51 protein-coding genes, 2 pseudogenes and 2 riboswitches (1 of these 55 running past the window's edge) are annotated in these 57,671 nt (G+C 38.9%); of the genes and pseudogenes, 32 read left to right on the forward strand and 21 right to left on the reverse strand.

The features are described from left to right. Positions 1-793, forward strand: partial view of an MBL fold metallo-hydrolase gene (locus AC623_RS09330; RefSeq protein ID WP_049662181.1) — the 3' portion only. 44 nt of this gene lie to the left of the window's left edge; the window shows 793 of its 837 coding nt (coding positions 45-837); its start codon lies beyond the left edge, outside the window; its stop codon occupies positions 791-793. Between the two features lie 129 nt (positions 794-922). On the opposite strand, the gene AC623_RS09335 is transcribed toward AC623_RS09330, so the two are convergent. Further along, entirely contained in the window at positions 923-3,331 is a 2,409-nt protein-coding gene (locus tag AC623_RS09335; protein ID WP_231603434.1) for a M14 family zinc carboxypeptidase, read from the reverse strand. 490 nt (positions 3,332-3,821) lie between these two features. Here AC623_RS09335 and AC623_RS21920 point away from each other — a divergent pair, with 490 nt between their 5' ends. Together AC623_RS21920 and AC623_RS09340 are read left to right on the forward strand one after the other, a co-directional pair. Continuing rightward, the gene (locus tag AC623_RS21920) at positions 3,822-4,157 is read left to right on the forward strand and encodes a hypothetical protein (RefSeq protein WP_231603437.1); all 336 of its coding nucleotides are present in this window, start codon (positions 3,822-3,824) and stop codon (positions 4,155-4,157) included. 95 nt (positions 4,158-4,252) lie between these two features. Next, on the forward strand, positions 4,253-5,758 hold the full coding sequence (locus AC623_RS09340) for an FUSC family protein (RefSeq protein ID WP_231603439.1): 1,506 nt from the start codon (positions 4,253-4,255) through the stop codon (positions 5,756-5,758). Positions 5,759-5,852: 94 nt separating this feature from the next. On the opposite strand, the gene AC623_RS09345 is transcribed toward AC623_RS09340, so the two are convergent. Together AC623_RS09345 and AC623_RS09350 are read right to left on the reverse strand one after the other, a co-directional pair. Beyond that, positions 5,853-6,188 (reverse strand): ArsR/SmtB family transcription factor, encoded by a 336-nt coding sequence (locus AC623_RS09345; protein WP_049662182.1) that lies wholly within the window; start codon positions 6,186-6,188, stop codon positions 5,853-5,855. 1 nt (position 6,189) lies between these two features. Further along, on the reverse strand, positions 6,190-6,597 hold the full coding sequence (locus AC623_RS09350; RefSeq protein WP_049662183.1) for an SRPBCC family protein: 408 nt from the start codon (positions 6,595-6,597) through the stop codon (positions 6,190-6,192). A gap of 438 nt (positions 6,598-7,035) precedes the next feature. Between AC623_RS09350 and AC623_RS22100 the strand changes: the two genes are divergently transcribed. Beyond that, a complete protein-coding gene (locus AC623_RS22100) occupies positions 7,036-8,439 on the forward strand; it encodes a M28 family peptidase (protein ID WP_049662184.1) in 1,404 nt (467 codons plus the stop codon). Between the two features lie 471 nt (positions 8,440-8,910). Then, complete coding sequence (locus AC623_RS09360; protein ID WP_049662185.1) at positions 8,911-10,119, forward strand: C40 family peptidase; 1,209 nt, start codon at positions 8,911-8,913, stop codon at positions 10,117-10,119. A gap of 45 nt (positions 10,120-10,164) precedes the next feature. On the opposite strand, the gene AC623_RS09365 is transcribed toward AC623_RS09360, so the two are convergent. The 6 genes from AC623_RS09365 to pgsB form a co-directional block, all read right to left on the reverse strand. Beyond that, the gene (locus AC623_RS09365) at positions 10,165-10,869 is read right to left on the reverse strand and encodes a poly-gamma-glutamate hydrolase family protein (protein WP_082174377.1); all 705 of its coding nucleotides are present in this window, start codon (positions 10,867-10,869) and stop codon (positions 10,165-10,167) included. A gap of 73 nt (positions 10,870-10,942) precedes the next feature. Next, on the reverse strand, positions 10,943-11,092 hold the full coding sequence (locus tag AC623_RS21740) for a CapE family protein (RefSeq protein WP_176713691.1): 150 nt from the start codon (positions 11,090-11,092) through the stop codon (positions 10,943-10,945). A gap of 12 nt (positions 11,093-11,104) precedes the next feature. Further along, positions 11,105-12,694, reverse strand: a complete 1,590-nt coding sequence (locus tag AC623_RS09370) for a gamma-glutamyltransferase family protein (protein ID WP_082174378.1) — start codon at positions 12,692-12,694, stop codon at positions 11,105-11,107. A gap of 45 nt (positions 12,695-12,739) precedes the next feature. Continuing rightward, positions 12,740-13,939 carry a CapA family protein gene (locus AC623_RS09375; RefSeq protein ID WP_049662186.1) on the reverse strand — a complete coding sequence of 400 codons (1,200 nt, stop codon included), beginning with the start codon at positions 13,937-13,939 and terminating at the stop codon, positions 12,740-12,742. Positions 13,940-13,949: 10 nt separating this feature from the next. Next, positions 13,950-14,399, reverse strand: a complete 450-nt coding sequence (gene pgsC / locus AC623_RS09380; protein ID WP_049662187.1) for a poly-gamma-glutamate biosynthesis protein PgsC — start codon at positions 14,397-14,399, stop codon at positions 13,950-13,952. A 15-nt stretch (positions 14,400-14,414) separates the two neighbouring features. Next, entirely contained in the window at positions 14,415-15,596 is a 1,182-nt protein-coding gene (gene pgsB, locus AC623_RS09385; protein ID WP_049662188.1) for a poly-gamma-glutamate synthase PgsB, read from the reverse strand. Positions 15,597-16,024: 428 nt separating this feature from the next. Between pgsB and AC623_RS09390 the strand changes: the two genes are divergently transcribed. From AC623_RS09390 to AC623_RS09410, 5 genes are all read left to right on the forward strand, one after another. Next, positions 16,025-17,620 carry an ATP-binding protein gene (locus AC623_RS09390; RefSeq protein ID WP_049662189.1) on the forward strand — a complete coding sequence of 532 codons (1,596 nt, stop codon included), beginning with the start codon at positions 16,025-16,027 and terminating at the stop codon, positions 17,618-17,620. Continuing rightward, a complete protein-coding gene (locus tag AC623_RS09395) occupies positions 17,613-18,302 on the forward strand; it encodes a response regulator (RefSeq protein WP_049662190.1) in 690 nt (229 codons plus the stop codon). The genes AC623_RS09390 and AC623_RS09395 overlap by 8 nt, the downstream gene beginning before the upstream one ends. A gap of 150 nt (positions 18,303-18,452) precedes the next feature. Further along, on the forward strand, positions 18,453-19,001 hold the full coding sequence (locus tag AC623_RS09400) for an isochorismatase family protein (protein ID WP_049662191.1): 549 nt from the start codon (positions 18,453-18,455) through the stop codon (positions 18,999-19,001). Positions 19,002-19,316: 315 nt separating this feature from the next. Continuing rightward, positions 19,317-20,612: a CitMHS family transporter gene (locus AC623_RS09405; RefSeq protein WP_049662192.1), complete on the forward strand. Its 1,296-nt coding sequence runs from the start codon at positions 19,317-19,319 to the stop codon at positions 20,610-20,612. 158 nt (positions 20,613-20,770) lie between these two features. Continuing rightward, complete coding sequence (locus AC623_RS09410; protein ID WP_231603440.1) at positions 20,771-21,691, forward strand: AEC family transporter; 921 nt, start codon at positions 20,771-20,773, stop codon at positions 21,689-21,691. A gap of 136 nt (positions 21,692-21,827) precedes the next feature. On the opposite strand, the gene AC623_RS09415 is transcribed toward AC623_RS09410, so the two are convergent. Beyond that, entirely contained in the window at positions 21,828-23,231 is a 1,404-nt protein-coding gene (locus tag AC623_RS09415) for an amino acid permease (RefSeq protein WP_442853532.1), read from the reverse strand. 630 nt (positions 23,232-23,861) lie between these two features. On the opposite strand from AC623_RS09415, the gene AC623_RS09420 reads away from it, so the two are divergent. The 4 genes from AC623_RS09420 to AC623_RS09435 all read left to right on the forward strand — a co-directional run bounded on the left by AC623_RS09420 (position 23,862) and on the right by AC623_RS09435 (position 29,091). Continuing rightward, a complete protein-coding gene (locus tag AC623_RS09420) occupies positions 23,862-25,244 on the forward strand; it encodes a sigma-54 interaction domain-containing protein (protein ID WP_049662193.1) in 1,383 nt (460 codons plus the stop codon). Positions 25,245-25,618: 374 nt separating this feature from the next. Next, on the forward strand, positions 25,619-26,710 hold the full coding sequence (locus AC623_RS09425) for a sensor domain-containing diguanylate cyclase (protein ID WP_049662194.1): 1,092 nt from the start codon (positions 25,619-25,621) through the stop codon (positions 26,708-26,710). A 319-nt stretch (positions 26,711-27,029) separates the two neighbouring features. After that, on the forward strand, positions 27,030-27,731 hold the full coding sequence (locus AC623_RS09430; RefSeq protein WP_082174535.1) for a response regulator transcription factor: 702 nt from the start codon (positions 27,030-27,032) through the stop codon (positions 27,729-27,731). 4 nt (positions 27,732-27,735) lie between these two features. After that, a complete protein-coding gene (locus tag AC623_RS09435) occupies positions 27,736-29,091 on the forward strand; it encodes a sensor histidine kinase (RefSeq protein ID WP_049662195.1) in 1,356 nt (451 codons plus the stop codon). A gap of 137 nt (positions 29,092-29,228) precedes the next feature. Here the strand turns inward: AC623_RS09435 and AC623_RS09440 are convergent, their stop codons facing one another. Together AC623_RS09440 and AC623_RS21440 are read right to left on the reverse strand one after the other, a co-directional pair. Further along, positions 29,229-29,861, reverse strand: coding sequence for an undecaprenyl-diphosphatase (locus tag AC623_RS09440; protein WP_082174380.1), 633 nt, complete (start codon positions 29,859-29,861; stop codon positions 29,229-29,231). A gap of 89 nt (positions 29,862-29,950) precedes the next feature. After that, positions 29,951-30,118, reverse strand: coding sequence for a hypothetical protein (locus AC623_RS21440; protein ID WP_156187018.1), 168 nt, complete (start codon positions 30,116-30,118; stop codon positions 29,951-29,953). Positions 30,119-30,222: 104 nt separating this feature from the next. Here AC623_RS21440 and AC623_RS09445 point away from each other — a divergent pair, with 104 nt between their 5' ends. The 6 genes from AC623_RS09445 to AC623_RS09470 all read left to right on the forward strand — a co-directional run bounded on the left by AC623_RS09445 (position 30,223) and on the right by AC623_RS09470 (position 34,710). After that, positions 30,223-31,530 carry a VTT domain-containing protein gene (locus AC623_RS09445; protein WP_049662196.1) on the forward strand — a complete coding sequence of 436 codons (1,308 nt, stop codon included), beginning with the start codon at positions 30,223-30,225 and terminating at the stop codon, positions 31,528-31,530. 120 nt (positions 31,531-31,650) lie between these two features. Next, positions 31,651-32,286, forward strand: coding sequence for a phosphatase PAP2 family protein (locus AC623_RS09450; RefSeq protein WP_049662197.1), 636 nt, complete (start codon positions 31,651-31,653; stop codon positions 32,284-32,286). A gap of 306 nt (positions 32,287-32,592) precedes the next feature. Then, positions 32,593-33,069 (forward strand): DUF2975 domain-containing protein, encoded by a 477-nt coding sequence (locus AC623_RS09455; protein ID WP_049662198.1) that lies wholly within the window; start codon positions 32,593-32,595, stop codon positions 33,067-33,069. Between the two features lie 8 nt (positions 33,070-33,077). Then, the gene (locus AC623_RS09460) at positions 33,078-33,293 is read left to right on the forward strand and encodes a helix-turn-helix domain-containing protein (RefSeq protein WP_049662199.1); all 216 of its coding nucleotides are present in this window, start codon (positions 33,078-33,080) and stop codon (positions 33,291-33,293) included. A gap of 74 nt (positions 33,294-33,367) precedes the next feature. After that, complete coding sequence (locus tag AC623_RS09465; protein WP_049662200.1) at positions 33,368-33,910, forward strand: hypothetical protein; 543 nt, start codon at positions 33,368-33,370, stop codon at positions 33,908-33,910. 11 nt (positions 33,911-33,921) lie between these two features. Continuing rightward, a complete protein-coding gene (locus tag AC623_RS09470; protein ID WP_049662201.1) occupies positions 33,922-34,710 on the forward strand; it encodes an SMI1/KNR4 family protein in 789 nt (262 codons plus the stop codon). A gap of 163 nt (positions 34,711-34,873) precedes the next feature. On the opposite strand, the pseudogene AC623_RS22295 reads toward AC623_RS09470, so the two are convergent. The 3 genes and pseudogenes from AC623_RS22295 to AC623_RS09480 form a co-directional block, all read right to left on the reverse strand. Then, positions 34,874-35,206, reverse strand: a pseudogene (locus tag AC623_RS22295) (methyl-accepting chemotaxis protein); the annotation flags it as partial. Between the two features lie 201 nt (positions 35,207-35,407). Further along, positions 35,408-35,782, reverse strand: a pseudogene (locus tag AC623_RS22300) (PAS domain S-box protein); the annotation flags it as partial. Between the two features lie 36 nt (positions 35,783-35,818). Continuing rightward, positions 35,819-37,759 (reverse strand): HD domain-containing phosphohydrolase, encoded by a 1,941-nt coding sequence (locus AC623_RS09480; RefSeq protein WP_231603441.1) that lies wholly within the window; start codon positions 37,757-37,759, stop codon positions 35,819-35,821. A 19-nt stretch (positions 37,760-37,778) separates the two neighbouring features. Further along, a riboswitch (cyclic di-GMP riboswitch) is annotated at positions 37,779-37,863 on the reverse strand. A 223-nt stretch (positions 37,864-38,086) separates the two neighbouring features. Here AC623_RS09480 and AC623_RS09485 point away from each other — a divergent pair. From AC623_RS09485 to AC623_RS09495, 3 genes are all read left to right on the forward strand, one after another. Further along, the gene (locus tag AC623_RS09485) at positions 38,087-38,806 is read left to right on the forward strand and encodes a DUF421 domain-containing protein (RefSeq protein ID WP_049662203.1); all 720 of its coding nucleotides are present in this window, start codon (positions 38,087-38,089) and stop codon (positions 38,804-38,806) included. A gap of 125 nt (positions 38,807-38,931) precedes the next feature. Further along, a riboswitch (cyclic di-AMP (ydaO/yuaA leader) is annotated at positions 38,932-39,072 on the forward strand. 124 nt (positions 39,073-39,196) lie between these two features. Further along, positions 39,197-40,540: a TrkH family potassium uptake protein gene (locus AC623_RS09490; protein ID WP_049662204.1), complete on the forward strand. Its 1,344-nt coding sequence runs from the start codon at positions 39,197-39,199 to the stop codon at positions 40,538-40,540. Next, positions 40,533-40,988, forward strand: coding sequence for a sporulation protein (locus AC623_RS09495; RefSeq protein ID WP_049662205.1), 456 nt, complete (start codon positions 40,533-40,535; stop codon positions 40,986-40,988). Before AC623_RS09490 ends, AC623_RS09495 begins: the two co-directional genes overlap by 8 nt. Before the next feature lie 878 nt (positions 40,989-41,866). Here the strand turns inward: AC623_RS09495 and AC623_RS09500 are convergent. Beyond that, a complete protein-coding gene (locus AC623_RS09500) occupies positions 41,867-42,709 on the reverse strand; it encodes a GIY-YIG nuclease family protein (protein ID WP_049662206.1) in 843 nt (280 codons plus the stop codon). A 417-nt stretch (positions 42,710-43,126) separates the two neighbouring features. After that, entirely contained in the window at positions 43,127-43,693 is a 567-nt protein-coding gene (locus AC623_RS09505) for a hypothetical protein (RefSeq protein WP_049662207.1), read from the reverse strand. A gap of 284 nt (positions 43,694-43,977) precedes the next feature. Between AC623_RS09505 and AC623_RS09510 the strand changes: the two genes are divergently transcribed. Together AC623_RS09510 and AC623_RS09515 are read left to right on the forward strand one after the other, a co-directional pair. Beyond that, positions 43,978-44,415, forward strand: coding sequence for a MarR family winged helix-turn-helix transcriptional regulator (locus AC623_RS09510; protein ID WP_197090959.1), 438 nt, complete (start codon positions 43,978-43,980; stop codon positions 44,413-44,415). 100 nt (positions 44,416-44,515) lie between these two features. Further along, entirely contained in the window at positions 44,516-45,142 is a 627-nt protein-coding gene (locus tag AC623_RS09515) for an FMN-dependent NADH-azoreductase (protein ID WP_082174381.1), read from the forward strand. Positions 45,143-45,217: 75 nt separating this feature from the next. On the opposite strand, the gene AC623_RS09520 is transcribed toward AC623_RS09515, so the two are convergent. Further along, a complete protein-coding gene (locus tag AC623_RS09520) occupies positions 45,218-46,138 on the reverse strand; it encodes an HNH endonuclease (RefSeq protein ID WP_049662209.1) in 921 nt (306 codons plus the stop codon). Positions 46,139-46,789: 651 nt separating this feature from the next. Between AC623_RS09520 and AC623_RS09525 the strand changes: the two genes are divergently transcribed. Next, positions 46,790-47,023, forward strand: a complete 234-nt coding sequence (locus AC623_RS09525) for a hypothetical protein (RefSeq protein WP_049662210.1) — start codon at positions 46,790-46,792, stop codon at positions 47,021-47,023. Between the two features lie 55 nt (positions 47,024-47,078). Here AC623_RS09525 and AC623_RS09530 read toward each other — a convergent pair whose 3' ends face one another. After that, the gene (locus AC623_RS09530) at positions 47,079-48,704 is read right to left on the reverse strand and encodes a thiamine pyrophosphate-binding protein (RefSeq protein ID WP_049662211.1); all 1,626 of its coding nucleotides are present in this window, start codon (positions 48,702-48,704) and stop codon (positions 47,079-47,081) included. 182 nt (positions 48,705-48,886) lie between these two features. Here AC623_RS09530 and AC623_RS09535 point away from each other — a divergent pair, with 182 nt between their 5' ends. Then, positions 48,887-49,711: an aldo/keto reductase gene (locus AC623_RS09535; RefSeq protein ID WP_049662212.1), complete on the forward strand. Its 825-nt coding sequence runs from the start codon at positions 48,887-48,889 to the stop codon at positions 49,709-49,711. Between the two features lie 64 nt (positions 49,712-49,775). Here AC623_RS09535 and AC623_RS09540 read toward each other — a convergent pair whose 3' ends face one another. Together AC623_RS09540 and AC623_RS09545 are read right to left on the reverse strand one after the other, a co-directional pair. Then, positions 49,776-50,546: a metal-dependent hydrolase gene (locus tag AC623_RS09540; protein ID WP_049662213.1), complete on the reverse strand. Its 771-nt coding sequence runs from the start codon at positions 50,544-50,546 to the stop codon at positions 49,776-49,778. A 169-nt stretch (positions 50,547-50,715) separates the two neighbouring features. Continuing rightward, positions 50,716-52,725, reverse strand: a complete 2,010-nt coding sequence (locus AC623_RS09545; protein WP_049662214.1) for an oxidoreductase — start codon at positions 52,723-52,725, stop codon at positions 50,716-50,718. Between the two features lie 295 nt (positions 52,726-53,020). Between AC623_RS09545 and AC623_RS09550 the strand changes: the two genes are divergently transcribed. The 5 genes from AC623_RS09550 to AC623_RS09565 all read left to right on the forward strand — a co-directional run bounded on the left by AC623_RS09550 (position 53,021) and on the right by AC623_RS09565 (position 57,452). Next, entirely contained in the window at positions 53,021-54,775 is a 1,755-nt protein-coding gene (locus AC623_RS09550) for a sigma 54-interacting transcriptional regulator (protein WP_049662215.1), read from the forward strand. A gap of 91 nt (positions 54,776-54,866) precedes the next feature. Beyond that, entirely contained in the window at positions 54,867-55,013 is a 147-nt protein-coding gene (locus AC623_RS21445) for a hypothetical protein (protein WP_156187019.1), read from the forward strand. Next, entirely contained in the window at positions 55,014-56,618 is a 1,605-nt protein-coding gene (locus AC623_RS09555; protein ID WP_049662216.1) for a sodium:solute symporter family protein, read from the forward strand. Between the two features lie 190 nt (positions 56,619-56,808). Next, on the forward strand, positions 56,809-57,084 hold the full coding sequence (locus AC623_RS09560; protein WP_049662217.1) for a ferritin-like domain-containing protein: 276 nt from the start codon (positions 56,809-56,811) through the stop codon (positions 57,082-57,084). 23 nt (positions 57,085-57,107) lie between these two features. Then, complete coding sequence (locus tag AC623_RS09565; protein ID WP_049662218.1) at positions 57,108-57,452, forward strand: spore coat protein; 345 nt, start codon at positions 57,108-57,110, stop codon at positions 57,450-57,452. The last annotated feature ends 219 nt before the right edge of the window (positions 57,453-57,671 follow it).

Below are 57,671 nucleotides of genomic sequence, written 5' to 3' on the forward strand. Positions count from 1 at the left end.
GCCGGATCTTAGACGGTCAGGTCCGGCGCAAGTTCTGTTTATAGACGACATGCCTATCTTAATTGATTGTGGAGAAGGAACAACCAATCAGTTGCTGAAAGCAGGAATTCTGCCGGAAAAGGTTAACTATTTGTGGGTGACACATTTGCATTCCGACCATTTATTCGGCTATAGCCAATTCTTGATTGGCGGGCAGGGAAATGGCAGACATGAGTTAACGGTGGTGGGCCCTGTCGGAACGAAAAAATATCACGAGAGAGTGCTAGAAATGTATGAGGAAGATATTCACTACCGCTTGTCGCTTGGACGTACTCCCAAAGGCTTGATGGATGTGAATATCATTGAAATTGCGGAGCCAGGACAAGTGGAGAGTGGTTTGCCAATAAAGGTGACTGCGGAACGGATGATTCATAATGTACCTACTTTTGGCTACCGATTCGAAGAATGTGAAAAGTCCATTGTAATTTCTGGTGATACTGCTCCAACTGATAAACTCATACCATTCGCTCGCGAGGCGGATATCCTCGTTCTAGATGCTGCGTTGACGACTACGTCTGTTTATACAAAGGGAGAAAACAAGGAATTTGAAAAGGTATTTGTCAATTTACAAAAAGAACATTGTACTCCAGCCCAATGTGGTGAAATAGCTGAGAAAGCAGGCGTGAAAACGTTAGTGTTAACGCACTTTCTTCCAGAAGCTGATGTAGAGGAAGCTTGTCGGGAAGCATCGGAGAGATTCTCAGGCAAGGTAATCGCAGGAGAAGACCTCCAATATATCGAAATAGTCGAATAAAGGGACGCTTACATAAAAGGCTTAAGGCAACAAAAAGACTGTCGAGAAAAATTTCCCGACAGTCTTTTTTCATGTTTTTAAGACGATTTATCGGTTGCTTCTATAGTATTCCGATGAAAGGTACGATACTTATTTGCTGTAAATAGCATTCGATATCAATCTGAACAGATAATCTGTGTGATCCCGGAATCCTGCTTCTAAACCAATAAGAGTAACATCTTTATGATTATCTTTAACAATGACCGGTTGTCCTTCTGCTCCTGTCCGATTTTTCCAGTGACCAGCGACAAAGAAGTCATCAGAGTTTTTATAGGTGGCTGCAACAGTATAATCTGCTGTATTTGTATACCATGCTGGACGATAAACAAATCCGTAATCAGTTGAACGATATCCAGTAGTTAGGGGGGACGGCTGGTAATCTACCATAACGATGCCGTTACTGTCTGATCCACCTGTATTCACTCCTACACTGGCTAAGCCAAGTGTTTTGGTAGCTATGGATGCTCCTGCTCCAACAGCAATATATTTGCCGCCGTTGTTCACGAATGCTTGTACTTTTTCTTTAAACTGCGCTGCTTGGGCACTCGATTCCAATCCAAACTCTTTGTTTGCCCCCGTTAAAACAGAAATCAGGCTTTGTGACCCGCTATAGACAAATACATCGGTATCGCCAAGTCCGTTTATCGCCACGTCCTGTGGTGTTTTCTCCGATACGTTAAAGCCCAGTCGTTCCAAAGCTAATTTCGTTCCTGCATGAGATTGGCCTTTGCTAATACCCCCATCCCGTAAAATAGTTACCTTTAGATTAGTTAATAAAGTCGAATCTTCCGGAACTTTCGCAGTCTCTACTTTTAATCCAGATTCTTTTACGAGCTTTTTCAGAGCAGGGGCAGTGCCGCTGTCAATATGGAAATGACCGCTTGAAGAGCGTTTTACAGTAAAACCGTTTTGTATTAGTGAGTTTGCGAGCTGCACCGCTTTAACGGAGGAATTAGGAACAACGTAAGGGCCTTTGCCAATCAACTCGCCGTCATTGTCAACGTGTTTAACTTCACTTGTATGGACGCTGAAATGGCTCTTGGCAGGCACTTCGACCGCTTCAAATCCCCACAATTCAGGAAGACTCCATGCAGATATATCATACATAGATGGAATGTCAGAAGAGATATCCTCTCCGTCCCAAAGCATGGTGTTTGCCAGTCCTGCTTTTGCTTGATCCATTTCAACAAGGTAGGTTCCTTTCGGATAGGTCTTTCCATTAAAAGAAAATTCCTTCTGCGCCTCGCTTACTACTATATCGTTGGCCATTAAATGCTCAACCGCTTTTTTCGTTGCTGTTGGATCTTGTTGATCCACCGGAAGGATATAGGCTTTCGGGAAGAAGCCTTCTTTATGAAAAGGGTGGTCGAAGTTGATTCCACGCTTGAACATTTCCATTTGATCTTTTACCATATCTACTTTGTTTTCGCTGGAATATTTCAGCGCACCCATCACGGCATCATACATCCATTGGACGCCATCCCAATCATTAGTAGGGGTTTCCAAAGTATATCCGTAGGCTCCATGATACATGGCATACATTGGGGTAAAGATCGGCGGGTAATCATCCCATCCATCTGAACTGTCTCTAAATGGAATTTCCACGCTTGTCATTTTATGATAATCAACACGGGAAACTGCTGTGTTTGTATTTTTATATGTATCTTTGTTGGCGATAATCTCCGCTTCCATGGCTTCCGCTTGGTTCATAGCCCATTTTGTAAACAAATCATATTGATAGTTCGGGTTATGCGGCGGTGTACAAGGTTCGATCAGCCCTTGTTTTGTTCCTCCGCGCTGTTTGACATATCCGTGGAGATCGAGGAATACCATCGGATTCCACTCTGTAATCAAGTCAACCATCTGTTTTGTTTCAGGCTGGGAACGGGTAATGAAGTCACGGTTCAGGTCGATCCCGTTGCTGTTAAACCGAGTAGCGTTTATGCGGCCATCCGGGTTTGCTGTAACATTGAATACGATAATATGATCTTGTAAAATTTGCTTCGTTACATCATCATGGTCATTGGCAAACCGCTCAATCAGATGGAGAATAGAATCTGTTCCAGTAAATTCTGTTCCATGAATAGACCCATTAATCATGACAGGAATTTTCAAATCAGGATGCTTGTCTACAAAATCTTGTGCTTTAGCCGGATTCTTAAGCATTTGTTTTCTTATGGCCTGGTATTTTCCAAACTTTCCTTTTGCCTGTGGATCAGAAACCGTCACAACGAACATATCATGACCATCTGAGGATATACCACGCTTTTCAATGGTGACACGATTGCTATTTTGGGTTACTTCCTTTAGCTTTGCTTCTAGCTGAGAATATTTCACAAAGTTATAGTTTTCACTATTGAAAAGGCTTTCATTTTGTTCCTGATAAGAAGTTTCATAAACATTTACGTTATGCCATTGAAACGGCGCTTCCGCTAAAACGGCATATGGAGCAGAAAGCATACTCATACTCAAAACCCCAGCAGCTATTTTCTTTTTCACATTTTTCTCCCCTTTTTTCAAAATAGTCCCACTTTTCTCAGTATAAAGCAATTTATTGGCTTTCGTTATCAGACAATGTTCCTGTTCGAGATGCTTTGTTTAGTAGAAAAATCCTAGATAAAAAGCGATGGCTTGTCTGAACATCTTTATTTTCTATACATTTTTTTATAAAAAGGATGAAAGGGGAGAGCTTCTTGCTCATCTGTTTATCGAATACGACTTTAAGGTAAAAACAATGACTATAAATCTGATTTTATTTTAAGTAAAAGTGGAAAAGGAATTAGATAAGTCACCCCTTCGGAAAACATGGCTCGCAGTCAATGTTTATCAATAGAATAGACACGTTTAAGAAAAAAGTGGTTGAGCATAATAGGGATTTGAGGTTAAGAAGCAAAAATGACGGATATACATTGTGTAAATAAATCAGAGAGCAAGGGGAGGCTGTATAAATGACTGTGTAAGCCACTTTAAAAGAAAGAAGGAATGTTTAGTGAAATCATCCATTATCAAAGATGCTTTCAAGGTTAAGAAAACGCCTTGGCCGCTGCGTAGAGCAATCGGGGCGGCATTAAGTGCTTCTCTCCCTGTATTGCTCGGCATATGGATCGGAAACTTCTCCTACGGCTTACTGGCAGGAATAGGGGGATTTTCTTATTTATATGTATTTAATGAGCCTTATAAACACCGAGCCAAAAAAGTATTTTTCGTCATGCTGGGACTTGCTGCGGCGATGGGGCTTGGTACACTAACAGCGGCTTCTCCTTTTTTATTTGCCATTTTATTAGGATTATCGGCGGGGCTGGTACGTTTATTTTCGGTGCTTTAAAAATCCAAGGTCCAGCATCCATTTTCTTTGTGATTATCTTTGCGATGACCTCCGCGATGGAGATAGATCCAGATGCAGCGTTAGAGAGGACGGCATTGGTTTTCATAGGTGGAAGCATTTCTTGGATTGTAGCCATGATTGGATGGTTCACAGATCCTTATCAACCTGAGAAGAAATCCATTTATCGCATTTACTTCGAGCTCTCTCAGCTATTAACCGCCATTGGAACACCAAACTTTAATAAACAAAAGGAAAGTACATTATTTTCTTTAAAAGATGCCGAGTCGACATTAGCATCCGGTTACGTTTCCTGGCGCAGTTCAGATTCGTTTAAACATCTATATGTGTTAAAAGAAATAGCGCATAGTATTTGGGGAGATATTTTAGAAATAGAGGCGGAGGGAATTAAGGAGGGTTCTTCTGAATTACTTCGTTTTTTGGGACAGGTGACACAATCACTTGAAAAAAAGAATCTGGTAGAGAGCCTTTCTCCACTTCAGGCCGAAAATCTAAGTCCACTAGAAAAACAGTTACTCGCCAAAATAGAAGAGGCAAACGCTGTTATGCACGAGACTATTTTGAATGCAGACCAGGACATTCACTTATTCAAACAGCCGATTCAAAAACAGTTTGCAGATGCATTCGACAAAAACTCTGTCGTATTTTTATCGTCACTTCGATATGCCATTGTTTTAGGGGGAGCCGCGCTGATTGCCTTTTCTTTTGAATTCGAACGCTCCTACTGGATTCCTGTTTCATGCGGGTCCGTTATGCTCGGTTCTACCATCATTAGTACATTTCATCGCTCGATTCAACGTTCAATCGGCACGTTGATTGGCCTTGTTGTCGCGGTTCTTATTCTTTCTATTGGGCCAGCCCCGGTTGTGGTTGCATTGCTTATAGGAATGTTTCACTTTTTAACAGAAACATTTATGGTGCGAAACTACGCATTGGCTGTTATGTTCATTACTCCTAATGCCATTTTAATTGCTGAAAGCACAACAAGAATTCAGGACTTTTCTTACTTCGCTGCTGCTCGTATCACAGATGTTCTTATTGGCTGTATCATTGGAATAGTGGGCGTTTTACTAGTTGGCCGGCAATCTGCCTCAAGCCGGCTTCCGCATTTAATGTCCAAAACAATTCGCAGTCAATCACAGCTGTTTTTTAAGATTTTTTCTGATAATGTTCCTGAACAAGCACACAAGGATCGTCGCATTCAGAATAAAATGAGAACAAACTTAAACAATCTGCGAACGGTTTACGGAACAGCGTTAGGTGAAATTCCTAGTAATATTGCCGTCTTAAGCCTTTTATCACCCGCTATATTCTCGATGGAGCAGCTTGGCTACTTTTTAGAGAACGCTGCACGAAATGGAGTCAAAACAGCATTACCTGAAAAAGAAACTGCCCAATTTTTATACATTTTCGAGACTCTCGCACAGTCAATCGAACAACAACAATTACTTGAGACTTTTAACATTCCTGCTATTCTAAAGCATGCTAGAATTCAGCAAGAAATCGACACACTTCAGGACACAATTATCCTTATTTTAAATCAGCAGCAAAATAGTGAAACAGATGATGAAAAGGGAGTATAAAGGGGATAAGCAGGAGTCAATAAGAAAACATTCTCCACTTTAAACAGTGAAAAAGTGGAGAATGAAACGTGTACTTTTTGGTATGTTCTATGTTTTAAAAACCCTCATCACTATCAGATTCTACAAATTCTTTAAGAGCGAATAGCTTTTCATCCCAGTAGCTTTCAAAAAAAGCGAGCCACTGCTTTATTTCTAATAGAGGTTCTGGCTGGAGCTTGTACCGAGTTTCCCGTCCAACCTTCTTGCTGCTAACAAGACCAGCAGTCAGCAGAACATGTAAATGCTTGTTAACAGCAGTACGGGTTATAGGGAAACAGTCTGCTATAGAAGCAATCGACATTTCCTCGTTGGCAAGTAAGGTAAGCAGCCTCCGGCGAGTAGGGTCAGCAATTGCTTGAAATATGTCACGTTTTAGCGCTTGCTTAGCCAATTTAAGCCTCTACATAGTTAACGAGACGCTTATTGACGATTCCTTCCCATCCGCTATCCATAATTCCGCGAATGACTGAATGGGGTTGTCCAAATTCAGTAACTTTAGATTCATCCCAGCCAGAATGAACTAAAGTGAACTCTGTCTTGGCATCTTCTAATTTTTTTAGCTCAAATGAAAGGTGCCAATCTTTCCCCCAGTTAAAGCCTACTCGGTAGGGAGGATCGATTTCTGTTATTTTGCAAGGCGAATCTCCAAATTGACCTGCATGAAGAATAAAGTCCTGTCCAACGATAGGTTCAAAGGTATTTGCCATCCACCATGCGGCTATACCCTCTGATGTGGCGACAGCTTGCCATACTTTTTCAATTGGTGCATTTAGAATAACGGTTTTGCGGATTTCTTTCATTCCTATACCTCCTCGATTATATAACACCTAAAAGTGTCACAATAAATTTATTATGACACTTTTAGGTGTTATTTTCAATCATAATTGAGAAATAAGGTTTTGGGGAATGCTAGCCTCAATAAGATAGGTGGTTGCGGCTATTTAGTTTTTCACTTATTACTCATGATGATCAATTTGTGATTCAGCAATTTCTTTTATTCCTTCCTTTTAAGAAGGACATCTATACTAGTCCATCTAGTTAGGTGAATGTAACTAACTATTTGACCAGTTCCTGTCCCTTTCGACAATCTTTGTCAAATGATTTTCATTTTTATAGAAATAAGGTCATGACACCTGTAAATTTTTTGTGTTTTTTGTAAACTCATTCGAGTTTACTCCACTTATAAAATCATGAATAATCGATTGAAAGTACAGCTGTTTAAAACTAGGAGGGATTAGATGAGGAAGAAAAAAATGATGTCTGCCTTACTAGCGGCGGGATTAGTATTAAGTGTCCAAGGAGCCTATGCACAAGGACCAGCCGCTGCACCAAATGTACATGCATCCTCGGCTTTTGATAACAAGATTATCAAAAAAATTAACGCCGACAACATGTATAATACGATTGCCTTGTTATCGGAACAGCCTCGGGCAGCAGGGACCGATGGAGAGCTAAAAGGGGCAACATACATAAAGGGCAAATTTGAGGAATATGGCTACGAAACGGAACTGCAGCCGTTTAAATTCTATGAAGCAGTTAGAAATAATGTGAGCGGAACATTAGAAATCGGCGGGCAGGATTTAAAGCCTTATGTTGTTTCGGGCTCGTATAGCGATGACGTTACAGCTGAAATAATTCATGTCGGCAAAGCACTTAATGGCACGGTTCCTGATGCAGTGAAAGGGAAAATTGCCTTGATAGAGCGCGGGGATCTCACTTTCGTTGAAAAAATTCAAAACGTTTTCGATAAAGGGGCGGTTGGAGTCATTTTTTATAACAATAGTGGTACCTCTAATGCATTCGGACAAGCGGCTTATGGCCAAAACATCCCTGTCGTTTCGATCACTAGAGCGCAAGGACTGGCATTAGCGGAACAATTAGAAGCTGGTCCAAAAACGGCCCACCTTAAAGTAACCGGTTCAAGCTTGGCAGAAAAAACTTCTTATAATGTCATTGCTAAAATGAAGCCGCACAAAAACAAGGATACAGGCCAAGTTGTGATGATTGGTGCTCACCATGATTCTGTTCCAGGCGGTCCTGGTGCGAATGATGATGCCTCGGGAGTATCGGCCGTACTTGAGCTGGCTAGGGTGATGGCCAATATGCCAATTGATACAGAGCTGCGGTTCGTTACGTTTGGTTCGGAGGAAAAAGGGTTATTGGGCTCCTATCATTACGCAGGAACCTTGAGTGACAAAGAGGCAGATCGAATTGTGGCTCATTTCCAAATGGATATGATCGGCAGTAAAGATGCAGGCGGCAACAATAAAGCCAATGGATTGATCATGTATACGATTGATGGAAAGAAAAACTTAGTGACCGATCTGGCTTCAGCTGCAGGGTCAAGAACAGCGTTAGGCGAAGCGGTTCCGTACGGCCAATTAGGAAGAAGTGATCATGAGCCATTCCATAATCTTGGAATTCCGGCAGCCTTATTCATCCACTCGCCGCTTGAGCCGTGGTACCATACACCAGCAGATACAATTGATAAAATTGATAAGAATAAGTTGCAAGAAACAGCTGAAATTGTTGGAGCATCCGTCTATCAAATTGCTCGGCCTGATACGCCAGCTTTAGAGCATTCCCGAGTTGCTCCTCAGCCAGTCGATTACGACTTTGAAAATCGCCCACCTGGTGCATAAGAAATAGGGAAAACCCTTCTTCCACTGAAGTTTCATTCAGTATAGGAAGAAGGGTTTTTATTAATGCCCCTTTTTATAAAAATGAAAGGGTTAAAGAACGAAAAGTGTAAGCCGATATTATAAATAAGGCTACAGCGCTAACCTAAAAAAGATTGTGATTTTCCCTATGATGGTGAATTTGTTTAAATGCCAACTTACTTTTAAACAGCCGAAACAAGATTGATTCTCAAGCGCTAGGAAAACACATGCTTCTAGAGGAGGTGTTGAAAATATACAAATTAGCCAAGCATCCGCCATCTCCCTAATTCTTTTTTCTTATTAAAGAATTACATACTATTCTCGTGCTTTTTATTTTATCGCCAAGACCTTAAAAATTAAGCTAGCTAACTGGTTAAATAAGGTTTACGTATTGTTATTTTTAAAAACATGTAAAGCAGCTTTTTTGGTATTAGGCTAAAAGGAGTTTTTTATGTGGGAAAGAGACTAATCGTGCTTTCTATATTGTTATGGATTGGAAGTTTTACTTTTTTTTCGAGTGTAGAAGCGGCCGCAGCTAATAAAATTCATACAGTTTCTTCAAAGGATACGATACAATCCATTGCATCGAAATATAAGATTCCTGTTCAACAGTTGATGAAGGCTAATGGCTTGCCGAATACTAAATTGTATACAGGACAAAAGCTACAAATACTAAATAAGCCTTATACCTCCTCGCAATATCAATGGCAGGAGAGAGGAAAGCAGATTGCAAACTATGCCAAAACATTTGTTGGTTTTAAAAAAACCATAGGAGAAGAGTCGCCTAACAAGGGGTTTGACTCAAGTGGGCTTCTTTATTGGGTGCTCTCTCAAGAACGTCTTCCGATAGATCGGTTGACTATAGATGGATTTTACAACCTGGGAATGGATACGAATGCGCCTAAACCCGGAGATCTTCTATTTTTTGTGAAAAAAGACAAGTCAGGTAAAGTCAAAGAGATCATAACCGGCGGAATTTATCTTGGAAACAATCAATTTGTTCATTCAGGTATAGGAGCTTCGACTGTCCAAATTAAAACAAGAAATGACAAGCGTTTTGCCCAGTATAGTGTTGTGTATAAAACCTATACCCCTAAAGGGGAGCATGTCGTTCAGAAGGGGGAAACACTCCAAAGTGTATCAGCTAAATACCGCATATCAATGGCTGCTTTAAAAAAGCAGAATGGTTTACCTTCTAATAGTGTTTTGCCTGGCCAGTACCTCCAGGTATACAGTAATCCGCTATTTCCTTTTTACTTAAATGCCGATCCTTCATACGATAAAGCTTTCAATATAATTAAGTACGCCTATACTTTGCGTGGGTTTTCATATGTGTGGGGAGAAGAGAACCCTGCTGAAGGAATGGATTGCAGCGGATTTATTTATTGGGTAATGAAGCAGCAGGGTTTTTCTGTTAAGCGGGACACCGCTGCTGGATACTCCGAGCTGTTATCGGAAATTAAGGAGCCAAAGGTAGGGGACCTCGTATTCTTTACTGAAACAGGAGGACGAGTAGGTATTACACATGTTGGTATTTATATGGGGAATGACCGCTTTATTCACACAACCACCAAAGCGGGCGTCCATATTTCCTTGCTTTCCTCTGAATATTTTGCAGAGAAATTTCATAGCTATGGAGATGCCAAAGCACTTTTTCATTAAAAGAATAAAAGGACTTCCAGATTTTTGGGAAGTCCTTTTTAGTGGTTACTCCAGCTCTTCTTGCTTATATTTTAAGGCAGCTTTTTCTAAAGCTTCTACAAATGCATCATATCGTTCTGTTTGTTGTTTTCTATTATTCATTGAGAAATCATGATCTTTGAAAAAACTCTTTCTTAACTTTGTAGACAATTCTAATTGAACACCTTGTCCTAGCTCACTTCGGTTTACAATGTTATTTTTATTTGTTCCTTTGAGATGCTTAGGAGCTTCTTCTATTTGAAACCCTTCTTTTTTTAAATATTTCTTCACCATTTTTTTATAAGCTTCATTTCTGCCGCCAATGTACACGTTTTCTCTTCTTGTATCATGATATCCGTGTAGAGATAAAATAGTTTTTGCTTTTTGAGCCATGCGAATCGCGGTTGGTTCGTCATATAAGGTAGAGGTAATATGAAGCTTTCGATTGTTCTTCGGTTTCAGTGCCTCGAATATATATGTGCTGGCGTTCAGTTTTTCTCCAAGATCGGCGGCTATTTCGCCGGTGCCAATTTCTATATTTCCTCCATGTATCGCCATGATAGTTATTTCAGGTTTGCGGTGAGAGGCTGTAATCCGGTAATCTATATTTTCCCGTTCATATTTCTGTAATTCTGTGAAGCTCCTATATTCCTTTGGCTTTTCCCTCAAAGTAATCCCAACACCAATCAAAAGTAAGAGTATGCAGGTACCAATAAGTATTTTCCGTATCATTTAGAAACTCCTTGCCACCAGTCGATTCCTAAAACAGCACTATAACATAAAAAGTAGGGAAATACCCTACTTTTTATCTTTGTACGTTTGTATGCTGTTCAATTTTCTGTTGTTCATCACGCGTTAATGTATCAGTGCGTTTAAACACGTTCATTGTTGTCAACAGTGCGCCTACAATTACGATAGGCAAAATCCATTTAATTATTTTTTTTGCTGCATTCATTTCCTTATCTCCTTATTCTTGTTGTTCTGCTTTCCAGCTGCCATTTCGCCTCGGGTCTCCCGCTCCAGATATCGTGTTGTTTTCTTCATTTTTAAGAAGGACTTGTACTCCTCCGTAATACATAGGGGACACTTTATGAACAATTTCGAATCCATCCTTCTCTAATGCCTTCGTTGTTTCCTTAGAAAATAAGAACTCTGTATAAATACTGTTATGTTTGAAGGCAAACCGGCCACGATCTATAATAGTTTGAAACGTATTTTCTTCCGTTGTATAGGAGTAAAGGACCTGCATTAATATTTGGGGAATTCTGTTACCGCCAGGTGAGCCAATTCCGATTGTCTCTTCTCCTTGTTTTTTCAATACCGTTGGAGCTGTAAAAGTTCTTGATCGTTTAAAGGGTTCTCGGGCGTTTATTCCGCTTTCGCCAAAGTTTTTTAACTGGTCATTGAGAAAGAAACCATTTGTATAGTTTCCAGAACCGAAAAAGTTACTGAGTGTGTTTGTTGTGGAGACGACTGTACCCTCCTTATCGATGACGACAAAGTGAGTAGTACTTTCGTGTTCTTCGAGATTATCCCTTTCGTTTCTCAGGCGGCCACTTCGGATATCGTTTTTCAATTTAGTTATATGGTCACTTTCTATCAAGCGTTCAGCTTTTTCAGCATCCACATCGTCTGCAATATGTTCAGAGCGCTCTTCATAAGCTGATTCTATAATAGCTGACATCTCCTTCAAGTATTTTGCTTCACTCGGAGATTGACTGAGGTTTGTTTCCTCGGCTAATTTCAGCATTTGCAGCAACGTAACTCCGGAAAAAGGGGGAGGGGCCGTATATACATCGTATCCTGCAAATGTACCTTGAACAGGACGGTGTTCTTTCACCTGATATTTTTTCAAATCCTTTAGGGAAATATTAGTGATTTCTTTTATATCCTGGGCGATCTCACCTTTATAAAATCCATCCGGTCCCTCTTTTTGAATGATTTTTAATGTTTTGGCAAGGTCCTTTTGGATAAGGGTTTGACCTGGTTTGATTGCTTTGCCGTTAGGATAGAACAAGCTAGTCTCACTTGAATACACTCTTGATTTTGCGTTTGCTAAACGTGCGTTTAACCCATCATCTACTCTAAATCCATTTTCTGCGTAGTCAATTGCTGGCTGCAATAAAGTTTTCATTGTTAAACTCCCATATTGATCGTGCGCATATTGCATGCCAGCCACTAAGCCTGGGATACCCGAGTAAGATTCACCTTCTGTAGTTGATGGAGCTGTTTCGCGGTAATCGATAAAATGGGGCTCTCCGGATACAGGTGCTATCAGCATACCGCCGCCTCCGCCGAGCCCTGAGCCAAATGGCTCGACTACTCCTAATACATAAGATATCGCAATGGCTGCATCAACAGCATTTCCACCATTTTCTAGTACACGCATCCCTGCATCTATGGCAATGGGATTTGAAGAACTTACGCCATAGGGCTCATTTGTTTTCTTATCCCTTGATTTAGTAGAGTCAGGAAGGGGAGAGGTACTAGCACATCCCGCTAGATTGATTAATAAACAAATTAGAACAATCAGCTTCCCAAGAGTATGAAAGTTCAATTCGTTACCCCCTCATTGTTTTCTTCCCCGTCTATTGATTTGCTTTTACTTGCGGTTCGTTTCTTTTTCTTTCCGACTTTTCATGTGGTCTATTACATGCTTGTGATTCACAATAAGTTCTAAATTATTTTCTTTTTTAGACCAAAGTACGTTTCCTGCTGTTTCTTTTGTTAATTGCCGATAAACCCGTTTCTTATCTAAATAATTAGTGGCCGGCCTTGGGGCTGCTTCTTCGATTTGCATTGGTATCACATCAATTGATGCTTTTCCATTATCGGCTAGATTGTATTGGACCATGGCCGTATCTTTTGTACGCGTCCACCCTTGATCGAATACGAAGTTTCCTAAGCTATAGAAAATAACGCCTTGTTTATAAACATCAAAGGATTGCAGGACGTGAGGGTGATGTCCTATAATGATATCCGCTCCTGCATCTACCATCGCTTTTGCTAGAGCTTTTTGACGCGGACTTGCCTCCGTATCGTACTCTTGTCCCCAGTGGACATTCACTACAACCAAATCTGCGTTTCCTTGTTTAGAATCTTTTGCTTTTACAATCATTTCAAAAAGCACATCCGGGTTTGTGCTTAATAAACCATTTTGTTCGCTTGTGGCAATAGAGCCTGAGGTGAAGGTATCCGTAAATCCTAAGGTCGCAACCCGAACACCGTTTACATCCTGGTAATTGATTTGGTCCTTAGCATCTTTGCGGTTCCTTCCAGCTCCCACGTAATCTATATTTGAACTTTCGAATACATCAAGTGTGTCTTGCAGACCCTTTTCCTGATAGTCCATTAAGTGGTTATTTGCCAGATTCAAAACAGTAAACCCTGCGTTTTTAACGGTCTTTGCAACATCCGGATTCGTGTGCAAATGAATACTTTTATCAGCTTCTGAGTACTTTGATACGTTCTCTTTTAAAATAGGATGTTCAAAATTGCCGCTTACATAGTCTGAGTTATCAAAATAAGGCCTCACATATCGGAATAAATAATCCGATCCTTGCCTTTTTATCACTTCTTCAACATGTCGGCCCATCATCACATCGCCTACCATTGTCATGGTAAGGAGCTGGTCTTCACGAGGACTCACGCTTTTAACTTCTTCTGTTCGCCCCATCCAGGTTGTAGTGGCCAACGATACAATTAAAAGGGGGGCTGCGATCACAGCATACTTGAAATTTTTAGTCTTTGTTCGCTTAATAAAACTGAGTAATTTTTCTTGGAAATTTAAAGTTCGTTTCATAGTATGCACCTCAGAACAAGTAGTACACGTTCATGAAACCGAATGTTAAACCGGATAACAGAAGCGTACTGCCAATGGTTAATGGCATTCCTTGTTTTTGAATCGTGTTCGCTATCAGCCCTGGTACGATAATGCCGATACCGCGAAATTCAAAGATTTCAAACGGCATAACAGGATAGAAGTAATCAAATAACAGCTTCAGGCACATCCCTGTAATCAGCATAGCTGCAAATTTTCTTCTGCCATATAAAATAACCCATCTTGCTACTCCGTGAGTGACAATGAGGTATGTTAAAATGCTGATTAAAAATACTACTAACATAAATGTTGGCTGATTAAAAACCAGCGCTAAATATCCTGGTACAACAAGTCCTGCTGGCAAGACTCCTGTTTTTTCCGTGAAAATAAGGCTTAGCGTAACTCCCAGCACCAGTGCCACATATAAATCTGATCCAAACATTAATGTTCCTCCTACTTAGCTTGCTTTTTGCACTGTTTTTATTTCCATAATGGCGTCAATTAATGGTTCCGCTGCACCATGAATATTTCCTACACCGTACAGGATGCGGTTTTTTAAGTATGGGCTAAGACGATCCATGATCTCATCTGTTGATTGTTCTTCTAAATTCCAATACTCTTTTGTGTCTAAGAGGCCTTGTTCGAAAGCTTCTGTAATTGGTGTGGTTGTCTCTCCAATTGCAATGACTACTTCAGCTTTTATGTAAGGAAGCACGTCTCTAGCGAATTGTTCAGTGCGGTCTACACGATCTGAACGGCAGTTCATAATGACAATAGGAGCTTCCGTGCTATAACCTAATGTGCTTACACGTTCCCAGATTCTTAAGGTGGATGAGGCATCATTAGCGGCAAACCCATTTACAAAAAATGATGGCTGTACTTTGTCCCCAAATTTCGTAATACGCATTGCTCCTGGATCAGGATGAGCATTTAACATGCCGCGAAACGCCGTTTCTTGATCAATACCAAGCGCTTCCGCAACCGCTAAAGCGAGAGATGCATTATCAGGGAAGACCATATAGTCAAATTGCCGTAAAAACTCTTCGGAAATCTTCGAATTATCAGCTAAAATCACTTTTGTGTTACGTTCCTCGGCGACTTTCCTAAAAAAATCCAAATATTCACTTTCAATCGTGATTAAATAACCGTTATAGGGAATTGTTGCTGTAAAGGCCTCTGCAACCTGGTCCAAGGTAGGTCCCATTACATCCATATGATCTTCCAATACGTTAACGATAACGCCTATGTTTGCTTGAAGCATTTTATTTTGAAAGGTTAATTGATAGTCAGGCTGAACAGCCATGCATTCACACACAAGTGCCTCTGCGCCCAAATCAGCTACTTCTTTTACTACACGGCGTTGTTCCCCAATATTAGGGCCTTCCAGTCTACGCTTTATCGGTTTTTCGTCATTTGTAAACCAATAAATCATTCTTGCTGATGTACCAGTCGTTTTACCTACTGTTTTATAATTAGCTTCTTGAACGACCCCTGTGATAAGCCGGGTTACAGTAGATTTACCTCGGATTCCATTAACATTTATACGAACTGGAATGGAATCAAGCCGCTTCTGATGCCGGCGTTGTTCCCATATGCCGTAGCCCAGTAAAAACAGGACACATACAGTTATAAGAGCCATTTCTTCTTTATCCTCACTTATTTGTAATTTTTCATCGATATTAATAAAAGACTACAACAGTTCAATTTCTTAAATCAATGGGAATTATTGTGGAATATTTTATTTTTTGGGTTTAACTGCAAAAAAATCATTTTATCAGTCAATAAAAGAAGTAAATCAATATGTTTTTCCAGGTTTATCATTATAAATTTGAAGAAAATTATTACTTGATTAGATCATGCTTTTTATTTGTTAAGCAGAAATATAATTATATCAAAATAATAAATAAGAGGTTTTAACAATAGAATAGTCACTTTTTTCTTCGGAATTAAATGATTTATAAACTAACCACTTCCCTCATTTACATTTTTTAGCTGACCATGATAAACTTCTTCAACTGCTGTACAATTAAAGATAAAGAAGAATAAAGGCGGAGGATACTGTAGAAAATGCGAAAAGTGACACTTCAAACAAAGATTTTAGGATTGGTATTATCCTTAAGCCTTTTTTTAATTTTTATGTTAACCGCTTACTTTACTTATATGGAAGGGAAGCAGATTGAGGAAGATAGAGGACGCTTGGCTTTGGAATTATCAAAAACGATCGCGTCGATGCCAACGATTATTGACGCTTTTAAGTCGGACGATCCGCCTAGCGTGATTCAACCGATCGTTGAAAAGATCCGCCGAGAAACAGGGGCTGAATTTATCGTAGTGGGAAATGAACAAGGAATTCGTTATTCCCATCCGCTCGTATCAGAAATAGGAAAGCCGATGATTGGCGGCGACAACGAACGAGCTATTCAAAAGGGGGAATCTTACGTATCCGAAGCACGCGGCTCCCTCGGACTATCTATGCGGGGAAAGTCACCGATATTTAATCAGAATGGAGATATTATTGGCATTGTTTCCGTTGGATTTTTAGTAGAAAAGGTTCAGAAACAAATTTTCAAAGATCTATCGAAAGAAGTGGTTGTATCACTCATCGCCCTTGTTATATCTGTCGTTGGCAGTTATTTGCTTGCCAGAAGCATACGCAAGGATACGTTAGGGCTGGAACCTTATGAAATTGCTCGCTTATATAAAGAGAAAAATGCCGTGCTTCACTCAGTGAAGGAGGGAATTCTAGCAGTTGATCGGGATGGAGTGATCAGATCAATGAATCAGCCGGCAAAAAAATTACTTAATATTAAAGAGTCTGTTCGCGACTTGAAGGTGGATGACCTATTTCCTTCTGTTTATTTGTACGAGGTGCTAGATTCCGGAAAACCCCAAATAGATAAAGAAATGCAGTGGGGGCATAAGAAAATTATTATGAATTGCACACCAATTCTTGATGGCAACAGAGTAAGCGGCGCAGTCGTCTCGTTTCGGGATAAAACTGAAATTGAGCAAATGGTTAATACGCTGTCAGAGGTAAAAATGTATTCTGAGGATTTAAGGGCCCAAACTCATGAATTTACGAATAAATTATATGTGCTGTCTGGCTTACTTCAGTTGGGCAAACATGACGAAGCAATAGATATGCTGCAAAGTGAGACAGCTGAACTGCAATCTCTCAATCGAATTGTCTTTGAACAAATTAAGGATACAAAAGTACAAGCTATTTTGCTGGGAAAGCTAGGCAAAGCATCTGAAAAAAAAGTAACCTTCGAAATAGATTCAGAAAGCTACTTAGAAAATTTGCCGAGCCATATAAAGCTGTCTGAACTCACTTTAATTCTAGGCAATATTATCGATAATGCCTTTGACGCTGTTTCGGACAGAGAGAAACCACTCGTCAATTTTTTTGCTACTGATATTGGAGAGGACATTATCTTTGAAGTGAGTGACAATGGAAAGGGAATAAAACCAGAACATTTGTCGCTCATTTTTGAAAGAGGCTTTACTTCGAAAGAAGAAGAAATCCCAAGCGGTTATGGGCTTTCAAATACAGATTATGCTGTAAAAGAGCTAGGGGGTCTGATTGAGGTGCACAGTGAGGAAGGAAATACGATCTTTACAGTATATCTGCCTAAAAGACAGGGGGAAGAGAAGAATGACTAAAATAAGAGCGGTCATTGCAGAGGATGATTTTCGCGTAGCAGATATTCATGAAAAGTTCCTGAATAAATTTGATGAAATAGAGGTGGTGGGAAAAGCGTTAAATGCAAAGGAAACTCTTAAGCTGCTGAGTGAGCAGCAGCCGGATCTTCTTCTTCTTGATGTCTATATGCCAGATCAGCTTGGCTCCGATTTGCTTCCGCTCATCCGTGAAAACCATAGACAAGTAGATATCTTGATGATTACCGCAGCAACCGACAAAGATATCCTTGAAAAGGCCCTTCATTATGGTGTGGAATATTTTTTAATTAAACCGGTGAAGATGGAGCGCTTTGATCAAATCATTGAAGAGTATCTCAATAAGTCTCAGCTTTTACGTTCTACACAGGAAGTCGATCAAGAAGTGGTAGATCTGATCTTTAATAAAGTTTCCCATCGTCCAGCCACAGTAATTCGGGGGGATTCACTACCAAAAGGGGTAGATGAAATTACGTTGTCAAAGGTAAGAGAGGTTCTTTCCATAAGTAAGAAAGGGTTATCAGCCGAACAAGCAGCTGAACAAATTGGAGCCTCAAGAACAACAGCCAGACGCTATTTGGAGTATTTGGTTTCTATTCAAGAATGCAAAGCTGAAGTGGTCTATGGGGTTGTAGGAAGACCAGAGCGAAAATATTATAAAGTTTGATGGTACCGGTCATCTATACATAACGTTTTTTTCTTCAGGATAAAGTAGTTTAACAACAAGATAAGATGAATAGTTTTCATACCGCCTATGTTTTAAATTTAAGATATAATATAAAAGTTCTTTTATATTATATAGATAGGGGATGTAGGTGTGAAACAAGCATTAATTATTATTGATATGCAAGAAATCTTTTTTTTAGAAGAGAAAAATTACTTATATCAACACAAGACCTTGTTGAAAAATGTAAATAAGCTGATTAATTGGGCAAGGACAAAAGAAATTCCTATTATTTTTATTCAGCATACAGACTTGGATTCATCCGGTGATATGGCAAAAGGCAAATGTGCTTGGGAATTACATAAAGGGCTGCACCGAAAAAGTGATGATATTGTTATTGAAAAAATCACATGGGATGCCTTCTATCAAACTACCTTAGAAGAAACTCTAAAAAAGCTAGGCATTGAACAACTAATTTTTGCAGGTGCTCAAACCGAGTTTTGTTTAGATACCACAATAAGAAATGCTTATAGTAAAGGCTATCAACAGAATATTTTAGTAGAGGGTACACATAGCACGTTAAATAGCAGTTATTTTAATGCAGAACAGATTATTCAGCATCATGAATCCATATGGCATAATCGTTTTGTACAAATTCAGCCAATGAGTTGTACAAATAGTGAATGTATTGTAGAAATTTAGAACCATTAGCAGTCGGTTTTTTGGCTGAAAATTCTTTTAGACTTTTTCAATAGATCGGAACAGCTTGTATCATTGGAATGATTGTCATATTAGTTCCGAATAAAGAACATTCTTCACAGTCCGAACAGCTTTTAGAGAATAAGAAGTCCCGTTAAGAGGGGCTTTTTTTATTTGCCATCATCGACCGTTAAAAAGATTCGTGAACAAAATGAACAAAACTTTCAAAATAAACTTAAAACACAATAAATTGATAACGCTTACAAATAAAAGGAGACCGCTTACAATGTAATCAATTAGAACAAAGGGGTGGATAATATGCTTGCTGTATTAGGATTTTTAATGATATTTGTATTTATGATTTTAATTATGACTGGTCGTCTATCTGCTATGATTGCTCTTATTGTGGTACCTGTTGTATTCTCACTTCTAGGCGGTTTTGGCAATGAAATAGGGCCTATGGCATTAGAAGGGATTAAAAGTGTGGCTCCAACAGGCATCATGATTTTGTTTGCTATTCTCTTCTTCGGTATTTTGATTGATGCCGGAGTGTTTGATCCGATTATCCATACGATTCTCAAGCTAGTAAAAGGGGATCCTGTAAAAATTGCCATTGGTACGGCTGCTTTAGCTCTATTTATTTCCTTAGATGGAGACGGTACGACTACTTACATGATTACGATTTCGGCGATGCTTCCTCTTTATAAAAGAATTGGAATGAAACCGTTGATTTTAGCTGGAATTGCTGTTTCGGCATCAGGCGTCATGAACCTTCTTCCATGGGGAGGACCGACAGCCAGAGTCATGACGGCTTTGAATCTTGAGATGTCAGATGTGTTCACACCCGTTATTCCATCTATGGTTGGCGGTGTTCTGTTTGTTTTATTCATGGCTTACTTACTTGGTAAAAAAGAAAGAAAGCGGATTGGTGTAATTGAACTAGACGTTCGCAGCGTGTCTCCAGAATTGGCGGCTACTGCAGAAGATAGCTATCTTAAGCGTCCAAAACTGATTGTTTTTAACTATGCGTTAACAGTTATTCTTTTAGCTGCTCTCATTACGGAATTGTTACCGACAACTGTATTGTTCATGCTTGGGTTTGCGATTGCTATTACTGTAAACTATCCGAAGATGAGTGATCAGAAAGAGCGGGTGGCCAATTATGCGGATAATGCTCTATCGGTTGTTTCAATGATCTTTGCGGCTGGGATTTTTACCGGGCTTCTTTCCGGAACAGGCATGGTGGATGCGATGGCAAACTCTATGATTCAGCATATTCCAGAGGGAATGGGTTCTCATTTTGCTATTATTACCGCCGTTATTAGTGCACCGTTTACTTTCTTTATGTCCAATGATGCTTTTTATTATGGCGTGTTGCCATTGCTTGCAAAAGCAGGCGCAGCTTACGGAATTGACCCTGCCATGATTGGAAGAGCTTCTCTTTTCGGACTTCCAGTTCACTTGCTAAGCCCGCTCGTTCCATCTACTTATCTTTTGGTTGGGATGGTTGGAGAAGATTTTGGGGCATTGCAGCGTGCTTTCTTAAAGTGGGCATGCGGTTCGACAGCTGTACTGATCATTGTTGCTCTCGTTCTAGGGATCATCCCTTTTTAATCTAATAAACTTCGAGATAAAAGGGTGAAATCAGCCATAATAAGAACAGTTGAGAAAAAGCAGGCGACATTCGCTTGCTTCTTTTCTGTTAGTGAAAATCAGAGAAAGCGAAAAAAGAGCAATAGATTATAAGCTTCATTCAAAAGGTGGACGTAGTTGTGATATTTTTTCAAATTGTGTTACGGGTAATTTTCCCACTATTCCTCATGATCGGTGCGGGAGCCTGCCTTCATCGGTTATTAAAGCTTCATTTAGCTACATTATCTGCTATAACGATCAATTTTTTGCTTCCAGCTGTTTGCTTCGTCAATATTTATCAAAGCAACCTATCCGGAAGGCTGGTTGGCCAAACTCTGTTATTTTTAATGCTTTTTAATGTACTTCTTATCCTGGTCAGCATGCTGTTTGCGAAAGCTAACCGGTTTGATAGCCAATTGTCAGCCACCTTTAAAAACAGTTTTGTCTTGAGCAATTCAGGAAACTATGGCCTTCCGGTAAGCGAGCTTGTATTTGTCGCAAATCCGGCTGGCACAGCTATTCAAGTTATTGTATCTATATTTCAAAATTTGCTTACTTTTACTTACGGCGTTTATAATTCAATTTCTGCTCAAAGCAGCGGAAAGGATCTTATTCAAAAAATGATGAGGCTGCCTGTTATTTACGCTTTGATTTTTGCCATTATCCTGCGCTGGACAGATACGAAAGTTCCTGATTTTATATGGCAGCCAATTGAGAATGCGTCTAAAGCCTTTTCGGCGATTGCACTGATAACCCTTGGGGCACAAGTGGCTTACTTAAAAATTACTCATATTTCTAAACCGGTAGTATGGGCAGCGATCGGCCGGCTGGTGATTTCTCCTTGTATTGCTCTGCTGATTATAGTACTGCTAGGTTTATCGGGAACGGTGGCTCAAGCGCTCTTTATTGCGAGTTCTTTTCCCACTTCACGGAATAGTGCATTGTTAGCCCTTGAACACGATAATTATCCTGACATTGCGTCACAGGCTGTTCTGTTGACGACTATTTTTAGCAGTGTAACTGTAGCTACTGTTATTTATTTATCAAAGATCTTCTTTTAACTTCTTCTTGCTGAAAACCAAGACAATGAGGGAGACCGAACAAAAAAGGTCAAATATAAAAAAACAATTTAAAAAAATCCTGCTTCGTGAGTAGTATGACTACCCAGAAAGCAGGATTTTTTGTTTACTTGTCTTATTATTCAATATTAACTTTTTTCAATTCTGTTTCCGCTAGGCTTGAAACAACTTCTTTTTTATTATAAAAAAAGAAGTAGGAGCCGATTACCAAGATGGTTAGAATCGAAGTAAGGAAGAACTGTAAACGCATGGAGCCGATAAAAGCTTGAGCGACGAAAATAACAAATAATACAGCAATTGTTGCGTAGGTTAAGTAAGGGAAGAGCCACATTTTTACTTTAAGCGCCTCTGGATTTGTCTTTTCTATTTTTCTCCGTGAACGTATATGAGAAACGGCAATAAAGACATACATAATCAGTGTAACGCCACCTGAACTGTTAGCTAAAAAGACGAATAACGTATCCGGAGAAATAAATTTAAATAGAGTAAATACGTATGCAAAGAATAAACTTGCTCCTAGTGCCCAAATTGGAATCCCTCTTTCATTAACTCTAGAGAGGAACTTTGGAGCCGATCCTTTTTTCGAGAGAGAGTACACCATACGGGAACTTGTATAAAGTCCTGAGTTCAAAACGGAAAGAAGAGAGATAAAAATAACAAAGTTCATAACTTGTCCCGCAGCAGGAAGACCTGCCATATCAAATACACTTGCAAAAGGAGTCTTAAGCAATTCCTCGGCGCCTTGTGGAATAACCATGATCAGTACAGCCACCGAACCGACAAAGAAAAGAAGAAGCCGCCAAACTACAGCGTTGATTGCTCTTATGATATTTTTCTCTGGATTTTCGGATTCACCAGCTGCGATCGCTGCGACCTCGCTTCCAGATAGAGAGAATGTAATAAAGATCACTCCAAGAATGACCGGCATAAAGCCATGAGGGAAAAACTTATCAACTGTAGCTAGAGTAGAGAAGCTTTGTACTTCAACACCCGGAACAAGACCAAAGGCGATGGCTACACCTAATCCAAGGAAAATAACGATAGCTGCTACTTTAATAGAAGCCAGCCAGTATTCAAATTCTCCATAGGCTTTAACTGAAAAGATATTGGTGATAGTCATTAAAATAGGAAACACTACACTTGCTACCCAAACTGGTATAGAAGGGATCCAGTTATTCACCATTTCCCCTAATAACGTTGCTTCGATTGTAACGATGATAACCCAGTTGAACCAATACAACCAGCCAATAGTAAATCCAGCCCAAGGACCAATTGCTTGGTGGGCGTATGTGGAAAAAGATCCACTGTCAGGGTTCAAAACAGCCATTTCTCCAAGCATTCGCATAATAAGAACAATTAATAATCCTGCAACAATGTAGGACAAGAGGGCACCAGGCCCTGCTGATGTAATCATTGTGCCACTTCCTACAAACAGGCCTGCGCCAATTACCCCGCCAATCGAAATCATCGTAACATGTCTTGTTTTAAGACCGTGCTTTAAATTATTATTTTGTACTCCCAAATATACCACCCGCTCTGTAAGTTTTCTTATAGCTGACTAATTTTTTAAAAATCTCGATAGCTCTCAACATATTAAAATGCTGCTAAGCGTTAAGTGGAAATAATTCTTTCCTTTCACATTGCCGCTGATTAAACCGAACATTAATAATAAACAAAATATTTTTTTGTTATGAATGTAAGAAAGAGAATTCTATTTTCCACCGTGTCATGTCATTATTAGAATCATCCTGATTTCCTTTCATCGACTCCTTTTCATAACGGCTGGTTCTATATTCATTCGAATACGATGCCGCAGGTGTACTTTTCATGTTGGTTTGTTTCTCCACTAGAAAAAGAACTTATAAATTCAAGAAAAACAGTCATCTGCTCACCTTGAATTTAAGCGTTTTCAAATCATCTAAAAACAATTTTCTTTTAGATAAACATTTATAAGCAAGAAGCATGCCAAAGTATATTCGCCTGAAATTCGGCACGTAAATGCTAAAAATGCAAAAAAATGATTCTTTTTTGAATCGAAAACTCGAATTTTTGATTCATTTCTTGATTATTGATACATTTTTGAATTATATTTTAATTACAAGTAAAAAGAATGTAAATACTAGTCGAAAAAGTGAGAAAAGAGGAAGGCCTCATGTCTATGGCAGACGTCATCTTAGAGAAAATTATCAAAACGTCTAACAATAATATTACTATCACGGATGGAAAGGGAATTATTTTATACACAAATAGTGATCATTGGTCTGTATATGATGCAGAACCAAAGGACTATGTGGGAGAATCTATTTTTGAACTTCAAGAACAAGGAGTGCTCACGCCGTCTATCACAGCAGTTGTACTAAATGAAAAACAGCCTATCCAAATTATGCAGCGTACTAAGAGGGGGAAGATTATTATGTCAACGGCTTACCCCATTTTTAATGATGATGGAGAGATCATCAGAGTAATCAGTTATGCTATTGACCAAACCGAAATTAGTAACCTTCAAGATCAATATGAACAATTAGAGAGAAAATTAAAAGGTTATCAGACAGAGGTAGAGGTCTTAAGGGGGAAAGAAGAGACTCATTATCGCAGTAAGGAAATGCAACAAACCGCAAAAACACTGCAGCGGGTAGCTAACACAGATGCTACCGTTTTAATGACAGGGGAATCGGGTGTTGGAAAAAGTATGCTGGCCCGGAAGCTTCATACTCAAGGACACCGACGAAAAGAGCCATTTATTGAGGTGAATTGCAGTACGATTCCGATCAACTTGTTTGAATCAGAAATGTTTGGTTATGAGTCTGGGTCTTTTACCGGGGCTCAAAGAAAAGGAAAACAAGGGTTAATTGAACAAGCTCATAACGGAACATTGTTTTTAGATGAAATTGGAGAATTGCCTTTAGCGATGCAGGCAAAACTATTAAAAGTCCTCCAGGAAAAAAAGTTTATGCGAGTGGGTGGCAATGAAGAGCGTTATGTTGATTTTAGGTTAGTAGCGGCCACTAATAAAGATTTAGAAGACATGGTTGAAAAAGGTGAATTTCGTCTTGACTTGTATTATCGGTTAAACGTTATCCCTATTCATATCCCGCCGTTGCGGGATCGAAAAGAAGATATTTCTTTATTGATCAATCATTATGTTGAGCTGATCAACAGGAAATACAAAACTGCCAAAAAACTGCATTCCTCTACGTACGAACTCTTGCTTAAATATAGATGGCCCGGCAATGTACGTGAACTAGAGAATTTAATCGAACGATTGATTTTAACATCGGAAGACACCATCCTTCGTCCCAACTCTCTTCCTGTTTCGATTGTAGGCCAGGAAAACGCCAACATGGATGAAGTCTCATTGATTGAACAAATAGCAGTGGAAGATCACAATTTAAAAAGAGTCGTAGAACGAGTAGAAAAATTGATGATTTCTAAGGCTCAAAAACAATGCAAATCAACTTATGAAATGGCTGAATATTTAGGGATTAGCCAACCCTCCGTTATTCGCAAACTGCAAAAATATAAGGAACAGTTATAGGGAGAATCCATTGGGACAAAAAAGACAAAGTTTGGTTTGTTAAAGAGATTGTCTGTGATCGCTTAGCACCTTTATCTAAAATAGCAGATTGAAACCACCTATCTATATTTAAATTATTTACAAAGATTAATTAGGCATGGATTAAACGATCCATGCCTTTGCTTATTCCGAAGTCTGGCAAGCTGCATTAAACTTTTTATTATAGTGTTAGGAGAATATATATTAAAATTCCAGCCATGAAAGAAAACCCATTTTTTAGATCTTTGTAGTTTTTTTTACTAAAATGTTATAAAATACTCCTTTATCCTAACAAAAAACAAACTTATGAAGAGATAGGAAGGCAATAAACTGGATTGCGGAGAGGAGATAAATCGATGAATCTATTTAATTCAAAGATCATTATAATTTTACTGCTAATTGCAACGCTTTCTGTGATCGATATATTCGATGATCAAATTTTGGGGATTCTTGGTTTAAAAGGCAATGGGCCAGTTGAAGAGATAATTGATACGGCAAGTTCTTCTTTAATAGTAATGTTAATTATTTGTGCTCTAATAATAGTAAAGAACATTTTCTATCAACTAGATAAACAAGAAAAACAATATCGGAATTTAATTGAATTATCCCCAGAGGCTATCCTTATTCATCGTAAAGGGAAAATTCTCTACATTAACAGATCTGGAGCAAAGTTACTTGGTATAAGTAATTCAGATGAAGCAATTAATTATAATTTGATGAAATTTATTCATCCTGATTCGATTGATCATTTGCGGTCCTTAGAAAAGAGAATCAAAAGCAATGAAGAGGCCGTTTTGAAGCATCGTTTTAAAGTGAAAAGATTAGATGAAACAATATTTGATGTAGAGTTCACCTCAGCAAAGATTGAATATGGCGGACAACCTGCAAGAGAAGTCATTGTTAGGGACATAACCATTGAAAAGAAGAGAGAAGATGAAATGAAACAATTGGTTTACCAAGACGCTTTAACTGGGTTGCCGAACCGAAGAGCTTTTGTAGATAAGCTGAATCAAACATTAAGTGAGCTAAAAAGAGATAACGCGGTACTAGCGGTAATGTTTATCGACTTGGACGGGTTCAAACAGGTAAATGATACTTTTGGACATGAAGCAGGGGACCTTCTTTTAAAACAAGTCAGTAACCGTTTTAAGGATTGCACTGGTGAAAAAGATATGGTCGCGAGGTTAGGAGGAGATGAGTTTGTCATCTTACTTCCTGATACTAATCAAGACGACTGTACCTTGACAGCCAAAAGGATCATCGAGTGTCTCGCTTTTCCAATTTTTCTTTCCGGAAAAGATGTACGAGTATCACCCAGTATAGGAATTGCTGTCTATCCTGAGAACGGGCAAGAGGCAGAGACGCTGATTAAACATGCTGATTTGGCTATGTATCAGGCTAAACGTCGGGGAAAAAACAATTACCAAATGTATAAAACGGGCTGCTAGCATTATTTTTAAAATTACCTTTTAGAAAACATACTTTATGAAGCATGGATTAAACAGTCCATGCTTTTTCACTTTATTTGAAAGTGTAATGACTTGCGCAGAATTCTTCTTTAACTGTTGCAAAACAAGACAAAGTGAGTAAATAACTGGGGTAATATATCCACAATAGCTAGCATGAGAAAGCACTATATGGAAGATTAAAATTCAATTAAAAACGGCAATAGGACACAGAGGCAGTGTTAAAGTATAGACAAGGACTATATTAAAAGTTGAGCAGCATGATAGCACTTGTTAACAATATATAGAGGAAGTGGAGATCATTAAATACCGAATTTTAGTTGTAGAAGATGAGGTTCAAATCGCTAAAGTTTTAAAAATAGAGCTTGAATACGAAGGATATGAGGTACTCGTTGCTCACGACGGAAAGTCTGGTTTAGAGGCAGCGTTGCACGAAAAATTGGATTTAATATTATTAGATGTGATGTTGCCTGGATTGAACGGAATTGAAATCTTAAGAAGAGTCCGTAAAACGAATAGTTTAATACCTATTATCTTGCTCACAGCACGAAATATGACGATGGATAAGGTAACAGGACTAGACCAAGGAGCGAATGATTATATCACGAAGCCCTTTGAAATCGAAGAACTGCTTGCAAGAGTCCGCTCTTGTATTCGCCAAACTTCTTTGACTGTGCATGCTATGAATAACAAAGATACTTTATTATCCGTTCACGATTTAACGGTAAACCTTGATACTAGAGAGGTTAGCAGGAACGATTTAACAATTTTTCTGACTCCAAAGGAATATGATTTACTCGTGTATTTACTGTCTAATAAAAATAAAATAGTGACACGTGAGAACATTTTGATTAACGTATGGGGTTACGAATACGAAGGAGAAACTAACGTAATTGATGTATATATCCGTCATTTAAGAAAGAAAATTGAAGAGGAGTTTCCTGATGAACCTCCTATTTTTCTTACGGTAAGAGGAGTTGGTTACACAATAAAGGAGCGTTAGTAAAATGAGAATTACCACTAAAATAAATTTGTTGACGAGTGCCTGGGTGCTATGTGTTTTACTAGTTGTAAATGCTGTTGTATTCTTCTCCTTTATGAAGATTACAATCAATACAGAAGAGGAAGAGTTGGGCGCCAGAGCACAATACATTCTTAATGAATTACATGAAAACGCAGCTGCAGATATTACTCAATCACAATTAATCCCGTATTTAACAAATGAATCTTATATCCGAGTCATTCAACCCGACAATCAAATTGTAGAAGTTTCTAGTGATAAGCATTTCTCTTCCAAGATACAAGGAAAATTTTCTGAAAGCCCTGGTACGGAAACTCATACCATCAGGCAGCCAGAAGGAGAAGAACAAGTATTAATTGTAAGAGTGCCAATAAAAATGGAAGGACAGACGACAGGAACTTTAGAGATTGGAGAGAGAATACTCGGCTTAGAGCTAGCGAAGGATATATTGCTTACTATCCTTGCTTTTTGTACGGTCTTAGGAGCTGTCTTATCCTTACTTGGAGGCAGGTGGTTATCTAATGTCATCATGAAACCAATCTCCAATATGATTAATACAATGGAAGACATCGAAAAAAGCGGAATTCCTAAAAGAATTGTGATTGAACATTCAACAAAGGATGAACTTCAAAAAATGGCTGAGACCTTTAATCGGATGATCGGAAGGCTGGAAGCTAATTTAGATAAACAAAAGCAATTTATTTCTGACGCTTCTCACGAATTAAAAACACCGCTTACGGTTATTAAGAGCTATGCTGATCTTTTACGAAGAAGAGGAGTCAAAAACGAAGAATTGGCACTGGATGCTATTGAGTCAATCCACACTGAAACAACTAGAATACAAATTATGACAGAAAGGCTGCTTGATCTCGCTAAAACGGAGTCAGAGCAAGTATTAGAGATAAAACAAATTGACCTGCTCTTTTTGTGTGAAAAGATTATAAACCAATTAGAAGGAGCTTATAAAAGAGAGATTTACTTGCATTTTAAAGAACCCCTAATCATGGTTATGGCAGATGAATTAAAAATAAAACAAGTCATGATTATCCTTCTGGACAATGCCATTAAATACAGTGCCGGTAAAATTGATGTCTTTTTAGAAGAGAATAACGCCTTTATTATCGTTCGTGTAAAAGATTATGGTATAGGGATCCCCCTAGATGAAATTGAAAATATATTTGAACGTTTTTATCGTGTAGACAAAGCAAGAAGCCGGGAAACTGGCGGCACAGGATTAGGCTTACCTATAGCAAAAAATATTATAAAACAGCACCACGGAGAAATTAAAGTAAATAGTGTGGAAGGAAAGGGAACAGAGGTTGCATTATTTTTGCCTAAGTAAGGGCACTATTGTTCTTAAAGAGAATAGAATTTTAAAAAATAAAAACTAAAACCCGAACAGGCTTTTCCTGGCCTGTTCGGGTTTTGTGCATTCTAGTAGATAGAGAGATTATTATTCGTTTTATCGTAAGTATTTTTTCAGCGCCAACTGATTTTATTGTCCTCTTCCGCTTTTTCCTTGTCTCCATTGTCTTTTTCATGCCTAATAAAAAAATTACTGAATTGATTGTAAGTCCGTATCAAAAATTGAACGAGAGGTTCTAGTCTCTTTGAGAAATACATCACTAGAATGCTTGTCATACATGCAAGCAGTATACTTCCTAATACATCAGCAGGAAAGTGAACCCCTACATAAATGCGGGACAGTCCAACTAAGATCGCCCAAATGAAAATGGGGTACTTTAGGCGATCATTACGAAAGAGGACTGTCCAGGCGATAGCAAACACCAATACAGCGTGATCACTAACAAAAGAAGAATCTGCTGCATGGGGCACTAATTGGTGAACATGGTGACTGACAAAAGGACGCGGGTGGTAATAAATAAGATGAATGACGGCGTTCACACATAATGCAAGGGCAGAAGTAAAGACCGTATATAAAGCTGTATAGCGTTGATCCATTCTTTTTTTCTGATCACCGCCGAACCAAAGATACAGCATCAGGGCCAGGACGATATAAGGTACGCTATTGGAGAGCGCAACCATTACCGTATCTATTAATCCGAAGTGTCCAGCCCATCCGTTAATTCGTTGAAAAATTTCGTAATTCATTTAAAATACCTCCGAAGATTCAATGGGTGCAACAGTAATGGGATAATATAAGAATAAATACTTTGTCTGAGAATCTCCTGAAAAGTACATTAAAAATCAATTAAAAAAAGGGTATTCCACGAAATTAGTGATAAATTGATTACAGGATGAGCATGAGACTTAAAACCTTCAGAGGGCATTTTCACATGCTTGTCATACTCACCTAAAGGTATAAAAAATGAAGAACATTCTATTCCTGCCTCTTTTGCAAATGTCATCAGGCCATCACCAAGCTGCAGATGCATTAATGAATAGGCTAAAAAAACGTACTAAAGATGTGGAAGAAAACAAATGAACCAAAAAGAAAGGAGATGGAGAAGGGATGGGAAACCTAACGGGCTATGTTGATCAATTTGGATATATTGTATTGTTTGCCGCTTTATTATTAGAAATGCTTGCTGTTCCCTTGCCAGGTGAATTTCTAATGAGCTATAGCGGATTTCTCGTTTACCAAGGTCACTTAGGCTTAACCCTTAGTATTTTAGCCGCAGGTTTAGGATCTTCTATTGGGATGACCGCCGCCTATTGGATAGGGTATAAATTAGGGACCCCTTTCTTTGAAAAATATGGCCATCGGTTTCATATGGGGCCGGAAAGAATTGAAAAAACCTCCCGTTGGTTCGGTAAGCATGGAAACAAACTTTTAATCATCGCTTATTTTATTCCAGGAGTTAGACATATAACAGGTTATTTTTCCGGGATTACGCGACTTTCCTTTCGTACGTATATATTATTTGCATACAGCGGGGCGTTTCTCTGGGTAAGTGTATTCATTTTTCTTGGCAAGATATTAGGTCCTCAATGGGAACAGTTTCATACTTCAGTGAAGAAATACCTTATCATTGGGAGTATGATCATAATCGGAATTTTAACTGTGTTATATGTATATAAAAAGTATAAGCTGGCATTGAAAGACTTCGTGATGAAGTTGTTGGAGCTGACTCTGAGCCTTCTCCATACAACAAAACGGGTCGGTCTTTTCATTACAGCTACGGCTATGGGAACTCTGGGGCTTATTATCTTAATGATGGGCATGATACAGGATTTCTTTGGAAATGAATTTCAGGATTTTAATGAGCTTGCAGAGCTCTTAATCTCATCAGCTTTTGGCGATAAATGGATAGATTTAATGTTATTTTTCAATTCTTTCGTGTCTAGGAAGGTGCTAACGACGCTTCTTCTTTTGATTATAATTTGGATTTTGTTCAAAGGTCGTAATAAAGTTCTTGAATTATCGTCTCTTGTTTTTACTGTATGCGGAGGAGAATTGTATGAAGAGAGCTTGCGGAAAATTTTTCATGATTTTTCCCCTGTAAAATCCTCTTCAGATCAAGCGTTTTATTCTTTTCCAAGTGAGCAATCCTTAATGACGATTGTGATATATGGTTTTGTCGTATTTATATTTGTTCGTACTGTCCGTAGAATATGGATACATTCATTTGTGCTTATAATGACCCTTTTTTTATTGTTTTTTATTGCCATCGCCCGCCTGTCTCTGGCTATTGAGCTTCCAAGTGACGCAGCAGCTGGCTATGTTTTTGGAGGTGGTTGGTTAGGGTTAAATATGCTCTTACTTGAGAGTCTTCGCCTTCTTATGAAAATGGATTCCCGCCCACTAGGAAAAGAGTGATAAAAAAGAGAGCCGCAGAGTGGACAAACAGGCATGACAGGGCCATTTGGAACGCCATGCTGCTTCTAAGCTAAGCATCAACACGTATAGAAGGATATCTGAGGAGGAACGTTTAAGAAGATGAATCTAAAATTACGCCTTACCAGCGCGTTCTTCATTAGTCTTTTTTGTGTTATTTTATTTGGGTTGATCGCAATGCTAATAAGTGATCAAAAAATTGTGATGTTTGACAATACAATCATTTCTTTTATTCAAGAGCTAGAAACTCCTGCTCTTACAAACGTGATGAAGTTCTTTTCTTTCATTGGGGCGGGGTATCCTTGCATTTTACTAACGATCGCTATTATGCTTTTTTTATATACCGTTTTACATCACCGGAAGGAACTAATTTTGTTCATTTGGGTGGTGACGGGATCGGAGCTTCTTAATTTAATATTAAAGATTGTATTTCACCGTGCCAGGCCTGCCATTCATCGTATGGTGGAAGCAAACGGTTTTAGCTTTCCTAGCGGACATTCTATGGCTGCCTTTAGCTTATACGGAATTGTTGCTTTTTTGCTGTGGCGGCATGTTAAAACTTCGTTTGGCCGTAGTATGTTAATTGGGATTGGTGTTATACTGACTGGCGCAATTGGTGTAAGTCGTATTTATTTGGGTGTTCATTATCCAAGTGATGTAGCGGGAGGCTATTTAGCGAGCGGTTCTTGGTTGACCGCTTCTATCTGGGGTTATCAATCATATGCAAAAAAATTCTAGGGGACAACAGAGGGGGGGCAGGATTTTTTCTGCAGATGAGATCGAAAAAACAAGTAAATAATCATTTTAAGCCGCATTTTATTGAAAAAATGCGGCTTGAAATGATTGGAAATCAATAGAACTTAAGTTTTGAGAACAGAAGCTCTAAATGAAATGATTAAAAGGCATAGAGCAGTAGTCTAACCCTAAGTACATAAAAAGATATTTTGGAAACAAGAATAATGCAATGATTTTTGATAAAAATTTATTGTTATTCGATAAAAAATGTAATAAGCTTACATTACGGATAATAAGTGAGGTGCTTTTATGAAACGAGGAACAACGCTTTTTTTAAAGGTCGCTGTTTGGACTATTGGAGCTGCGGTGCTGGCTCTATGTACATTTTTATTACCTAAGCTAGCAAATGAAGCGGCAGGTACGTTCCCGGAATATGCTTATTTACATGATCCGGTTTTAATTGGTTTGTACATAACGGCAATCCCATATTTTTTCGCTATATTTCAGGCTTTAAAGCTTTTAAAATTCATTGAACACAACAATGCCTTTTCTGAGTTGTCTGTAAATTCGTTGAAGTATATAAAATACTGTGCAAGTGTGATTAGTGCCCTATATATCATAGGTAGTGTATTCCTCCTATCACAAAACGCTTTGCATCCTGGAGTAGCTGTGATCGGATTTACCATTACTTTTGCTTCGATCGTTATTGCTGTCTTTGCTGCGCTTCTTCAGAAATTATTAAAAAGTGCCATTGATATAAAATCAGAAAATGATTTAACGGTCTAAGGTGGAAAATGGCAATTATAATCCATATCGATGTCATGTTAGTGAAAAGAAAAATGAGTGTAACAGAGCTATCTGAAAGAGTTGGAATCACGATGGCTAATCTTTCTATTTTAAAAAACGGAAAAGCAAAAGCCATTCGATTCTCCACTTTAGAAGCTATTTGCAAGGCTTTAGATTGTCAGCCTGGTGATATCCTAGAGTATAAATGTGACGCAGACACATAAGGGAAAAGAGCATTTATATACTAAGCTTTAGATTTAAAAAGAAAAACGATTAAACTTACTTTAGGCGGGATGGTATGTCACTACTATTAGTAATCGGTTTTTTTGGAGTGTTGCTTGCTATATTGTTGAAGGGATCTACAGTAAGCATGGTGGATGAAAATAACAAACTTGTCTATAGGCTGAAAAATGCTATGTGGTTTCAAAACCATTGGTTATCTGGAGTATTCTTATTTATCATGAACGGGTGCCTATTTTTCTCGTCATGTCTTGCTCTTTATGTGTTGATGCATTTTTTAATTCCTTTTGTTCATTTAATTGTCATGTTTGTTGCTGTAATTGTTAGTATCTATCTCTGGGCTTTAATGAATAAATCATGGGAAGGCACAAAAAGAAACCGCTTGAAGATGGCGGCTGTCGGAAGTGGTTTTTATCTTGTTTTGACATTTATATTCGTTTATTGGTTGGCAACATTAACACCTTCCTACCCGGAAGAGGATACCTTTATGCGGGCTATCGGATTGTTTTTCGCTATAATAGTTGCATCCGTTGCCTCTATTGCCTGTTTTGTTGTCACAGGATTTTCAAAAAAAGAAAATGACCCTTTCAAAATAAAATAGGATGTGATTACATGAAGATATGGCGGGATGAACAAGAAGACATGTATAAGCTTCCGGATTTAAAGGAGTCTGATATTAAACAAACGGAGAAACTTTTCTCTGTGACATTTCCAAAAGAATACATCGAGCTTCTTCAGGTCCAAAACGGCGGACTTATTATGTATAATGCGTTCCCAACAACCTTTCGGACAGACTGGAATGACGATTCTATTTATCTTGATCATATTATGGGCATTGGCAAGGAACACGGAATTCTAGAGAACGATTACTACATAAAGGAATGGGGGCTGCCTGAAGGCTTGCTGCTTATAAGCGGTGATGGGCATTCATGGATTGCGTTTGACTACAGAAAAACACCAGAAAATCCTCCAATTGTGTACATTGATAATGAAAACGAACAAATTATCACTTTAGCTTCTTCATTTCAGGAGTTTTTAGATAAGCTTTATATAGAGGAAGCTCCAAGTTTACATGAGTATGAAAAAGTAATGGTTTCAAAAGAGGTAATGGAAAATTACATACATGCCAACAACATTGAAGGCATGGTTGAATCGATTGATATCATGTCAACCAGTCTATCAATCGATATTCAATGGTTTATCCAAAAATTGTTAGAGTTAAGCAGGCATGAGAATAAAGAGGTAAGAGTGTCCGCAGCAATGGCTGTTCTGTATCTATTGCAAACAAGTGAGCTAGAAAAAGAAAGAGAAACGGTAGAAGAGCTTTTAGAAATTTTTAGGCAGGATTCTGATGGCGATGTTAATTATTATGCAGAACTAATAAAAAAGGGGTTAGAGTAACCTTTTTGGTATAAATTGAAGATAAGGGCTGATTTATCTGCTGGCACATGAAAGACAAAGTTTGTAAGTGACGAGCAGAATAGCGAATTAATGCATTTTATGTGAACTATAAATTTAATAAGTAAAACCTCGAAAACTATTCAATTCGAGGTTTTTTTACTTATTAAATTATTTTTGAGAATTCCTTTGCTTGGGCATCTAGTTTTTCTGCAGAAGAGGAAATGTTCATGAAATCTTCTACTGTTACATGAACTTGTTGCTGGCTATGTTCAACATTCTCCTGTTCACGTGTTATGCCATTTGTAATTTTTGCGATTTCTCTTGTGATTCCTTCGATATTGTCCCGGACTTCGATAATAGAATTCTCCACACTAATGGAAAGCTTTCGAACTTCTTTAGCGACTACATCAAACCCTCGGCCATGCTCGCCAGCGCGAGCTGCCTCTATTGCGGCATTTAGCGCTAATAAATTGGTTTGGGCCGCAATCTCACGAATGGTTTTTACAATACTTTGGATGGCCTTCGTTTGTTGTTGAAGATCATCCAAAGTATGGGTGTTTTCTAAAGAGATTTCTGCAATTTTATTAATCGTCAGGAGCAGTTCTTGACTGCGGTTAATGCCGGTTTCGGAGCTTACGCTGAGCACTTCTGCCATCTCCTGTAATTCATCTGCCACTTGGGAGACGATGTTTTGTCTTTTCGTTATATCGGTTGCTACTTTTAAAATGCCGATAACGCTTCTTTCTTCTAGATCGCGTATAGGCATATACGTTGCTTCTAGCCAGACACGATTCCCCTTTGCATCTATTCGTTCAATTTTATCTTGAAAGCTTTTGCCGAAAGTTAAATCCCGCCAAAATCGCTCATAACCCGGACTAGTGGAAAAATGAGAGAAACATAGCTCCTTGTGATGCATACCGAGCATTTTTTCTCTGGTGTAACCCATTGTTTCAGAGAACTTATCGTTTACATAGGATACACGACGATTAAGATCAAACTGGATCATAGCCAAATTATTTTCCATTGCTTTAAGAACAAGTGTATTATTTATTTCTTCTTGCTGTTTTACCATTCCGATTCTCCTCTAAAATGAAATTGTAGGTCACCTTCATAGTCTAGCCAATTGTGTGCGGCATTCGAGAAAATCTTCCCACATCTTAAGAAACAAATCCAAGAGATATGGATCAAATTGTCTTCCTCTTCCTTCTTCTAAAATCTTTTTGACTTTTTCAGCGGAGAGAGCATCCTTATAGACACGTTTGGATAATAAAGCATCGAATACATCTACAATAGCTACAATTCGTCCTTCCAATGGGATGGCTTCACCTGCAATCCCATTTGGATATCCTTTTCCATTCCACCACTCATGGTGTGTATAAGCAATTGTCGCGGCCATTTGAATAACAGGCAGTTCCAAGTTCGATAAAATGCGATGGCCGATAAGAGAATGTGTTTTCATCGATTCCCATTCTTCATTCGTCAGTTTAGCTGGCTTATTCAGAATGGAATCTGGAATCCCTACTTTTCCTATATCGTGAAAGCGGGCAGCAAGTGAAATATTCTCAACGAATTGCTCATCTTTTCCAATAAGCTTTGCCAGCATTCCTGATAAAACACCAATTCGATAGACGTGCGTGCCGGTATCATCATCGCGAAACTCTGCTAATTTCAATAATCTGTCCAGTGTGTCGAATAATATTTTTGATTCCTTTGTCGTATCTTGCATCACGAGAAGAGAGCGTGACAGATCAAAAATATTGTTAACAGAAAATGGCCTTACTTTGTAATAGTGGGGCACCTTTTCTTCCATTTCTAATGTTAACGTAGCATGATCTCTTTTATTTAAAAGCGGGCATTCTGTACAAGGGACCGCTCGGTTAAAAATCAGTTCATAGCACCGGCTTCCAAAGTTTTGAGGAAATATAGTATTTGATTTTTTCGTATCTAACAATTTCTGCATTTTATTATTGACCCAAGTAATTTGGCCAAAATCGGTCGAACTAATTTCATAGGCGTAAACATCAAGAAATTGAAAATTTTGTAGAAACTGATAAGGCTGGACCGTTTCTTGTATTAAAGATTTAATGAATTTATAAAGACGATCAAAGGCTGTTATATAATTAAAAAGTTTCGGATCAAGAGAATGGTTTTCATTTGAGAGGAAAACTTTTTTCAACGCTTCCTCTAAACAGTCTCCAATCATCTGAAAATGCTGGTGAGAGATTTTATTATTGATAATTAAGCGGCTCCAATCTTGAATAAGACGATAGAAAATTTCTGGCTTGCGGTACACTCGCTCTTGGAAAAACTGAACAACTAGGCTGCTAATATAGATAAAATAATCTTTACTGTACATAAGAGTGCGTAGAGATTCATGATTTCTAATTCTTTCTGCCAAGAGATCCTGGAACAGTTCACTAAGATTTGATGCTTGAAACGAAATAAGACCGCTAAATTCATCTAAACAGATAAGATCCTCATCTGTAAGACCATTCTCATACTGAATTTTTTTGAGTTCATATCTTAAAGGGTGTACGGCTCGATCCAGTTCAAATTCATTATAGGCTTCCATCGTCAGCTGCATATCAAAAGAGAAAAGGGCCTGCAAAGCATTAATAAAAGGCACGAGCTTTTCATGCAATATAGACTGGCCGATTTCTGTAATGACATTTATATATTTAGCATAAGTCGCAAGATACCATTGAAGGTTTAGTCCTATTTTAGAATGAACTTTTCCTATAGTCAGACGACCCTTAATATAAGTGTCGTCGATCATTCCAGTTAAACACTGTTCTAGATAGCGGCATTGTGCCCGCTTTAATCTTTCGAGAGTAGAGTGTTCATCAATAATTTCCCCTAAACTTTCAATCATATAAATTTCTTCATATAATCTGTCAACAATTTCAGGTATAAAGGGGGCTAAAACGTCTTGTTGTTCGTTGATACGTTGAAGTTTTTCTGAGGTAATGCCAATAAACTGTATCTGTTCTAATCTCTTAGGATCTGAGACTTTTATTCTGTTTAATTTGGCACTTTTAGACATAGCCATAAAACGTCCTCCTAGAGTTAAATTTTATGGTCGGTTGCGCTACCGGCTCCCAATCACCCAAAGCGCCCAAATGCAGATGATCTTTCTTTGCCTCCATAGATCTTTAAGATGGTGTATAGATAAATAATATACCAATTTATGAAAAAAATGTAGAACTTTATTCTTATATTTTAAAGAAGTAACGCATTAATCCTTCATGCAGTAAAACGTGAGTAAGTAAAAAACATTCTGTCTGAAAGTGTCGTTAGTAAGCAGAATAGCGGTTATCATTGTTGGCTATACTCTATAAAATAATCTTTAAGTATCAAAAAGGAGAACAGAGGCGATATGGCAGACTATTTGGAAGTTACTTTACGAACCGTTCTTGCTTTTGGAATGTTATTTGTTGCCGCAAGATTTTTAGGAAAACAAACCATTTCCAAGATGACGTATTTTGATTTTATTGCGTCCATTACCATTGGCGCTATTATTGCTAACCTTTCCTTTAATGTAGCTTTGAAAACACACCACCTGGTGATTGCGTTTACTGAATTTGTTTTAATCGCTTTTTTAATTGCGTTTCTTTCATTAAAAAATAGAAAAGCTAGAAAGTTTTTCGCAGGAGATCCGACTGTTATTATTCAAAATGGGAAAATATTAGAGAAAAATATGGAGAAAATGCGTTATACTTTAGACTATTTAAACCAACAGTTGAGAGAGAAAGATGTTTTTAATATCGATGAGGTTCTATTCGCTATTATTGAAACAAATGGAACGCTCACTGTTTTGAAGAAACCAGAATTCCGTAATGTAATAAAGCAAGACTTAACAATAGCTGTTCAGCCAGAAAAGGCGCTTCCGATAGAGCTTGTAATGGACGGTGAAATTATACATGCTAACTTCGTGCAGAATAACTTAAAATCTAGCTGGCTGGGATCTCAATTGAAAAAACGCGGCTTACAACTAAGTGAAGTTGTATATGCGGTTCTAGCTGCTAATGGAAAGGTATATATCGATACATACAAGGATCATATTCACTCTCCTGTAGATGAAGAGCCGTCTGAATAAAAACAAAAGATATTCAATACATTAACAACTACGTTTTAAAGCTTTTAATTTCTTTTATTTTGTCTTTACAAATGGTTTTTCCGAGAGTATAGTAGCTATTATCAATTTAATATTTACATAAAATCGACCTTATATTGCTTAATCCTTATGGAGTGGGGGACCCATCTTTGTGCATAGCACTCGGGGTGAATCCTTCGTTAGAGGGTAGGGCTACTTTCAAAGTCCGAGTCCGACAGCTAACCCCATCAGCGTTTTGGAAGGAGGTTTGCTTTGTGTTGTTTGTAGGAACACTGAGTAAGGCCTTGGTGTTCTTTTTGTGTTTTTAAAAAGGCAGCGTTATAGCATTATTTCTTTTTAAAGAAAATTATGATGAGGAAATGAAGGGATCGTATGGTTAACAGCAAATCTGGTTATTTTATGGACCCACCAAAGATTTTAGCAGGCGGGTTTGCTCTCGTTATTTTCTTAGGTGCCTATCTTTTAACACTGCCGGCTGCTACTCAAAATGGAGAAGGATTATCTTTCTTAAACGCCCTTTTTACAGCTACTTCTGCGACTTGTGTGACGGGTTTAGTCGTAGTAGATACGGGCACAACGTTTACCACCTTTGGCCAGCTTGTGATTTTAAGCCTTATTCAAATTGGCGGATTAGGATTTATGTCGGTTGCGACACTGTTTGCTTTTCTGCTGCGGAGAAAAATCTCTTTCAAGGAAAGACTGATTTTAAGAGAAGCTTTTAACTCTTTAGCGATTGAAGGAATCGTCAAGCTAGTAAGGAGGGTGTTGCTCTTTACATTAATCTGTGAGTTTATAGGCGGGACACTGCTCGCTATTCGTTTTTCTTTCGATATGCCTGTGGGAAAGGCAGTCTATTATGGTTTTTTTCATGCGATATCTAACTTTAACAACGCAGGATTCGACCTTATGGGAGGATATAGAAGCTTCACGGGCTACGTTGACGACCCCGTTGTGGTATTGGTCGTCTGTTCGTTAATTATTTTAGGTGGGATTGGATTTGTCGTCATGAATGAACTATATGAATATCGTAAGAGGAAGCACTTATCTTTACACACAAAGATTGTATTAGTGACAACCTTCTTGCTAGTCGCAGTAGGCGCAGCTCTTATTTTCTTTTTGGAGCTCCATAATCCTAAAACGCTCAAACCTTTATCTTGGACAGGGAAGTTCTTAGGGGCTTTGTATCAATCAGTCACAGCCCGTACAGCGGGATCGAATACACTTAATATTGCTGACTTAACCGATACGTCCTTGTTTTTGATTATCTTTTTGATGTTCATTGGGGCTTCTCCAGGGTCTACAGGAGGAGGAATTAAGACGACAACGTTTGCTACATTGGTTGGCGCTGTCATATCCCAGATAAAAGGAAAAGAAGAAGTTGTCTTTTTTGAAAGAAGAATTGATTATAAATTAATCTATAAATCTCTTACTATTATTTTAAGCAGTTTGTCTGTTATTGTGATGGTCACGATGATCTTAACGATTACGGAAACGGGAAAAGGGTTCCTCATGATTGTTTTTGAGGCGACTTCGGCTTTTGCCACGACAGGGCTATCAATGGGACTAACGCCGGACTTGACACCTATTGGAAAAGTGGTCATCATCCTGGCGATGTTTACAGGAAGGTTAGGTCCATTAACATTAGCCATAGCGCTTACGTTAAATCGCCAGCCTGACCGTTATCGATATACAGAGGAAAAAATAATGATTGGATAAGTTTGAAGCAATTGCGCGGGAGGATTTACCAGCAGTGATTAGAAAATTAATAAGCCAATGGTTTTTACAAGTCGGTTCAGCACACATTCATCTTATTTTAGATAAGAAAGAATTTATCCCAGGAGAAAAAGTAACAGGATATTTTTCTTTGGAAGGTGGATGGTTCGAACAGAACATTAAGAGACTAGAATGTGATCTGGTCGTAGTAGACAAACAGGAACACACGGAGCAATTGATCGAAGGAGCTGTCACAAGATTAATGTCAAAGTCGATTGACTCCAATGAATCGGACCAAATTCCTTTCACATTTTGTCTGCCGGCTAAGCTAGCTCCTTTATCGGGCAATCGTTCGTATCAATTTCATACGAGAATCGTTTTTAGCAATGGCACGGAAAGCAGTGACCATGATGAAATCAAAATTTTGAAGACTGAATCGCAGATAAAGTAGTTTGCTATCGCAAGCACCTTTCTTATAAAGAAGGGTGCTTTTTTGTGTACCAGGAGTAATTCCAACTATAAACAACACCAAAATTTGGTATTGACACAAAGGCAACTGTATGAAATTTATAGAAATATTTAACGAAAGGGTGGAGGAGCGGAGAGAGTTAGATGTGATGATCGAAGGTTGTCATTGAGTTATTTACATAAAAAATAAATCCAATAAATTGGGATATGAAGCAAAATTTTTTAGAGAGAGGTCAACAACAAAAAAGTTCTAAGTATAAAGAAAAATTAAGGCAATGAAACATGTGAATAAGAAATTAAATTTATGATCTAGTAAGAAAACTTAGATTAACTATGATTCACACATGTGAATGATTAAGTTTAATTATTTATAATTTACAATGAAACTGAATTTTTTATTTTCAACAAAAGAATGCAGCTATTAGAATTAGATCCAGCTAACGATTGAAATGAATCATGAAAACGGTGATTAAGATTTTATATTAATTCATCTTTAAAATATCTCAATATTAAAAGTTTACTTATGAAATGAGATATTTTAATACAACTTCCTATAATTTATATTATGTTAACTAAAAATCAATCTTTATTATGAAAACTCTTTTCCCGCCTCCTCCTGAAGTTTTGGTCCGTTTTTTTAGTAATTGAATGCACTTTTCTGAACGCCTATAGCTTCAACACAGTTATTCTTTAAGCTTTTTAAAAAAGCTTTCTCTTTTTACAACCCCAGCTTTGGTTAATTTCTTCTTCAAAGATATTAAATTTTCTTTTAATGTAAAGGTTTTTATCTCCGCAATTGACTTTAGTGAATATGTTAGCCGTTTCACTAATTTCAGATTGTAAAGGCTTCATTTTTTCCGTTTAATTATAGTTATAACCAAACAGAATTGTCTGTAGTTTTCGTTTAAATAGGTTTTCAAATTCAACCGCTTCTAACGCTGTAATATCTCTTGGTAATACTTTTAAAATCGCATATTGGAAATGTAAATGCGCAGCAGGGTTTTGTTCATGCAGCTGCTTAAATGCTTCATTGCCCCCATGAATTGTTGCGGCGTACTCCGACCAACGACCAAGCAATCCGTTTTTATTGTATGAAGAGCCAATATACATTTTGCCGTTAGAACGATCTGTTATGATATAGATCGCATTGATCGAACTTAAAGCGATATGCCAATCAGCATATGACTGTCGATCGTCAACGATTCTCTTTAATTCGTTATATGTTAATAGGACATTTTCGTATCCTGGAAAGACAAACTGGCTCGTATTTACTAGCTGCGTAATAACTTTTTCATTTGTTCCTTTTTGATACCATTTGACAGCTGCTTTGCCCCATTCAATAAATAATTTATTTTCGTATGTATGTAATGGATCATTATCGATCTCAAATAAAGGATTCATTATTTCATCTTTATAGGGTTCTAATAAAAATGGTGAGCAATTCTGCGAGATAAATGGTGTTTCACCATGTCGTACTTCATACGACGTTAAATATTTTGCTGTCGTGCCTTCATCTGCGGAAAAGACAATTACCTTATCATAGGCATCAAAGAAATGAGGAGGCTGTTTTTGTGTGTATTCACGTAAAAAGCCATCACGATACGCTTTGATAAATCGTTCATGCTTCAAAGAATGCCGGATAAGTAATGTTCTGTTCAAATTGTACTGGCAGCGCCTCAATAAATCAGATAATAAGAAATACATCTTTTTGTCTCCTTTTTATAAGTTTACATAATCAACTCTCAAAAACCATGTTTCCCAGTGTTAAATCTATTAGTGGCATGCTAGTAATCGCCCTCGCTTTGAATTTATTTTAATTTCTAGCACTTAAAATATTAAAACTATGAACCTCCATCTTGCAAGTTCCTAGTAAGCTTGAAAATTTATGAAGCTTATGTCTTTATGCGTTTGGATAATCGCAAAGCCTTAATACATATCAAAGCATTGTTTTGTCAACATCCATTATTTCATCTAACCCAATAGCAGCTTCTTTTACTAGTTAAAATTATGTAAATATAGTTTATATAGCATGAAATGAGAAAAATTTCGGGTTAATACAAAAGAAAAATTTTATTAGTATATTTATTTTATCATTTCTCCTCGATAGAAATAGATCTATAATTATGACCCTTTAAGCCTTTTCTTAACCCACTCCTTGTATTCCAGCCCATTATATTCATCAGTTTTCACAATGACCCAGCGATTATTTTCAAGCTCTAGAAAGATTTCCATTAAAAGTTCTCCTCCTGCTTTATCAAAATTACTACTCATATAGCCTATGCCACCGTGGACAAGAAGAATGGCCTCTTTGTCGTTTACTGTTTTTACTTTCATTCGATCATAGCTCTCAATACTATAATTAGCATCGACTACTTTAAAACGTTCATTGAGTGATTCAACTTCATACCTCTCTACATTGATTCCTTTCTTAAAATCATAGTCATTCTTTAAGTCAGGATATTGATTCCACAGAATGTTAATATCATTATGTATGACCGCTTGTGTTCTATAATACATATACTTCGTGACAAGGTGCTCGTACTTCACCCAATCAGACGGTTCAGGTTCAATGAAACCGTCTATACTCTTTTTTGTATTCTGGTTTTCTGGCTTAACTGGGTTTGGTTGACATCCCCAGAGAGAAAATAGCGTCACAACTATTAAACTTCTTAAAAGATACCTCTTCATATTTCACCTCTTGTCTTTGTGATAAAACAAAATTATACCATTTTTTAAAATTATTAGGTTGATCTAAAGTGTAAAGCTTCTCTCTTTCTATTTCCACACTGACAAGAATATCTGCCGTTAGGTTAATTTGGTTACCCCTATATTAGGATGGAGCTAGTTTGAAAGCTCTCTTAGTTCCCTTCCTCCCCACCTCTTTAAGCAAGGTGAATTGACATGAAATCGTCTTTGTATTAAAGTAATAAAGGTAATTAGTTTGTATAGCAACTAAATAGTGAGGGATGCACTTGAAGCTATCTTTACAAGACTATATAAGCATTAAAATTCATCAAACGGATTTAAGCCTTACAAGCCTCATTAAATCTAAATTAGAGCCATTCAACCTTGCGCCTGAACAGAATTTAATTATGATGCTCCTTTGGGAAAAAGATGGTTTGACTCAAAATCAATTGGGAGAAATCCTTAATAAAGATAAAACCAATATTGCCAGAATGGCTTCTAATCTCGAAAGTAAAGGGTTTATTAAAAGAATCAGCAGCAAAAATGACCGCCGCTCCCTGGAACTGCACCTTACTTCATGCGGAAAAGAACTTGGCAAACAGGTAATCCCTATTACTGAAAGATTTAATGATATCGTTTGTAAAGGCATTTCCGAGGAAGAACTTCTAACTCTTGAAAAGATTCTTTCAAAAATCAGCCTGAATGTCCAAGAGTCTTATAAATAGGACATTCACCTCTAATAGTTGTTATAACAACTTATTTCTTTTCTTTGATAGTTGCTACAGCAACCATCGAAGCTATTTTATTAAGAGTGAGGGAATAAAAATGTCTAAAGTGTTATTTATCAAAGCGAATGATCGCCCAGCTGATCAATCTATCAGCTCCAAAATGTATGAAGTGTTTGTTAACACTTACAAAGAAGCAAATCCAGGGGCTGATATTGCGGAGTTGGATCTTTTTAATATAGAGTTGCCAAATTACGGCAACACAGCGATTATGGGTGTATACAAGCGTAATCAAGGAATGGAGTTAACTGCAGAAGAAGCAAAAGCGGCAAACTTAGTAGATCAATATTTGAATCAATTCCTTGCGGCCGAGAAAGTGGTATTTGCCTTCCCATTATGGAACAGCACAGTTCCAGCTCCCTTAGTGAATTATATTTCTCACCTGGCCCAAGCAGGAAAAACATTTAAGTACACTCCTGAAGGACCAGTGGGGCTTGCAGGGGACAAAAAAGTCGTTTTATTGAATGCTCGCGGCAGTGATTATTCTTTAGAGACGATGGCTGCAGCTGAAATGGCTGTTAAGTATGTTCAAGCGAACCTCGGACTATGGGGAATTACGAATCCAGAAACGATTGTGATTGAAGGACATAACCAGTACCCTGACCGAGCGCAAGAAATCATTGCAGACGGGCTAGAAAAAGCAGCAAAAGCAGCTGCTGCATTTTAATTAGAACATCTCATCATTAAACTGCATCTTTGTTGTTAATCGTATCAACAAAGATGCAGTTTTTTTGTTATGTTTTTAATGCTGAAAAACATTCTTTTTATGCCATTTGAAATAGGGTTTGTTGTATTCGTATCGAGTAATTTTCATTTTTTCGTGAATGCTGTACTTAGCATAATCTGACTGGGGTAGTTGTGATGAAATATGCAGCCGCCCCTGGCCATCAAAGGCAATATAACCTTTCATATATAAAGCGTCGTGATTAGAACATAACAGCACACCATTATATGGATCTAGCCGCTCTGTATCGGTGCTGTCTTTCCAAGGTTTTGAATAGCTTGCCCGTAATAACGCAGGAAGCTCGATCCCGCAAAGTGCACATTTATGCCCCCACAACGGAGACAATTCCCGTTTAAACTTTTGCTGGCCTAAACGAATTTTTGCCTTCGCTTCCGCTTCCGTTTCAGCGATTACTGGCACAAGGGTGTTACGCTCTGTCTGACGGACAATGCCTATCGCTAATTCAAGCTGCTCCAGCTCTGCCTCATAAATATTAAGGTCACTAATAAGCTCTAACAATTTAATGGCCAGCTCTTCGTTACAAGGATATAAACAACCTTGATTGCCGTTTCCGTCTTGCTGGAATGCCGAATATTTAAGCGGCAGCAAAGGCCGTAGCTCTTCAAAATTCTCACGTATGTTTAAAGGTATTTCTAATTCATGGTAGTGAAGCTTTACTAAGTAGCCTTTTTCTGCCCATGGCTCAACATATTGCATGGCGACGGGTTTAACTGCTTCTTCACAGCTTGAGGAGGCGACACTAATGGCGACAATATTCCCTTTCACATAGTGGAAAACTCTATCACCTTCCTTCACTTCAGTCATTCGCAGCCATGAATGTGGTGTGTTGCCGCCTTTATCTTTTTGAGGAGACCAAATAACCCCTTGTTCTTTTTCTTCCTGATAGGTGTGGCCATGCATAACAATAAAACTGTTCATACGATCTCCCCAATTCTATAAATAGATTAAAAAATTTCTTTATCCTTTATTATACATTAGATGGGAGAATGGCCGCATTGACGTTAAACCCATATAGGGCCAGAAAAAATACATTTTTGAAGTTTCGTACACAGAAAAGCCCATAAGTCTATATACATGACTCGTGGGGAAAGCGACATTCAAAAATCTAAGACTCCCGATAGTAATAGATGTTCCCGTTATGCTCTCTCATATTGATACGGCCGATGGACTCTAGGTAAGTCACTCGCCATTCAATTCGAAAGCTTCGTCGGAAGGTCTTTCGTTAGCTATACAAAATATGGCTTATATTATAATCGCCGTGTTTGCTGTAGGCTTAATTATGGCTTTTTTATTCCTAATCCCAAAAAGGGAATGAAACCAAAAGCTAAAATAGAAAACCTGAATCCGATTGAATCGGACGCTTCATCCTTCTAATCTTTTCTTTGCTTGATCTAACTATATTTATGGAAACTTATGTAACGAATCATTCAAGAAGCTATTTCAAGACGATTTGAAATAGCTTTCTTTTATTACATACTGCCTTCTTATCATTTTAGAACATTGTTTTTAAGTATTCAGTACAGGGAACATGTTAAAAGAAACGTTTCACATGAAAGGGAGGAATGTTTAATGGCTTTTAGTAATCAAAACAAAAAGGCAGCTCCTGAAAAACACGATGACAAAGGATATAAGGACTTTTATCAAAAAATGGGCGAAGATGTGAACCATGGCAAGGAGTTTTATCAGGAAAGCGGATTGAAGAACAGCGATTCTTTTTCTGAAGATCTCCCCGAAAAGTCTTATGAAAAAGAAGATTTTTATCAAGAAATGGGTGATAATCCTAAAGATGAATACCCTAAATAAGCTACTGATAAAGAAAAGCTGCGGAATCTATTGCGATTGCCGCAGCTTTTCTTTTCTACTTGTTTTTGCTCTCTGGAAAAGTAACCTGCTTTGTTCGAACGTCTACTAACGTCGGTGAGTTTGTATTCAATGCTTCTTGGAGAACCGACTCCAGATCGGCATCTGACTGAGGGCAGAAGCCTTTCCATCCGCAGGCTTCTGCTACTTTTACGAAGTCTGGATTTGTGAGTTCTACTCCTACCTCCTCGCCTCCCTCTGCTTTGAGTTTATCCCTTTCCATTTGCAGGGCATGATTGTTCATCACGATCACTGTGATATTCAGCTCATAGCGTGAAGCGGTTAACAGGTCTGCAAGTGTCATTTGTATTCCGCCATCTCCAACAACCGCGACCACTTGTTTATCAGGTTTTTCAAGCTTTGCGGCCATGGCAGCCGGCAGACCGAAGCCCATTGTCCGCCAATAGCCTGAGAATAAAACAGCTTGTTGTTTTTGAGGACGGAAGTTACGATTCATCCAAATCGTTACATTGCCAGTGTCTATTGTAAAGATAGCATCTTCCGCGGCTGTTTGATCGAGAGCGCGGACAATTCGTGACGGGTGGATCGGATAACCGGCAGTTTTGCCTTCCTGTTCATTTTGCCGAGTCCACTTTTCTTTTATCTCACGGCAAGAGCTGATCCAGTCTTCAGAACGTTGAAATCCTTGCAAGCTCTCTGCTAATAATGGAATCACTTCCTGTGTTTCGCCAGTTATTCCGAGTTCTGTCGGTATGCCTTTTTCAATTTTATCGAAATTTTTGTCAATTTGAATGATGCGTGCATCGGTTGGCACGTATCCCTCAGGCCACCATGTCGTACCGGCTAACAGCACAACGTCCGCTTTTTTAAATACTTCAGGCGCATAAGGATTCCCGCCTTCACCAATTCCCTGCAATAGATTTGGTGAAGATTCGTCAAATAGTCCCTTTCCGCCTAGGCTTGTCAGAATGCCAGCCCCCCATACTTCCGCCAGTTCCTCAATGGCCTCCGGGTCAGCTGCTGAACCAGCGCCCGCCATAATCATTGGACGCTTAGCGGTTTTCATGATCGCTGTTGCCTGTTCTAAGCTTTCCTTAGTAAACGTAGACACTCCTTCAATAACCGTTGGCAGCGGCCGTGGTTTCACCGTAACAATTTTATCGAAAAGGTCTTTGGGAACGGACAAATGACTCACTACCCGCTGTCCTAAAGACGTTTGGGCAGCTTTGTGAAGAAGCTCAATAATAGCATCCTGGCTCGCTAAGTTTTCAGAATAAGAAGCAAACGGCTTCAGAAGCTCTTGCTGGTTTATATATTGCTTATAAGCCATTCCGATCTTATTGCGAGGTGCTTGTCCGGTAATGACGAGGACAGGTGCTTTATCCGCATACGCATCTCCCAACCCGTTCAACAAATTAGCAGCGCCTGGCCCCATCGTAGCGGTGCAGACAGCAAGATTGCCTGTCAACTTCGCTTCTGCTGATGCCATGAAAGCAGCCGTTGACTCATGTTTAACGGCAATAAATTTAATTTTATCCTGTTTAGCTAAGGCGTCAATGAGACCAAAAATAGCATCGCCCACTACGCCGTAAATTCGCTTTACACCGAATAGAGACAACTGATCAAGTATCAATTCGGCAACCGTTCTTTCTGTTTTTTCCATAAGAACCGGAACCTCCTGTTTGAATTTTTCACTACATTGATTCTTTCACTAAAATGGAATAGCTAAACTTGCTATTTTTATCATCATCTTGTAGTTTGCTTCATTTGAAAATCTTCCTTTAACTTTGTTATTCTTAGTACTGAACGTGGAATGGATAATTCATATAAAAGGAGATATGCCAAATGAATTTTGTAACGTTAAATAACGGCTTAAAAATGCCTCAGCTTGGATTCGGAGTTTGGCAGGTAGAGGATGATCAGGCAACGGTTGCGGTAGCAAAGGCGATCGAGGTTGGATACAGATCGATCGATACAGCGATGGTGTATCAAAACGAAGGCGGTGTCGGCAAAGCGATTCAGCAATCTTCTGTACCTCGCGAAGAATTGTTCATAACAACCAAGGTTTGGAATAGCGATCAAGGCTATGAAAATACACTGCGGGCTTTTGACGACAGTTTGGCAAGATTAGGACTTGATTACGTTGACCTGTATCTCATCCACTGGCCTACTCCAAAATACGATGAATATGTAGATACATATAAAGCGCTGGAAAAGCTTTATCATGATGGACGGGTAAAAGCAATCGGCGTATGCAACTTTGACATTGAACATTTAGAGCGTATTTTAAAAGAGTGTGATGTGAAACCTGTGTTGAATCAAGTAGAATGCCACCCCTATCTTGCCCAAAATGAGATGAAAGAATTCTGTGCAAAACATGATATTTACGTGGAAGCATGGAGTCCGCTTGAGCAAGGAGGAGATGTGCTGAAGGATTCTGCCATTCAACAAATTGCGGAAACGCATAGTAAATCACCGGCTCAGGTTGTGCTGCGCTGGCATTTACAAAATAATACGATTGTCATTCCTAAATCCGTTACCCCATCTCGGATTGAAGAGAATTTCAATGTATTTGACTTTGAATTGTCACCAGATGAAATGAGAATAATTAACGGATTGAACCGCAACCGCCGTAAAGGCCCGGCACCAAGCGAAATGAATATCCGATAATAAAAAATAAAAACCGCGGCACTGGACTGAATATATTCCAACGCCGCGGTTTTTATATAAAAGCTTATAATTCAATGGATTCCCCAAAACCGACTATTTCTACATTTGTTTTATGATCTTTTAAACGTTCTTTAAGGTCCGCATCATGGCGAACCATCATTGGGACAATTGGAAAGCTTTGTTTTAGTCCGTCTAAAACCTCTCGTCTTTTCGCTTCCTCTTCTGTAGGAAAGTTGTGAATGGGAATGACAGTGTGAACATCTAAAAGATGTCTTATAGCATATTCCGCTTCCCTTGCTCCCATCGTTAAAATGTCAGAACAAGATAAGATCGCCACTTTAGGTTCATATACATCTTGAATGATTTTCATTTCCGCTGTTAATCCTGTGTCACCAGATATATATACTGTTTCTTCTTGATTGGACTCCAAAATAAAACCACATGATACTCCGGCATATGTAGGGTTTCCGTGTATTTCTTGATAGGAACTAGTATGCACGGCCGGTACCATGGTCATTTGCACAGTCGTTTCGGCAGCTTTCATTGTACCGCTAATATTAAGAGGCATTACATTAAATCCCTCATTGAGTAAAATGAGCGCTAACTCATACTGAGCAAGAACTTGCACTTTTGGATTGACTTCTTTTATGAACGTCAAACCTTCTGTGTGATCAAAATGACCATGTGTCAGCAGGACAACATTTGCACTCTCCATATATTGTTTTAATTCCTCTTCAACACTTCCTGGGTTCATGGAATAAAAAGGATCTACCAAGATATTTAAATTTTCATATTCAATGCTTAGCATAGCATGTCCTAGCCGTGTGATTTTCATTTTATCGACGCAGCCTCCTCACCATTCGAATAAAACATTCTTATTCTGAAGCATGAGCTTGTATCACTCCTTTTTATAAATTTTTATTGGTTTTTATGAAAATAAACTGAATGACAAAAAGAGAAAAAGAAAGAAGTTCACTCTCTTTTTTGAGAATGAACTTCTACGATTACTCAACAACAGCTTCTGCATTTACTGCCTTATTTTCTCTCTGAAGGCCAATTTGCAAAGAGGTCATCAGTCCTTCATGTGTAGCTTCTTCTAAGGTCCTCGGGGCCAAGCAATCACCTATTTGATAAACTTCCGGAACTAAGTGTTTGATGCTGTTATACAGTTCTACATTTGGGATGCGGCCAAGCGATAGAATGACAGAGTCCCAATTCTCAATGGTCTCCTTTTCATAGGAGAACAAGTTCCGGATAATCGCTTGGTTATTTTTTATTTCACCAAGATCGTAATGTGGCACCATTTTGATCTTTAACTGATAAAGCTTTTTCAAATATTCATTTCGTAAGTACTGATGAACCTCTTCACCGATGTACAGCTTTGATGAAATCAATGTGACTTGATGACCTTTTTCTGCAAGATGAATGGCAGCTTCCATTCCGGGCCAATCTCCTCCGAAGTCAAACACTAATACATGTTCCCCGATCTCTTGACTTTGGCTGCTGAATAGTTCATCGACTGTCTTCACTCTTGAATCACGGATTCCAGGAATGTTAGGAATAAACGCTCTTGAACCGCTGGCACATAAAACAGCATCCGGTGCCGCATTAAGAATGTCTTTTGGTCCTACGTCCCATCCAAGCTTTATTTGCACGCCGCTGTTTAGCAGCTTTCTTCTATAATTATCCAGCATCGTTTCGGCTAATTCTTTCCTCATCGGCGCCCGTTTTAATGTGTGCAATAGTCCGCCAACCTCCTCAGACTGATCAGCCAATATGACCTCGTGCCCCAGCTCATCTAACGTTAAAGCTGCTTTTAAGCCAGCCGGACCGGCGCCTATCACCATTACTTTCTTTTTCTTTCTAGCGCTTTTTGCAAGAGTCTGAACCTCTATTTCTTTTCCAGTGGATGGATTTTGCACACAGCCGATCGGCAGCCCTTTATGGTAATGCCCTATGCAAGCTTGAAGGCAGCCGAGACAGGCATCAATTAAATGATGGTTTCCTGATTTTGCTTTATTCGGCATTTCCGGATCGACAATTAATGCTCTCGTCATGCCGACGACATCTGCTTTTCCTTTCGCCACGATTTGTTCAGCTTCAACCGGGTCCACTATACGGGAGCCGACAAATACGGGAACAGCACCAGCCATCCGTATGTTGAATGCTTGCGGAGAAACGTAAGCGTGCTTCATCGGAGACGGCGGCACAATATGCGTTGAACCTGCATATGTGCTGGAGTCCCCTGCCGTTACGTTTACAAAGTCTACTCTTACTTGGTCTACCAGATATTCAACGATTTTTACCGCATCTTTAACATCTGTACCGTCCATCGTCATTTCATCGGCGCTCATCCGAATTCCGACAGTAAAGTCACTGCCCGCTTCTTCCCATACGCGCTTCATCACCTCAACGATGAACCTCATTCTGTTCTGGAAGGTTCCCCCGTATTCATCAGTCCGCTGATTCGTATGTTCTGACCAGAACTGCGCCGGAAGATAGCCGTGTGAACAGCAAATCTCTACTCCATCCATTCCTCCCTTTTTTGCCAATCGTGCTGAAATGGCAAAGCCTTCAATCACTTCTCGAATCTCTTCTACGCTCATCGGTCTCGGCATCGTCCCAAATCGTAAACTCGGAACAGCAGATGGCGCCCAAGCTGGACTGCGATAATCGCTTGAGACCACCTCTCTCCCTCCGTGGAATAGCTGCTGAACAACCTTTGTTCCGTATTTATGAACTTCCCTAGTCAGTTCTAAATAAGCTGGTACCACTTTTTTATCGTAACCGGCAATGGTATGGGTCGTTAGCATTCCTGATGGATGAACAGCCGCAGCTTCTAGAATTAATAGTCCTGCTCCTCCCTTTGCTCTTGCTACGTGATACGCTGTCATATCAGAGGTAGGAATGCCGTTGATTACATGATTTGTCTGATGGGCGGTGCTTAGTATTCTGTTTGGCAGCTCCATGCAGCCAATCGTTACTGGGCTAAATAGGTGCTTGAATTGTGTCATGTTTATTCACTCCCGAAAAATAGGATTTTACTTCTTAATAAGCAAAAACCATACCAATGGAGAGATTGTCCGTTATTTATCTAAAGATGACTTCATATTAACTAACTATTCTTACAATTTATTGTACTATCCCTTATAATGGGATTTACAGTGAACCTTTTTTGCAGAAATGTTGCAAAAAAGGTTCATGTCCCTTTAAATCCTAGATGCTTATTCAACGGATACCTCTTGTCTTTAAAAAATCGGTCCATTTCGATGCAAAAAAGGTTCAATTTTAACGGAAGGAAGTGAAAATATGATGAGTGTAAAAAATAAAAAAGCAGTTTCTGTATTCTCCCATATCCGCACAAAAGAACTAGAAAATTGGCTGCCATTTCAGGAAGGTCCTATTCTAGTAGTAGACCGATCCCTTCGTTTGTTAGGTGTGCTGGACGAGACCTGTTTTTGGAGAAAAAGAGCAGAAGGAAAAAACGACCCGGTTGAAAAGTGTATGAGTCTCCGTTTTTTAAAGATAGCTTCCTTATCTGATATTGACGAAACCGCCCCTTACCAATATGACTTTTTCATTATGGAAGATGGAGACCAATACATATGCTGGACGGCTTCTGAAGTAAGAGAGTGGAAATATCAACAAAAAATTAGTGGGTTGTTAGGGATCAACCAGTCACTTCACGAACAGCTCGAGATCGCTTTGCAAAAGAATAAAGAATTTACTCAAATATTGAATTCTAGCTACGATGAAATTTTTGTAACTGATGCGGAGGGCAATGTATTATTTGTAAGTGACTCATGCAAGCATTTTACAGGACTGCCTCCAGAAGCGTTCATGAATAAAAATATCCGAGAGCTGGTAGACAAAGGCATTATTACAAATTCAGTCACTCTGAAAACGATGGCTACTCACACGATCCATTCTGTAGAACAGGAATATCCGAGCGGTAAAACAGTCCTGGCTACAGCAAAGCCTGTTTTTAATAAAGAAGGAAAACTGTATAGAGTGGTGTGCAATTCACGGGATATTTCAGAACTTGTGGAAATGAAGAGACGTTTGACAAACAGCCAATCTGCCCAACAGGACCATAGTGAGCCAATTGTTCAAAAAACAATTGGCGGTCAAAAGTTTATCACTCAATCTCAAAACATGATCTCCACTCTCCAGCTTGCTGAAAGGATTGCGCCTACCGACTCTTCTATTTTTATTCACGGTGAATCTGGTGTTGGAAAGGGTGTCCTTGCTAAAATTGTTCATGAGTCCAGCCCTAGCAGGAACAAACCGTTTGTCCAAGTAAATTGTGGGGCTATCCCTGAAAACTTATTGGAATCAGAATTATTTGGGTACGAAGCGGGAGCATTTACAGGAGCGAACAGGCGCGGAAAGTCGGGCCTTGTTGAAATGGCGAATGAAGGAACTTTGTTCTTAGATGAAATCGGTGAAATGCCATTAGGGCTGCAGGTGAAAATTCTACACTTAGTACAGGATAAAGCCTTCAAAAAAGTAGGGGGCACTGTTGAGAAGCAAGTTGATATCCGTATTATTTCGGCCACAAATAAAAACTTGATGCAAATGATTGAAGAAAAGACATTTCGTCAGGACCTGTACTACCGTTTGCACGTGGTGCCGCTCTACATCCCTCCTTTAAGAGAACGCAAACAGGACATTTCATTGTTAACAGATTACTTTCTCGAAAAATTCTGCAGTAAATATTCCTGTTCTGTTGAGCTGAGTGAAGACGCAAAGCTGCTAATCCAGCTGCAGGAATGGAAAGGGAATGTCAGAGAGTTAGAGAACTTCATTGAACAAATAGTCGTGACGGCACAGAAACCTATGATCTCTATGGAAGACCTCCCTTTGGCTATGAAACAAATGATTCATAACGAAAATCATTCGCCTTTGCAGCAGATGACATTGAAAAAGGCCGTAGAGGAAACGGAAAAACAGATTCTATCCCATGCGTTAAAGCAGCATAAAACGACGAGAAAGATAGCAAAGGCTCTTGGAGTGAACCAAACGACGATCATGAGAAAGCTCCATAAATATAAATTAACTTAATTTTCAATAAAATTAACTGAATCTTTAGAATTCGGCACGTGATTTGCATTATAAAAGTTGAATTCATTTTATTACGAAGGGAGCGCTTAAGATGGGAGAACTGATTTTCTGTTTTGGATATGGAGGATCTTTAATCGTTCTAGGTCTTATCACAAGAGTATTTATTCTCAGGATGGAAAAAGACATAGCTCCGCAGCAGGATCAAACAGACACGATAGATAAAAAGGTGGGGATATAATTGGTTTATACAGTCGGTATTATCTGTTCTTTTCTTATCTACGTTTTGATCGGCATTGTACTTTCCAGAAAAGTGAAAAATTCAGAGGAGTATTATGTATCTGGGCGAAGCGGCTCGACTTTAATGATCACCGGTATGCTTGTCGCTTCCTTTTTAAGCACCGTATCTTTCATGGGGGAAGCAGGATTTTCTTACGAAGGCTATCCGATTTTACTATTAATCCTTGTCATCTTTAATGCGACTGGTTATGTGATAGGAGTATTCTTCTTTGGTCGTTACCTTAGAAGGAGCCAATCATTAACTGTTCCTGAGTACTTTGGCAATCGCTTTCAATCAAATAAAGTAAGAATGGCGGCTGCTATCACGACCATATTGGGGATCTCTGCTTATCTAGTGGCTGTTACGCAAGGTGCTGCTGTATTACTTGCTGAGATTTCGGGCATCTCTTATACATTCGCTCTCTTGATTATGTGGATTGTCTATACCTCCTTTACTACCCTTTCCGGAGCAAAAGGAGTCATGGTCAATGATACGATCATGTTTTTTATTTTCTCCTTAGCTACCTACTTAGCTCTGCCTTTTATTATCAAATCCGCAGGAGGTTTCCCTGAAGCTATTGTAAAAGCGGCCACCAATCCCGAGCGCCCTGATTTATTAAGCTGGCATGGGATTACCGGACCAAATGCTTATATGGGAGAACCTTGGGAAGCATTAACATGGGCGATCATCCTAGGATTAGTCTGGTCTGCTGTTATCTCCATCAGTCCTTGGCAAAGCAGCCGGTATTTAATGGCTAAGAATGAGCATGTGGCGATCCGTTCCGGTATCTGGGCAACTATTTCTATCATTACGATTTATCTGTTTCTTCATATTAGTATCGCCGCTGTCACCACGCTCAAAAGCGACATTGCCCCTACAGAAAAAGTATTTATCTGGGCCGCCATGAATGCTACACCGTTGTGGTTAGGCATTATTATCGTCAGCGGTATTATGGCAGCTGCGCTATCATCTTGTGCAAGCTTCCTGCAATTGATCGGCAGCAGTATTACTAGAGACATCATGGAGCAATCGAGAAACAAGAAATACACAGACAAACAGCTGCTGCGAGCCAGCCGCATCTCTATGATTATCGTCAGTATTATTATTTTGTTAATTGGCATTTGGCAGCCACCTTCTGTGATGTGGATCGGCTATTTTGCAGCTACACTCTTTGCGGCTTCCTGGGGACCAGTGGCGTTCGCAAGCGTCTTCTCCAAAACTGTCACTAAAGCTGGGGCGCTCTCTAGTATCATTACCGGCTTTGCAGGAGTCATATTTGGGGAACTTTTAAATAAGTATGGTGTTGCGCTTCCTGTCTACTTGAACCCCGTTATCATCGGTGTTGTGTTAAGTCTGCTTGCCTTGTATGTCGGCTCTAAATATGGAGAAATTTCAAAAGAGGAGCGTAATTTTCAGGCAAACATTTTGAAAAGGCCGATTGAACAGAATGAAAGAGAAGAAATGGCTATTACAAAACGGTATCCAATGTATTTAATGGCGAGCGGCGTCATTATTATTATAATTACTTTCCTATTCTACTACTGGCCGCTGACACTTGCGATGTAAATAACAAGTAAAAGATTGCCCTAGGGTTTCCTAGGGCAATCTTTTACTTGACTAAATCTATCTATGTATTCTTTCTTGGCAGCGGCTTGCCCCCAACTTTTCTAACTTCGTAACGGCCCTGCGCATAATCGGGCTCCTAGTGGTTCATTCTATACTATGATACCCAACAAGATGAAAGGAGCTTTTTTTAATGCAAAATACACAAGCGCCGATTCCACAGCCCCCTCGAGCTCTCACAACAAAAGATTTGCTCTATTTAAAAGACGCATTATCATGGGAACTTTTAGCGTTTAAGAAATTTCATTTCTTTTCTCAGCAAGTGAGCAATTCAGAAATCAAGCAAGCTTTAGAAAAAGCAGGAAGAATGCACCAACAGCATTTTCAAAAATTGCTTACTCATTTGCAAGTGGATAACAATGCTGCTTTAGCCAGCCTTCCTAAACAGCCGCAAAGCCCAAATTCATAAATTATTAAGTGGAGGTGGAATAAATGTCAAACCAGCAACAGCAAAACCCGAATCAAATTGCCAACCCCCAAACAGGACAATTGCCAAAAGTAAAAGGCCCGGACATGAACGATCGAGACTTTCTTAATGATGGACTCAGTACATGCAAATATTTAACGGATAGCTTAAATATCGCTGTACGTGAAGCGAGCCATGAACAACTGCACTCAGACATGCTTCAAATTCTTACGGAAACGCATCAAAGCTGCCGTGAGCTTTATAACTTGATGTTTCAAAACGGTTGGTACAAGCTTGAAGCTGAAGAACAACAAAAAGTTGACCAAGCTTATAAGCAATTCAGCAATTACTCCTCGCAATTTCCATATTAAGATAAATGGCTTGGCTCGTGTTTGAAATTTATGCTTTAAATGTGCCTCAATGTATCGAGCAGCTAAAGGAGTGTAAGTGACATTCGGGTGAACAGCATCTTCCCTGACCTTACCAGAATCTCCTATGCTTCAGCATCTTATAAAAAGAAGTGAAGAAGAGAATACGGAAGCCGCCTTCTTCCTGTCCATGGATGAATCGGTGTACATTACCGGTTATAC

It is taken from the genome of Bacillus sp. FJAT-27231 (assembly GCF_001183975.1).
Classification (GTDB): domain Bacteria; phylum Bacillota; class Bacilli; order Bacillales; family Domibacillaceae; genus Pseudobacillus; species Pseudobacillus wudalianchiensis.

Coding starts and splice junctions, on each gene's coding strand:
- AC623_RS09350 (WP_049662183.1), bottom strand. CDS start 6,597: ATGAAAGAAATCCGCAAAACCGTTATTCTAAATGCACCAATTGAAAAA.
- AC623_RS22100 (WP_049662184.1), top strand. CDS start 7,036: ATGAGGAAGAAAAAAATGATGTCTGCCTTACTAGCGGCGGGATTAGTA.
- AC623_RS09365 (WP_082174377.1), bottom strand. CDS start 10,869: ATGATACGGAAAATACTTATTGGTACCTGCATACTCTTACTTTTGATT.
- AC623_RS21740 (WP_176713691.1), bottom strand. CDS start 11,092: ATGAATGCAGCAAAAAAAATAATTAAATGGATTTTGCCTATCGTAATT.
- AC623_RS09375 (WP_049662186.1), bottom strand. CDS start 13,939: ATGAAACGAACTTTAAATTTCCAAGAAAAATTACTCAGTTTTATTAAG.
- pgsC (WP_049662187.1), bottom strand. CDS start 14,399: ATGTTTGGATCAGATTTATATGTGGCACTGGTGCTGGGAGTTACGCTA.
- pgsB (WP_049662188.1), bottom strand. CDS start 15,596: ATGGCTCTTATAACTGTATGTGTCCTGTTTTTACTGGGCTACGGCATA.
- AC623_RS09390 (WP_049662189.1), top strand. CDS start 16,025: ATGCGAAAAGTGACACTTCAAACAAAGATTTTAGGATTGGTATTATCC.
- AC623_RS09395 (WP_049662190.1), top strand. CDS start 17,613: ATGACTAAAATAAGAGCGGTCATTGCAGAGGATGATTTTCGCGTAGCA.
- AC623_RS09405 (WP_049662192.1), top strand. CDS start 19,317: ATGCTTGCTGTATTAGGATTTTTAATGATATTTGTATTTATGATTTTA.
- AC623_RS09420 (WP_049662193.1), top strand. CDS start 23,862: ATGTCTATGGCAGACGTCATCTTAGAGAAAATTATCAAAACGTCTAAC.
- AC623_RS09425 (WP_049662194.1), top strand. CDS start 25,619: ATGAATCTATTTAATTCAAAGATCATTATAATTTTACTGCTAATTGCA.
- AC623_RS09435 (WP_049662195.1), top strand. CDS start 27,736: ATGAGAATTACCACTAAAATAAATTTGTTGACGAGTGCCTGGGTGCTA.
- AC623_RS09440 (WP_082174380.1), bottom strand. CDS start 29,861: ATGAATTACGAAATTTTTCAACGAATTAACGGATGGGCTGGACACTTC.
- AC623_RS21440 (WP_156187018.1), bottom strand. CDS start 30,118: ATGACATTTGCAAAAGAGGCAGGAATAGAATGTTCTTCATTTTTTATA.
- AC623_RS09445 (WP_049662196.1), top strand. CDS start 30,223: ATGGGAAACCTAACGGGCTATGTTGATCAATTTGGATATATTGTATTG.
- AC623_RS09450 (WP_049662197.1), top strand. CDS start 31,651: ATGAATCTAAAATTACGCCTTACCAGCGCGTTCTTCATTAGTCTTTTT.
- AC623_RS09455 (WP_049662198.1), top strand. CDS start 32,593: ATGAAACGAGGAACAACGCTTTTTTTAAAGGTCGCTGTTTGGACTATT.
- AC623_RS09460 (WP_049662199.1), top strand. CDS start 33,078: ATGGCAATTATAATCCATATCGATGTCATGTTAGTGAAAAGAAAAATG.
- AC623_RS09465 (WP_049662200.1), top strand. CDS start 33,368: ATGTCACTACTATTAGTAATCGGTTTTTTTGGAGTGTTGCTTGCTATA.
- AC623_RS09470 (WP_049662201.1), top strand. CDS start 33,922: ATGAAGATATGGCGGGATGAACAAGAAGACATGTATAAGCTTCCGGAT.
- AC623_RS09480 (WP_231603441.1), bottom strand. CDS start 37,759: ATGGCTATGTCTAAAAGTGCCAAATTAAACAGAATAAAAGTCTCAGAT.
- AC623_RS09485 (WP_049662203.1), top strand. CDS start 38,087: ATGGCAGACTATTTGGAAGTTACTTTACGAACCGTTCTTGCTTTTGGA.
- AC623_RS09490 (WP_049662204.1), top strand. CDS start 39,197: ATGGTTAACAGCAAATCTGGTTATTTTATGGACCCACCAAAGATTTTA.
- AC623_RS09500 (WP_049662206.1), bottom strand. CDS start 42,709: ATGTATTTCTTATTATCTGATTTATTGAGGCGCTGCCAGTACAATTTG.
- AC623_RS09505 (WP_049662207.1), bottom strand. CDS start 43,693: ATGAAGAGGTATCTTTTAAGAAGTTTAATAGTTGTGACGCTATTTTCT.
- AC623_RS09515 (WP_082174381.1), top strand. CDS start 44,516: ATGTCTAAAGTGTTATTTATCAAAGCGAATGATCGCCCAGCTGATCAA.
- AC623_RS09520 (WP_049662209.1), bottom strand. CDS start 46,138: ATGAACAGTTTTATTGTTATGCATGGCCACACCTATCAGGAAGAAAAA.
- AC623_RS09525 (WP_049662210.1), top strand. CDS start 46,790: ATGGCTTTTAGTAATCAAAACAAAAAGGCAGCTCCTGAAAAACACGAT.
- AC623_RS09530 (WP_049662211.1), bottom strand. CDS start 48,704: ATGGAAAAAACAGAAAGAACGGTTGCCGAATTGATACTTGATCAGTTG.
- AC623_RS09535 (WP_049662212.1), top strand. CDS start 48,887: ATGAATTTTGTAACGTTAAATAACGGCTTAAAAATGCCTCAGCTTGGA.
- AC623_RS09540 (WP_049662213.1), bottom strand. CDS start 50,546: ATGAAAATCACACGGCTAGGACATGCTATGCTAAGCATTGAATATGAA.
- AC623_RS09545 (WP_049662214.1), bottom strand. CDS start 52,725: ATGACACAATTCAAGCACCTATTTAGCCCAGTAACGATTGGCTGCATG.
- AC623_RS09550 (WP_049662215.1), top strand. CDS start 53,021: ATGATGAGTGTAAAAAATAAAAAAGCAGTTTCTGTATTCTCCCATATC.
- AC623_RS21445 (WP_156187019.1), top strand. CDS start 54,867: ATGGGAGAACTGATTTTCTGTTTTGGATATGGAGGATCTTTAATCGTT.
- AC623_RS09560 (WP_049662217.1), top strand. CDS start 56,809: ATGCAAAATACACAAGCGCCGATTCCACAGCCCCCTCGAGCTCTCACA.
- AC623_RS09565 (WP_049662218.1), top strand. CDS start 57,108: ATGTCAAACCAGCAACAGCAAAACCCGAATCAAATTGCCAACCCCCAA.